We start from the raw sequence: 57671 nt of genomic DNA, 5'->3' as shown, positions 1-57671 counted from the left end.
ACCAATAGGATAAACTGTTATCAATGTTTTTTCATCATCTAGCAACACCATATCTGGCTGCCCCAAGTATTGTCGCTCCGTATAAGGTGCTTTCTCAATGTCTGATAAATAGTTTTGCGGTAAAGGATATTCTGGTATTGAAAAACTGTATTTATTTTTTTGCTTATAACTCATTAAGACTCCCATTTCTAAAATACCTCAGCTCCTAGGAACAGCATGCAGATATTCTATTATTTCTTCTGCCAAATCATGCAAGCTCTGTTTAAACTCCCAGATATCTTCCGCTAACTCTTTCTTACCTTTTTCGGTCAAGTACAAAGAATTGTGTTCATACGTGGGCTTTATCGTTTTTAATAACCCCTCAATACGATTTTCATACATCGGTGCTATTTTCTTCAACATCAGAATCTTATTTACATCACGTACTCCTTCTGCTAGTTTTTCTAGACGCTGGCTAGACTTTGAAATAGGTTCTGTTGCATTTTTTTCATCTGGAAAAATTAAGAAAGTATCTCCAGCCTCAAAAGCATTATGTGTCGTATCTTCTAAAGGATTTTCCACCCACGAATCATACGCCCAGCGCAGATAGCCCTTTGCCCCAACCGAAGCAGCATATAGCATGGTCCAATAGCTTTCTCCAGGATCACTCAGTGAGAAACTGCCGGGAATGTGTCCAGTACACGTGTACATGGTTGTCCGTAACTCCAACTCTTCCCTTTCTTTTATCATATCGTTGAATTCGGTCAAATGAGCTTTAATAGCAACCGAACCAACTGTTAAATCCGTCACTCTCATTGCTAAAGCTTTCTTATCGACAAAGCTATCCATAGCTCCAGCTATTTTAAAAGGTAATCCATCCTCTCCTACTATGCTCTCCACAAGGTCAAACGCTTGCTCATGGAAACCCCTCTCATCAATACCGATGTAAATAAAATCCTTCCACCCCTTTTCTTCTGTATGAATCATGAAATGCTTCAAAAACATCCGCCATACTGCCTCGTAGATAGCTGTTCCCACCTGTACATCAAGGATTTTGTAAGTCTGATCTCGTTCGTCAAAATACCGAATACGATTGGTCCATGGTACCAGACTATAGGCTACAATCTTGTCACCTAAGCCTAAAGTGCGATTAAACGTCACCCACTTATCAAAATCTGTATAATCAAAAGAAAAAGATCCATCTGCAGAGCAACGCCACTTTACCATAGAGGGAAACTTTACAGTATTCTTACTATAGGTTTGTCCACCCCATGCCTCGTCAACAATCGTAACAGTAAGAGCACAACCCCCTATCTCTTTATATTTCTGCATATGAGGTCGAAGGACTGCAAAATGTTCCTCAGAAAACGGAACCAGATTGTAATATTCTGCTACTGCATAAGGATTTTGCCACAACTCAATGTCAAAACCTCCATGTTTGAAATCTACTCCGTCGCATAAGACAAGATCCTGAACCTTTAAAGAATAGATAAACTCCAATGGTGTTTTTAGCTCATCGGCTACAATTTTAATCTTCCCCAAATAATCTCCGGCAGCTGTATCTGCAGGAATATCTATCGTAAGCCAAATATTTTGCAAATGATAGGCTGGTAGATCAATCGGATGTGCTGAATACAAAACTTCCGTAGCTTCTTCACGATTCCCATCTGGTATCGGCCGTGTCGGACTACCATATCCTGCCATTCCTGTATACGCCATAACTGATTTTACAAATGTTGCTGAAATATGCTCTGAGGCTAATCTATTCGTTCCAGCTACAAAGTCATCTATCACTATCGAAATATTATGCAAATCCTGATTTTTAGTCGCTACAGTAAGCTGAGATACCGCCTTATCATTTCTCCATGCTACTATTTTTGTTGAATGAGTATGTTTCTCTGTACAGCTATTATAATTGACCTGACGGTATTGACGATTAGAATCTGTAATGCTCCCAATTAAGAGTTCATTCTCATTCCATTCCTCTTGCAGCTTCATTACAACATCTTTCGCATTTTGATCAAATGTTTCTCCAATTATCATCTAAATCATCCTTATTAATACACTATCGAGACTGGGATAAGCCTATCGGTTTCATAAAGTTCTATCGTACGAACAGTGTGATGTATCTATCCATTTAGGGGACTCAAATACTCCAGTGGAGTGTTTGAACCCGAGCCAAGAACCTAAAAGCAAGCCCTAGACAGGAGGGGACTTGAGCCCATGCCTTGAAACTAAACAGCGGGATCCTCCTGTGGAGCAAATTAGCCAGAATTTAGGAATAAGGTCGTGAGGATAGCCAAAACTTCGAGATTACAACCCTGTATAGGCATTTCATTTATTCTGTTACCTGTAAGGCTGATAGCGTATTGGTGAATAACTGATGCCGAGCATCTCGGTCCAAATCAATATAATAGGCATAGAAAATATCAATGACTACTAACACTGGAAATTGGGGAGAAATCATCGTGCCTTGAGCAAGATTTTTCTTGATGGCAACCAATACCAACTCATCACAGGTGTCCCGCAAATCCTGACAATTTTTCGAAGTCAAAAGGACTGTACTTGCTCCTGCAGCACGTGCATCTTGTACCGCATTGATAATGCTCATTGATTCACCAGAAACAGAGATGCCAATGACGAGACATTCCTCATTTAGGGTGACACGGTTCATCCGAATCATATGATCATCAGTAACTGCCTTACAAGCCATCCCAAGTCGCATAAAACGAAATTCAATCTCACGCGCCACCAGTCCCGAACTGCCCTGACCATAAATGTACACCCTCTTAGCATTATTCAAGAGATCCCCTACTCGCACAAATTGCTCTTCATCAATGAGAGAATAGGTCTTCGTGAGAAGCTCATCATAGTCCGATAAAACATACTTGGTCAAATTACGATTGACATGGGATGAATCAGTGCTAACATTAACGCCCAAAAAGGCGTAAACAAACTGCCGATAACCTGTAAAACCACATTTCTGAGAAAAACGCGTCAGTGAAGGCAAAGAGACATAGAGCTTTTCAGACACCGCTTTAGCAGACAAATCCTCATCTACCACAGCTTCTACAAGAAAATAATCTGCAATCTTCCGCTCGATATGCGTAAGATCACTATAAACTGCTTCAATCATCGGAATCACATTTTTCTCTAATGACACCATATCTCATTCATTACCTTTCTATTTTGTGTATCTAAACTCTGTAACCCTCTATGGGCTTGAAGCAAAAGTACCCAATCCCATTCCATTGTACAGTTTGAACCATTTGACGCATACCAATAGTCAGATAAGTATTCATTGATACCCGAACCAAGAAAACCAGAAGCTCGGATAATCTAGTATAGCCGTTTCGTTTATTTTTAGTACTAGGCAAGGAGTCACAGGTAATACTGGAGTACAGCAAGACGAGTGAACGAAGTAATAAAAATATAAACGAAATGACTATAAATGATTTCCTAATTAAATCCGAGCTACGCACGACCTAAAAAAGAAACGCAGATGTTCTAGCTTTAGCTAGCTCCAAAGGTATGTCATACCTTTGGAGGCGGGAAATTGACGATTGCAGAGCAAGCGATCCCTAAGAAGTAGGCTGAAAACCTCCACTGGAGCTTTTCACTCGTCGTATTTCCTATTTTTCATTCGCTTTTTTTACGCTCTGGTATCTTGATGTAATTGAACACGCCCTAAACTCTGTGCGAAAAAGAAAAATTCTCCTAGAAACTAACGTTTCTTCGTCAAATTTCCTATTTTCGCTTTGAGTTTTTTACGGGCTTTGTATCTTGATGTAATTGAACTCGGGCTAAAAGCTCGGAAAAAAGAGACGAAGCCGTTGCAAATTTTATTTGCTTACGGATACGGCTACCTTTAGGTATAAATCTTCCTAGCTCTAAAGGTATAGCATACCTTTGGAGGCGGGAAATAGACGTTTGCGGAGCAAACGCTCCCTAGGAAGTAGGCTGAAAACCTCCACTGGAGCTTTTCACTCGTCGTATTTCCTATTTTTCATTCGCTTTTTACACGCCCTTGTATCTTGATGTAATTGAACACGCCCTAAACTCTGTGCGAAAAAGAAAAATTCTCCTAGAAACTAACGTTTCTTCGTCAAATTTCCTATTTTCGCTTTGAGTTTTTTACGGGCTTTGTATCTTGATGTAATTGAACTCGGGCTACAACTCTCTGACAAAAAGACCAATCTCATTGGTTGCAAGTCAACCTGCTTCGATTGCCTATTTTGTCTAGGAGTTGCTTCACGCCCTCGTATCTTTGTTTGAAATGATAGTAGGCTCCAAACATGCCCGCTGTATTTTGATGTCGAGCAAAGACAATCTTAGTCTTGTCTGCGATACTTGGTACCAGATAATCTTTCAAGGCTGCTTCGATTTTTGGTCTCAAAATCGCTTCTTGTCCCATGATACCACCACCCAAGATGACCACTTCTGGATTGACCACATAGCAGATATTGGCAATGCCTCTTGCAAGATGCTGTACCATGCGGTCCACACCTTGCTTACAAAGTGAATTGCCCGCTTCAATTTCTTGGAAAATCCGTCGCCCATTCCACACCGCTACATCATCACCATGCGCTTCAGCGACATAGCGAACCAAGGCCGTTGTTGAGGCCAAATCTTGAAAGGCTCCGTCTGGTAAATGAAGATAGCCTACTTCGCAGGCTGAATGGCTAAAACCATGAAAGACCTGGGAGTCAATCAAAAGACAGCCTCCAATACCTGTACCCACAGTCAAACAAATAGCAACCTTTGCTCCCTTGCCACTGCCCGAGATAGCTTCTGCAAGCCCAGCACAGTTAACATCATTTTCGATTTCACAGGGAATGCCAAACTGAGTTTCCAAATATGTTTTAAATTGGGTCCCTGCATAATGGGGGATTTGCGGTCCCGAATAGAAAATCTCACCCTTTTCAGGATCCACCATGCCTGCTGAGGAAATGCAAATCCCAGACAGACTGACATGTTCACGATAGTCTGATACAATGCTTGCAACTTTTTGCAAAATCGCAGGCCCACCCTTATGGGCCTCTGTCGGCATTTCATGGTTTTCTAACAACTGGTCGTTCTCATCAATCAGCCCATACTTGATACTAGTTCCACCAATATCAATGACAACATACTTCTTCATGAATCACCTCTTCTACTCTTTATCAGATTGAAAATAGCATTTCAATTCGGAAAATATTCGTGTAATACTCATTGCACAGTAGTAGAGTAGCCTCTATTTCACTGATATAGTCATTTCGTTTATATTTTTATTACTTCGTTCACTCGTCTTGCTGTACCATTGAGAAAAGTTACACTTTTCTTATCTGTCACTTGAAATAGTTATCAACTATTTCAACTACCTGCGACTCCTTGCCTAGTACTAAAAATAAACGAAACGGCTATACCAGCCTTTATCGGCCTACTAAACTGTGCAGAGATGAAACACCACTATCAAACGATTGAAATCACACTGTTTGTCACGCTCCCAAAAAACGTTCCTTGGTTTCACGAATCAAGCGTGCAGCAGCTTCAACAACTTCTCGGTCTTCTGCGCAGACCGGAGTCAAGGGCGCACGCACACCACCTAAATCCAAGCCCTCATTCATACGCAAAACTTCCTTAATCACCGCGTACATATTACCACGCGCAGCTGTCAAATATCCGATAATCGCGTTAATGGCAAATTGCAGTTCTTTGGCTGTTGCCAAGTCCTTGTCTGCAATCAACTGATTCAATTTCAGGAAGAGTTCTGGCATCACACCATAGGTACCACCGATACCAGCTGTAGCTCCCATTAAACGACCGCCCAAAAATTGTTCATCCGGACCGTTGAACACCACATGGTCATCACCTCCAAGACTAGCAAAGGTTTGAATATCCTGCACGGGCATAGAAGAATTTTTCACCCCGATGACACGGTCATTTTTAAGCATTTCTTTGTAAAGATTAGGGGTCAAGGCTATGCCTGCCAACTGTGGAATATTGTAAATGACAAAATCCGTATTTGGAGCTGCCGCACTCATCTCGTTCCAATACTGGGCAACAGCGTATTCCGGTAGGCGGAAGTAAATCGGCGGAATCGCCGCAATCGCATCCACTCCAAGAGCTTCTGCATGACGAGCCAATTCGATACCATCTTTCGTGTTGTTGCAAGCAACATGAGCAATAATCGTTAATTTACCCTTTGCCACTGCCATCACTTCTTCTAACATCACCTTGCGGTCTTCTACGCTTTGATAGATACATTCCCCAGAAGAGCCATTGACATAAAGACCCTGCACTCCCTTTTCAACAAAGTATTGGGTCAAGCTACGGACACCCTCACGGCTAATCTCTCCATTTTTATCATAACACGCATAAAATGCGGGGATAATTCCCTGATATTTTTCTAAGTTTTTCATTTATCCTGTTTCCTACCTCTTATTCTTTTTTAGAAAGTAGCTACTTTGAAAACCACTTTCTTAACCGGCAAATCATTTACATAAATTTTAGAGCGATACAATCTCCCGGCTGCAACTGAATCACATGTGCTGCAATACCGTCATACAATTCAATATCATTTTCTACATCATATGGTTCACGAATGTCCACTTTTTCCAACGAAGTCACGGCAATACATTCCGTATGTTCCACCACCATATGAACACCTATATAATTGCGATGGGCTTCGAAAAAGTCTCCTGCCTTTCCAGCTACACGATACCTAAAACAATTCCCATGCAAAAATTCCCCTCAAATACTGAAAGAACCCTCTTGAAAAGAGAATATGTCGCTTTCTTCTAGAAATAAATCCAATTTTTCAAAATAGGGATTTGCATCAACATATCTAGAAAAATCACTCAATTTTGTAACTATAGTCTTTTCGTTTACTTTTAGTACGAGGCAACGAGCTGCAAGCTGTCCTATAGAGTACGGCAAAGCGCGTGAACGAAGGAATAAAAGCTAAACAAAATGACGATATCATCTTAACACCCCGTCACCCCATCTTCTCAAACAGTAGTGAAAAGAAATGGTGTAACACCTTTATAAATCATAGCTTTATAACGTGGGCGCACTTCTACTTGAATGGTATCAACGTGATCCCTATCAAGAGCATTTAACCAAACAGTTCCCTGAGATTGTTCAACAGTCCTTATCCTACTCCCTCTCTTATCAACAAAAGATAGGCTAACACTTCCAATAGGTGTCTGCAACCTCTCTTCTACTTGCTGAATATTCACTCCTACCCTTTCTTGTGGATGAAAGAGCAATAAATCACCCATATCAACCTCTACAATGGGAAGTTTTTCTCCATACCATGTGTCAGAAAATAAGCTCTCCTCCCATAATCCCAATTCAGCCAAAATATCCCTTGCCATCATTACATGACCATTCGGCCCCGGATGAAGAGGAGGACTATCACTCATGATACAATACTTCTCTTCCCATAAATAAGGATAAGTATAGAATAGTGCCGAGAAAGTATCATAGTGATCAATGAGTATCACTCTTTCTTGAATTGCTAGTTTCCGTATCTGGTACACATATTCAATGATATGATCATATCTAAGAGAAGGTGGGAGGGTTCTCAAAATAACTATGCTCCCTCTCTTTCGTAACAAAGTGAGCAGTTCTTTCAACTCGTTATAATACGTATCTGGAGAAATCTGTTGACTATCATTCGTCCCTAACATCAGACAAACAATATCTGGTTGATAGCGATTAAATCGTTGCTCAAAATAGGACAATGTTTCAGAAATGGTTGAACCCGATACCGCTGTATTTAAAACAACATCTTCGCGCCGCCCTACTACATCATGTAAATACTTTTCAATAATCTGTGGTGTGCTATCATACCCAAAAGTCCACAAGGCTCCGTGAGTAATCGAATCTCCCATAAATAGCCAATTTAGAGATTCCTTACTTCTAAAAACACGCTCCAAACAGGTGGGAACCTGTTTTTGTCGCACCGTGCTTTCAGAACTATCAGCTGAACCCCAAATTGTCTTTAACTGAATATGCCCCCGACTCATCTTTGTTTTGACCCTGTAGTCTCCGACGAGCAACTTTTTAGGAATAAATGCCTGATTTTTAATCCCCTTTTGCTGCACTGTCTGATTTCCTATCTCGAGGACATACTCCCAGTTTTCCGATTTAAACTCTTCTGGCAAAGAAATATAAATCCCATCTTCCGTGCTAGAAACCGTAGGAGCAATAGCTACATACTGAACAGTTTGACAATGATTGTATAGATCCAAAGTTACATCTTTCCCTGGGTAATGCTCTGCTGTCCCAATCGTTGCCCTACTAAGCTGTCTTCCTATCTCCAGATGTCCATACGCATTGAGATGTAGCTCATCTGTCAAACAAGTAGATTTAAAACATTCTCTATCAGTCAGCTCATCATGGCGAACAATGACAATACTTTCATACATTGCTTCATTCTTATAACGATCGACCCTAGATAAAACAGCTCGAGTATACTCTGCAATTAGAGCATTGAAAGAGGCATCTCTCGTTGAATGACACATTTGGATAACCACTTTACACGTTCTATGTTCCAAGGCTAAAACTCGCACTAAAAACTCATCTAGTTCCTTTTGAAACTCTTGAAGGTATTCTTTCCCTTTAAGAATATCTTCGTATCCGATATGATACGAAACAATAGTTGGACGGTAGCGCTGAATATACCTGTCAAAATTCCCTAGCAACTTTTTCAATGTCAAGCCAGCTTTTGCGACATTATAAACATATCGCTGCATCGTTGCAACTTGAACAGGGCGCTCTGAATCTTTAGCTCTTTGTTCCCAACGAAGATATTCTTCAAAATGCCCTACATAATTTCTACACCCTTGTGTCTGACTAAATCCACCAATGGTATCCTTTCCACCTGCGGCTACCCAAATGAGGCTCTCATTACTTTGTAAGAGCTTCCGAACGGATTCACCTATCTGGAAAACTGGACTTTTCATAACAATATTCCCTTGTCGACTCCCAAACTAAAGGCGGCTCCCAATATCTAGCCTACTCCTATATCTAAAGAATCCAATTTTTGAATTTCATCCACAAATTTTTTAGTGATGAACTGAGGACGCGTAATAATCGAACCAACAACCACGCTATGAGCCCCCATCTCTAGCACCCTCCTCGCCTTATCGGGAGTATCAATATTTCCTTCGGCAATCAAAGGATGCTCTATTTGATCCAGCGCTAAACGAATAATTTCAAAATCATTCTCTTCAATTTTAGCTCCCTCACTCTGCTTAGTATAGCCAACCAAGGTCGTTCCAATAAAATCAAAGCCCAGTTGATCTGCAAATACCATTTCTGAAACAGTCGAACAATCTGCCATCAATAATTGATGAGGGTATTTTTCTTTGATTTTCCTAAAAAATTCCTCCAAACTCTCACCATTAGGTCGACTAGAGTTCGTTGCATCTACAGCAATAATATCTGGCTCTACAGACATCAGCTCATCTATCTCTGTCATTGTCGCAGTGATAAAAGCATCCGCATTATCATAATCTCGTTTAATAATACCGATAATCGGTAAATCTACCTCTTCTTTAATTGCCTCAATATCGACTACTGAATTTGCTCGAATACCAGCTGCACCGCCCTGATAAGCAGCTAATGCCATCTTTTTCATAATATAGGGACTGTGTAGGGGTTCATTCTCTAAAGCTTGACAGGAAACAATTAATTTCTTTTTGATTTTTTCCATAGTTCCTCGTCTCCTATTCTACTAAACTCTCTAAAATGTCAGACCAATCTATTTTCTGATACAGCAGATGATAGTCGTTATACGGTTCTTCTGTATGCTCGTACAAGACCCCAAACTCTGTCGGACCAACTTGTTGCAAGGCATTATAAGCATATGCTCCCTCCTGTATTAAGGAATGACCTAACCATTTTAACTCACCCTCTGCTAATACTTCTGCTACACGAAGCACACCATTTGTTCGTGCAGGACCATTGGCATTCGCAACCAGCACATACTCTTTATTATCCTGTATCGTCTGAACAGCTGACAACTGACAGTAAACATCCATTTGATTGGGATATTCGGCAAATTGATTCCAAGTCTGACCACCATCTACACTGGTTGCTACTTGAACGTGACCATTTAAATTTCTTGTAAAGAGTTTAATACGACCATCAGTCAATTCTACCGGCACTGCCTCTGTGGTTTGGGCCAATTCATCGGCAAATGTAGCCGATTGAATGACTTCTCCCGTTGATAAAACACGGCCGTCATTGACAGAAGCACCGCACTGCCAAGTCTGTCCGTGATCATCTGAGAAAATGATGCGAGCTGCTTGACTTTTCAACTCTCTGCTATCATTCGTCGTGTAAATAGGAACCACTAGTCTGCCCTCGTGTTCACCCTGTTTTAAGGCAATACCTACTCCAGGTCCAATGCCCAGGAATGCCATCCATGGTTCATATACTTGACCTGTAATATCTCTGGGACAAGACCACGTTTGTCCTTCATCATCACTATAAGAGAGCCAGATAAATGATTTTGCGGTAATCGTAAACGGATTGTCTTGGCGGAGTCGATGAAAGATATTTCCTCGTAAACGATCACCCTCATATAAATCTCCCAAATCAGTATAAGGTGCCTTATCACTTTGCATCACAACTTTGAAAGAAGTTGGCTCGCCCTCTGGTGAAAATACAATACCTCCCTCTCTAACAGTATAGGGCTGTTCTACATCTTCCTTATAAATGTTTAAGTAAGCTTGTCCTTCAATGTGGCTATAACGATCGTAGGGCTTGTCTTCTTCCAACATACCAAATGTTCCGCGTCCTTCTACCCACATATCATACAGCGCAAAGATACGTTCTGTAGATGGATCTTGTAACAGTACCATATCAATATTAAAAGGTGACCTTAAGCCTGGATCCTCTCCTTGTAAATTTTCACGTAAATCCACCAACGTAATGGGAGCTTCCCAACTTTCACCATTATCCTGACTTCGGCGGACGACTAAGTCAATTTTCCCCCAATCATAGCTATGCTCTCTCCTACGATCAGCTCCAGCAATCAATGTACCTTTTTTAGTCTTCAATAAGGCAGGAATGCGATAGCTAGCAATACCTTCACTATTCTTTTCCCCGTTCTTACCACATTCAAAAACTGGTACAATTCTTCTTTTTTCCATGGATATCCTTTCTAATAAATAAAAACACCAAAGCCCTTCGTTGAACAACACTCTTTCATTTGTTATGTCAATTCAGGCTTTGGCAATGTAGACACCTTAAATCATCTTAAATGAACCAGATGAAGCAAGAGATTATTCTGATTTTTCTTTTAGAATATCAGAGACTTTTGGTGCTTTTTCAAGTTCTTTCAACACTTCTTCGCCACCGCTGGACAGATATTGTTTGACGTAGTTATCCCACTCTTTATCAACATCTACTTTTCCAGTCAATGCATTGATACGGAATTCTGAAACAATCGTGTCTAATTGAGCACCATAAGATTCTTTCAACTCCGCATCTCTTGTCTCACCAAACAGATCCCAACGATATGGACGAATGATATATTTTTCCACATTTTCAGGCTTATTATAAAATTGATCCATCAATTCCAATGTTTTTGGCATAGTTAAAAATGTAGCATATTTACCATAATAGGTGCGCTGGTTATACGCCCACAAACCTAACTGACCCTCATATAGATCTACACCTTCTTTCATGATGATTGTAGAATCTCCTTCTTTTCCAGCCCAGTCAGAGTCTTTTCCAACTGTTCCATATCGGGTAAAGAGGCCTTCTTCTGGATTATAGTCAATCGTATCAAATATTTGTAGATAGCGTGCCAACTGTTCATCTGTTACCTTGGCAGAAATAAGCATTTCATTTCCTGACAATAGAGTCACTGGTGTATAACCAACATGCCCCGCCTTGCCTTCTGGACCCACTTCATAATTGATGACAAGAAGCTTGGCATTTGGATCATTCCCTAGAATGTTATGAGGAGCACGCCCCTCTGTCCAAGGCTCTTGTGCGATATAAGCACGTTGCGCAACAGAATAGCCAACTTTTCCTTCCTTATATTTTTCCCAAGTAGCTTTCGTATCTAGAGTAGGCCATTCTGGATCGATAAGACCTTTTTGATTCCAGTCAGCCATTTTCTTCAAGAATTGACGGTAGGCATTGGAAATAACTGATGTTTTTAGTTCACCGTCTTCCATCATGTTATAGCCCATACCGACCCCATAAGCTCCTAGCAACGTAACGCCCCAGTTCATATTATCGTTACTTGGTAAGATCCCATAGGTATCTTTTTTACCATTACCATCTGGATCTTTTTCCACAAAGTCGATTAAAATCTTTTCAATTTCATCAATCGTGTAACTTTTATCGGTTCTATAAATTCTTTCAAAACCATTTGAATCACCAATCGGTTTTGCATCCTCAGGGATTTTATATCCCAATTTTTCAAGCCAATCGAGGCGCAATGTACCAGACCATAATAATCCTTCCGTATTACCAGCATATGATACCAAACCTGTATATTCATCTGGATTTTCTGGACTTTGATTTAGTTTCCAACCTAGACCACCATCAACTGTATCTAACATTTTGGCATAATTGGGAGCATATTTTTCAATCATTTCCCTAGGAATAGTCCTAGTTACCCCGTCATTATAATAATCATTTGGAGTACGACTAGCTCCTGTAAATGAGAACGTATCTGGTAAATCGTTAGAAGCTACTAACAGAGAAGATTCGGACTTATTCCAAGTATCAATTTTGACATTATTAATTTTGACATTAAACTTCTCTTCTAACTGTTTTTGTACCCAGTTATCATCCTCTATTTTTCCTCGCGTAAAACTACCAGATAACGTCAGCTCTACCTTATCGGAAAAATCACCAGGTTCTGGTAAGCCCTCTAAGGAAGCACTTCCACTAGCACCTGAATTACTTGCTTTGCCACAAGCAGCTAACATCGCAGTCAACATCAATACTGACACTGACTTCGTCATTCTTTTTGTCATTTTATATCCCTCCTTATTGATAGTGACAAATAACTTTATTGATAGCCTTTAATGCTACATACGAAACAACATAAGACAGTACTGCAATTAATAGTACTGGAGTCAATACCGGAATGACTCTAACCATAAAAAAGAATGCAAATAGTACTAACAAAATAAGCAACGTGTGACCTGGAGATAGGAAGATAACAAATAAAGCCTGTCTCCATACTTCTTTCTCATCTAATTTTAGATGAGAGAGCATCACTAGCATATATAAATTCAACAATATAAAGAAAACGACTAATGCATATGCTAAAGCTATGAAATAAAACGCAAAATCGATTTTCAGCAATAACGTGGAACGAAGATAGAGCATCAAGAACGCACCTATGCCACTGATGACATACCCCATTTGATTCGCTCGTTTGAAATGTTGGCGATATTCCATTTTAAACTGTTGAGACAAAGAAGCCACCTCATTCTTCATGATTAACTGTCTATGCATATAAAACATCGCTCTTGTTGCTGGAAAAAGACCTAATACAATTCCTCCTCGTAAGCTATAGAATATCCATAATAATTGAATCTGACACATATCAGCAAGCCAGTTCATACATTTCATGGCTAGACCATTTGGATGAAAAATGCCGCCCATACTTCGTTTACTCCTTTACTCCTCCCAGTTGCAAACCTTGGATAAAGTACTTTTGCGCAAACGGATATACTGCCACTATTGGACCTATTGACACCATAACCGTCGCCGCCCGAACATTGGAAAGTAATAACTTAGCTGATTCTGCACCTACTCCTGAAACTTGCGATTCCATTTTTGTAGGATCAACATCTATCAACATATTACGAACAATCGTTTGCAACACGTCTAAGCTTTTATCCTTGACGTATATTTGTGCTGCAAACCACTCATTCCAATGGTACACTGCAGCCCACAAGGCTATCGTCACTAAAATCGGCTTAGATAGAGGCAGGATAATACGAATTAAAATTTGAAACGGGGTCGCCCCATCAATAACTGCAGATTCTTCAATCTCCTTACTGATCCCTCTAAAGAAATTTCTTAGAATAATAATATAAGAAGATCCCACTGCTGCAGGTAAAATGAGCGCCCAACGAGTATCTAATAATCCTAAATCACGAACCAATAAATAGCGAGGAATCATCCCACCATTCAGATACATCGACAAGACAAACATTCCCATAAAGAACCATCGAAATGGTAAGTCATCTCGAGAGAGTGGGTAGGCGGCCAAAACAGTTGTTGTAACAATCAATAATGTTCCCAAAACAGTTCTAATAATCGTGTTGATATACGCAACACCTACATTACCGTATGAAAATATGTACGCATAGGCCTCTGTAGACCACTTCCTTGGCCACAGTGAAATTCCTAAACCCGACGTCGTACTTGCCTCACTGAAAGATAGAACAATTTGATTCCACAATGGGTAAAGAATAGATATCATCAATATAGCCATAAAGGTCAGATTACATATATCAAACAACGTTATTTTCTTTTTTAACATATCTTCCCTCCCACTCTACAGAATTTTACGACCAGTTAATTTTTTAATCAATAGATTCGAAAAGACTACCAAAACTAATCCTACTGCATTTTGGAACAATCCCACTGCTGTAGAGTAATCAAAATTAAAGCCTATCAAACCGACCCTGTATACATATGTGTCGATAATGTCCGCAACATTGTATACCGCTGGATTATACAGATTTAAAACTTGATCAAACCCTGCCTGCAATACCGAACCTATCCGTAAGAGAAACATCACCAAAATAACGGGCATAATACTAGGAATCGTGACATAACGAATCCTTTGAATACGGCTCGCCCCATCCAAGTCAGCTGCTTCGTATAAAGCTGGATTTACTCCCGTAATAGCTGCCAGATAGACAATCGAACCATATCCAATACTCTGCCAAATATCTGACATAATGAGCATAGAAACAAATGTAGATTCCTCTGATAAAAAGTTGATTGGGCGTACTCCAAAAAATCCAATGACCGCATTTACAATCCCTCTTTGCGGAGAAAATACTTCTATCATCATGGCTGCAATCACTACCCAGGATAAGAAATAGGGCAAGTAAGAAATCGTTTGTGCTATCTTCTTAAATCGTATAAACTTCAACTCGCTAAGCAAAATAGCCAACAGAATTGGCGCAGGGAAACCAATCAATATTTTTAAGAAACTAATAATCAGTGTATTTTTTATAGCTCGTAAAAATAGAAAGTCAGAAAACATTTTCTTAAAGTGAGCAAAGTTATTCCAATGGCTTCCTAAAATGCCCAATCGTGGTGTGAATTTCTTAAAAGCTATTAGAACTCCATACATAGGTCCATAACTAAAGATAATTAAAAAAATCAATGGAACAGCTAACATCAACAGAAAGGGAATATTCTTTTTAACATCTTTCAACCATTTCTGACGATTTTTAGTTGCCTTTTCTAACCTCATATTAACCTCCTCATACTTTCTTTTCTATCCAACTACCCATTAAAGTAAAGCGCTTTCTTTTTCCTGTTAAAAACAAGGCTTATCATAGCCTCATTTTCCACGAAAGAAATGACTTATTTACACTCTGCAAATAGTGATTTGCTTTCAAAACGTGTTCCACAGAGCCAGTTGAATACCTTATTGTTCACATAGACAAACATCCCTTCATGGCCGTACTCTGGTAGTAAGTGATACTCTTTTTCACATTCTAAGCGGTTATACATCGCAAATTGAGTGACTGGATAGCAAACGGTATCATTAAGACCCGTAATCATCTTGACTGAACTCTTAATGCGATGGGCAAAATTTTTCACATCAATATAAGCCAGGGTCGCAAAAACCTCTTCTTTTGTTTCATGGAAAGGATCGTGAAATTTGAAATAACGGAAAATCTCATCGTAAGCCTCACTGGTGTTCCCAATCTCCAAGACCCGTCTAAAATCACAAAGGAAAGGATAGATCGCAACAGTATTTGTAATCCGAGGATTGAGCGCCGCTGCCACAAGCGCTAGAGCTCCACCTTGCGAACCCCCATAGCTCGATAGACGCGCCTCATCTACACGTTCAAGACCTGCCACCAACTCTATCAGCGTATAGACATCCAGATAGATATCCTTGTAAAAGAGATGATCTGGACCATCAACAACACCACGAAGAATCTGACCTTTGACCGTGTTACCACGAACATTTCTAGCTCCATCCAGTGAATAACCTGACTGCCCACGGACATCCATGGAAACCATGCCATAACCCGCTGTCGTATAAGCCAGCATATCTGGCCAATCCAAACCACGCCCCATATAGCCATGGAAATGGAAGACCATAGGAACCTTTTCTGACTTCCTTGGCAAAACCATGCGAGCATAGACCTTTCCACCATTCGTCCCGTCAAATTGAATCTCATAACAATCCACGCTCGGAAGACCAAAATCTTTTTCAACTAAACGATAAACCACTGGAAGCTCCAAATCTGCAATCGCCTGATCCCAAAAGTCATCAAAGTCAACTGGCACCTCATCACGTCCACGATAGGTCTTTATTTCCTCTAGTAACCCAGAGCCGTTCATTCTTTTATCTCCCTCCACATTTTATGTAAGCCTTTACATTCAGTATACCACTTTATGAAATATTTTCAACAACATATCCAAATAAAGAAAGTACTTTCAAAAAATCCTTATTCGGAGTTACTAAATCCCCAATTAAGGAAATTTTGAGAAACTACTTTCTTATAACCAAACATACGAACTCGGAAACCAGCCATAACAAAAGACATTCGTTTCCTTTCCACACAGCTTCAAAGATTTTCCAAACCTCTAAGGCTGATAAAGAGAAGTCTAACAAAGGTAATGGCACATTTCTTTTACTACTGCCCTAACTGGTACAAAAAGCGATACAACGACCTAGCTGTTACCTGCTTTCTTCACTTACGGATACGAAAAAACGACCCAGTGGGGAATGTCTGAAGCATTATGCCCCCTCAGATAGTGTATTAGCGTAGCGTGATATAGTCATTTCGTTTATCTTTTATTACCTCGTTCACTCGCTTTGCTGTACTCTAGCATAGCTTACAGCTCCTTGCCTAGTACTAAAAGCAAACGAAAAGACTATAAATAAAAGAGCAAGGACAATCTAGACTTCAACCTCACAATTGTCCTTGCTCTCGTTTTATTTTATTGGGGAATGGTCATCCTTATTTGATACGACCTGGGCGTTCTTTATAGCCATAGTAAGCATCTTCAATGATTTCTTGCATATGATCCACCATTGGAAGACGTGGATTTGCAGGTGTACATTGATCTTCATAGGCAAGAAGAGCCAACTCACGTGAGTATTTCTTCAATTCTTTTTCATCAACACCTTGCTCTCTTAGATTCATCTTGATTCCAACGCGTTCACCAAGATCATACACTGCTTTCGCATAAGATTCCACAGCTTCTTCTGGAGTTGAAGCTGGCAAGCCTAGCATGCGAGCAATCTCTTGGTAGCGCTCATCTGCACGGTAGTAGTTGTATTTAGGCCATGTTGCTGCTTTAGCTGGACGTGTACCGTTGTAACGGATAACATATGGTAGCAAGATAGCATTGGTACGACCGTGAACTGTGTGGAAACGTCCACCGAGCTTGTGGGCAATGGAGTGAGAAATTCCTAGGAAAGCATTGGCAAAAGCCATCCCTGCCATTGTAGAGGCATTGTGCATCTTCTCGCGAGAAGTAAAGTCTGCATTCTTAACAGAATTTTCAAGGTTTTCAAAAACAAGTTTAATCGCTTGAAGTGCAATACCGTCTGTATAGTCATTCGCCATTTGAGAAACATAGGCTTCAGTCGCGTGCGTCAAGACATCCATACCTGTATCTGCTGCTACAAATCCTGGAACTGTTAAGACAAGAGCTGGATCTACAATCGCAATCGTTGGCGTCAATGAGTAGTCAGCAAGAGGATATTTGCGGTTATTTTTCTTGTCAGAGATGACGGCAAATGGTGTCACTTCTGAACCTGTACCTGATGTTGTTGGAATACCAACGTATTTAGCTTTTTGACCCAATTCTGGGAAGCGGAAGGCACGTTTCCGAATATCCATGAATTTTTGTACCAAATCGCGGAAGTCTACTTCTGGTTGTTCATAGAAGAGCCACATAATTTTCGCAGCATCCATGACAGAACCACCACCAATAGCAATAATGGTATCTGGTGCGAATGATTTCATCGCTTCTGCACCACGTTCAACAGTTGTAATGTCTGGATCTGGCTCAATATCTGAGAACACTGTATACATGACTTTATTGGTACGTAATTGCAATTGCTCGATGACCCGTTGAACGAAACCGAGTTTGACAATCAATTCATCGGCTACGATCATGACACGTTCGACACCTGCCATTTTTTGGAGGTATTGGATTGAGTCACGTTCAAAATAAATTTTTGATGGAACTTTAAACCATTGCATATTATTTCTCCGTCTTCCCACTTTTTTAATGTTCAATAAGTTCAAGGCGCTCACGTTATCACTGATTGAGTTGCGACCATAAGAACCACAACCGAGTGTCAATGAAGGGAGAAAGGCATTGTAAACATCACCGATACCACCAAAAGTAGATGGAGAATTCCAGATAACACGGATAGCTTTGACACGCGTTCCAAATTCTTTGGCCAAGTCTTCATCTTCTGTATGGATAGCCGCAGAGTGACCTAGGCCATTAAATTCAACCATTTGGCTTGCTTTTTCCATACCATCTTCACGAGATTCTGATTTCAAGACAGCGATGACTGGTGATAATTTTTCACGTGTCAATGGTTCCTTTGGACCTACTTCTGCAACTTCTGCCGCAAGAATATTAGTTCCCTCTGGCACTTTAAAACCTGCTTGCTCCGCAATCCATGCAGCTGGTTTACCAACGATATCTGCATTCAATTTTGCTTCGCCACAGTTTTTACTGTTGGCTTTGGCACCAAAGCAGAACTCTTCGAGAAGGGCTTTTTCTTTCTTATTAACAAAGTAAACATGGTAGGACTTGAATTCTTTTACAAAATCATCATAGATTTCTTTATCGATAATCACCGCTTGTTCAGACGCACATACCATACCATTATCAAACGATTTAGACATTACGATATCATGCGCTGCTTGGCGAATATTTGCTGATTTTTCAACATAAGCTGGCACATTACCCGCACCTACACCAAGAGCTGGTTTTCCACATGAGTACGCCGCACGCACCATAGCATTACCACCTGTTGCAAGGATTGTTGCGATACCATCATGTTTCATCAACTCAGAAGTTGCTTCCATTGACGGTTTTGTAATCCACTGGATACAGTTTTCAGGAGCACCAGCTGCTACCGCTGCTTCATAAACGATACGAGCTGCATGTGCAGATGATTCTTGAGCAGACGGGTGGAAAGCAAAGATAATTGGATTGCGCGTTTTAAGAGCAATCAATGATTTAAAGATAGCTGTTGAGGTCGGGTTGGTAGTTGGAGTTACACCACAGATAACACCAACTGGCTCTGCAATCAAGGTCAAACCTGTTACTTCGTCATCTTCAATGATGCCTACTGTTTTTACACCGCGCATATTGTTCACAACATGCTCACAGGCAAACAAGTTTTTAGTAGCCTTATCTTCAAACACTCCACGTCCTGTTTCTTCACGTGCATGTTGGGCTAGGACTCCGTGTTGGTCAAGAGCGGCAACTGACGCTTTGGCTACGATATAATCTACCTGCTCTTGATTCAGTTGGCGAAATTCTTCAAGGGCTACCAATCCCTTTTGAACAAGTCCGTCAACGTGTGTGCGAGCTTCTGCTACTTTTTCCTCTGGTGATACTATTTTCTCAGCCATCTATGGTTCCTCCAAAATTGTTTTCTGTTAACTTTTATTTGTTAACTTTTTCACAAATATATTCTACACCTTTTCCACCTTCTTGTAAAGAACTTGTTAAATATTTCACAAACTATTTTAAAAATATTGTGATTTTTTCTCAAATATAGCGAAAAATCTGCCTTTTTTCGTTAACATTGTGATATTTTTCTCAAACTTTTTTTGTTTCACAAATAAAAAATCAGGAAAATTGAGAGGAGTTTTCCTGATTTTCATGATTATTTCGTCATATTTTCAAAAACAACTGTAAAATTCGTCAACACCTGCTCCAAAGGAACGGTCATTTCTTCCCGCGTTTGATTGTTCTTCACAGTCACTTGTCCTTGCTCTACTTCGCTTTCCCCAAGTGTCAGAATCAGTTTAGCTTGAAATTGATCCGCAGACTTGAACTGGGCTTTCAGCTTGCGCCCCAGATAATCACGTTCTGCCTTGAAGCCTTGACTGCGCAGAGCCTGTACCAACTCTAAAGCCTTGTCATTCACCTCCTGCCCTAAAACAGCAATGTAGACATCCAGTTCTTCTTTCAATGGAAGTTCCACTCCTTGCTTCTCAAGTACAAGGAGCAGGCGCTCAAACCCCATACCAAAGCCAAAACCTGGTGTTGCCGGTCCACCAAAATACTCGACCAAGCCATCGTAGCGACCACCTGCACAGATAGTCAACTCACTTCCAGATACCTCTGTGATAAATTCAAAAATCGTATGGTTGTAATAATCAAGACCACGCACCATATTGGTATCAATCACATAGTCAATCTTCAAGGTCTCAAGCATTTCACGCACCGTATCAAAATGTACTTGACTTTCCTCATCCAAGTAGTCCAGGATAGACGGAGCATTTGCTACAGCTACCTTGTCTTCTTTTTCCTTGCTATCAAGAACGCGGAGCGGATTTTCTTCCAAGCGGCGCTGGCTATCTTTTGACAGGGTTTCCTTGAGCGGTGTCAAATAGTCAATCAAGGCCTTGCGATAAGCTGTGCGGCTCTCCATACTTCCCAAAGTATTTAAATGCAAGGTTACATTTTGAATACCAATTTCCTTGAAAAATTGTGCAGCCATCGCAATCGTTTCTACATCTGTCGCAGGATTATTAGAGCCAAAGCACTCCACACCAATCTGGTGAAACTCACGCAAACGCCCTGCCTGCGGACGCTCATAGCGAAACATGGAGCCCATGTAGTACAATTTAACAGGCTTTTGCACCTCAGGCGCAAAGAGTTTATTCTCTACATAAGAGCGAACTACAGGAGCTGTTCCTTCCGGACGAAGCGTAATGTGACGCTCTCCCTTATCATAGAAATCATACATTTCCTTGCTGACAATATCCGTCGTATCTCCAACAGAACGACTGATGACTTCATAATGCTCAAAAATTGGCGTGCGAATTTCTTGATAGTTGTATCTACTAAAGGTGTTGCGAGCAAAGGCTTCTACATACTGCCACTTGGCAGATTCTTGGGGCAAGATATCTTGAGTTCCTTTAGGTTTTTGCAATTTCATAAAATAAATAAGATGAACGACCCTAAATCGCAGGGTAGACATTTCCTTTCTGTACTTTCTTTCCATTCTAGCATATTTCACAGGATTTTCCTATTGGTTAAAAAGTTTCCTCTTTAAAAATTTAGCCTATTAATTTTTTCAAAAAAACTCTGTCAAGTAACTTTACTTTACAACAAAAATATGATATCCTAATAAAGTTGGCAAAGACCATACATACAATTATTGTATTTGAATACGGGCTAAAAGCTCAGAAAATAGATAAATCCCTTTCCGATCCTGTGATTGGTTCGATGATTTCCTTATTTTCAATCGCTTTTTTACGCCTTTTATATCATACGGAGGAAAAAAGAAATGGCAGTACCTGCACGTCGCACATCAAAAGCGAAAAAAAACAAACGTCGTACACACTACAAATTGACAGCTCCATCTGTAAAATTTGATGAAACTACTGGGGATTACTCACGTTCTCACCGTGTATCTTTGAAAGGATACTACAAAGGACGTAAAATCGCTAAAGCTGCTGCAGCTGAATAATAGAGGGGAGATACCATGCGCGTAAATATCACACTTGAACACAAAGAATCTGGTGAACGCTTGTACCTTACTTCTAAAAACAAACGTAACACTCCAGACCGTCTTCAATTAAAAAAATACTCACCAAAATTGCGTAAGCACGTCATTTTCACTGAGGTGAAATAAGACGATATACAGAAAGCCCTTGAAATCAACGTTTCTGGGCTTTTTTATCACCTAGAAACTCATGTTACCCGATTTTTGTCCGCTTGTTTCCTTGGCACTTCATCACTCAACTCCAGCATTGTCTTCTGAATAATAGCCTTCTCCCTTTCCCAGAAGTGCAGTTCCTTTATTTGATTTTTTCTACATCCACAACATACTGTCCCGCTAGTGTTGATGTAGTAGTGTTTGATCCATATGCTACCAAAACAAAGCTAACATTCTTTTCGACATACTCTCCGATTTATGTACCAAAAAATCAATCAGACGGCTTACATCACATTCTGTTAAATGACCTCTTCTCTTATATTATCCATTTGTATCAATCCAGGATAGCTTTTGCAAGTCTGCCTAGTACCAATCTAAAGTTTCAAAATAAGGTCGCTTTATCTCATCTGATTTCTTCTGCCTCTCCATAACTTTCTACTTCAGCTAAACGATTTTCATCCGCTTTTATTGCTTACAACACCTCCGTATCCCTAACATCTTCCATATCTTAAAACACTATCTACGTCTCATTTTTTGTCCAGCTTGATTGACAATTTATGCAATGTTCGATATAATGGTAACAGAAAAGGGCAGTTGTACCAACAACTACCCCATGCAGAACCGTTTAAGACGGTGGCAGAAAATAACCGTTAAAAAATAACCGTTAACTCGACCAAAGTTACAGTGTACTGACCCCCAAAAGTTGGACATAGACGGTTATTTTTTATTGTTCATTTTTACGATAATAACAACTAAGCCAATGAGCGAAAGTATAAAACTACCGAACCCAAGCATGAGCTGTATGGCCTCGTAAACTGACAATAGTCGCTCCTTTCTCTTTGGATTTTAGCACCTACATTCATAAGCACCACCACCTTTCAGAAATCAGAGCCACCGCCTTAACTTTTCCGCTTATATAGTATAGCACGTTTTAAAATCTGATTCAATATATAAATAGGTTCTTGTTAGCCTATTTATAACACTTCTTCAAACTGTATGGAGTATCCATTTTAAATGGATACTCAAAACCACTGTCAAAGGTAGGCAAACTTTCTCTTATAAATCACATCTACAAAATAGCGCCTTTCTTATTTTATTGACAGTTTATATCATTTTAGATATAATGGTAACAGAAAAGGGCAGTTGCACCAACAACTACCCCATGCAGAACCGTTTAAGACGGTGGCAGATCTGTAATTATTAAAAATAATCGTCAGCTTGCCAAAGTTCAGACGGTTATTTTTTATTGTTCATTTTTACGATAATAACAACTAAGCCAATGAGTGACAGTATAAAACTACCGAACCCAAGCATGAGCTGTATGGCCTCGTAAATCGACAATAGTCGCTCCTTTCTCTTTGGATTTTAGCACCTACATTCATAAGCACCACCACCTTTCAGAAATCAGAGCCACCGCCTTAACTTTTCCACTTATATAGTATAGCATGTTTTAAAATCTGGTTCAATATATAAACAGGTTTTTGTTGGCCTATTTATAACACTTCTTCAAACTGTATGATTTTACCATTGGTAATTTTATTGGGACTTTTTACTCATATTTGTTCCCTTTTTACGCTCCAAATCTGACCTACGGGTGGAAGCAATAGTTATTCCCAGACCGTCTCAGCCCAAACCTAGATATGGAAGAAGTAAGGAGAAAGCGAAGCCTTTTTCTACCTGTCTTTTCGGAGCTGAAGATTTCAAGAAAGCCGTGTCATATCTGAAATCTTCACTCGCTTTTCTCATCTACTCATGCTATACTATTGATAATGATCGTTAGAAAGTCTGCATGGCCATTAGAGAATATCAAGATTGGGTTAGTCAATGTTATAAGAAGCGCAACTGGTCTACCTACAATCCCTTTCTTCGGACGAATTTTCTCTACAAAGAAGTAGGAGAATTGGCGCATGCCATTTGAAAAATGGAGATTGGACGCGATTGACCAGATGAGCCAGTTAACAGTCAAGAAGAAAACCTCCGCTCGCATTCGCGGGGAGCTAGGCCATGTCTTGGACAATCTCTTTATCATTGCGGATAAATATCAGATTTCAATAGAGGAAGTATGGCAAGCCACAAGCAAAAATTAGAAGAAAGGTTCAGGGACTAATGAAAGTAACCGTCTACTGTGGAGCAAGTTTAGGGGAAAATCCTGCCTACCAAGCAGGAACAATAGCTCTTGGAAAATGGATTGGGGAAAATGGGCATACCCTTGTCTATGGAGGTGGCAATACAGGTCTTATGAGCTTGATTGCAGATACCGTCCTGGCACACGGTGGACAGGTGATTGGCATCATTCCAGAATTTCTAAAAGACTGTGAACTTGCCCACCCCAATCTCTCGGAACTCCGTACAGTTGAAACCATGTCTGAACGCAAACTGGCGTTGATTCAAGATGCAGATGTCTTTATCGCCCTACCCGGCGGACCTGGCACTTTAGAAGAAATCAGCGAGGTCATCTCCTGGGCTAGAATTGGGAAAAATGATAAGCCCTGCATTCTCTTTAACATCGCAGGCTACTATCAAGCCTTAGAGCAATTCTTTGATACCATGGTTACAGCAGGATTTCTAACCCTTGAAGACCGTGAAAAGACACTCTTTTCAGACAAGCTAGACCAAATTGAGCAATTTATTACAGCCTACCAACCACCCGCAGCTCGTGAATATAAGAAATCTATCTAAAGCTCAAAAGCTTATAGTCCTTTAGTTTATCTTTTATGACTTCGTTCACTCGCTTTGCCGTACTCTATAAAATTGCTTTTTGAGTCTTTTTCTGCAAATTGATGTATACTATATTCAGAACCAAACCATTTGTTTGATTTTATAGTCTTTCAGTTGGATTTAGCACTAGGCAACAAGCCCCAGGCATAACTGGAATTAAGCAAGACGAGGCAGTAATGTAATAAATTTAAACCGAAAGACCCGACCATTCATTACTCTACAGAAAGAAACACGGTACAGATTGATCTGGATATCATTATAGTAGGTTCGTTTGCTTTTAAGGCTAGGCGAGTAAACCAAGATATAAAAAAGAACGAAACGACTATACCAGATAGTCTGCATTTGTACAACAACGATGGACAGACGAATCAAAAAATCACGTGCAGCTATTTACCAAGCCTTTATCCACTTGCTCAACCAGCAAAACTACGATACGATTACAGTACAGGATATTATCGACTTAGCAGATGTGGGACGTTCGACCTTTTATGCCCATTTTGCAAGCAAGGAGGTGTTACTAGAGGAGATTTGCGAAGATCTCTTTGCCCACAGCTTTGCCAAGCCTCAAGCACAAAACGATATTCACGGAACTCTTGCTCATATCTTCTACCATTTCAGAAACAATCAAGACAAGGTTGCAACTCTTTTGCTATCTAATAATTTGTATTTTACAAACCGACTCAAAAAAGAATTGCATCGTTATGTCTTTCCACTTGTTCGCACACCACTCATCCACAAAAGAAAACACGTTCCTGAAACTTTTTTAGAGCACTTTGTCGCAACAACTTTCATCGAAACCATTAACTGGTGGTTGCAACAGCGACAAGCGATTGATGAACAGACCATTGCCAGCTATTTCCTAGAAGTGATCGATAGTCGTGTTTCTGGTTTGGAGGAAACAGAAAGAAGCGATACAAAAAGGATTTTTTCTCAAGACAAAAACGCTTAGAATGAAATGTAGAAAGTCCACATTTCATTCTTTCTTATTTTCCCCAAAATTAGAAACTCCTCACCTTGCTTCTCGTAGACATATAGTCTTTTAGTTTACTTTTAGTACTAGGCAAGGAGCTGCAGGCTGTACTAGAGTACAGCAAAGCGAGTAAACGAAGTCATAAAAGATAAACGAAATGACGATATCTCTTATCAAACTCTTCGTTCACAAGTCGAGGTTCAAAACTGGCCATTTTATGCCTTGGTGTGAAATTTCTTTATAAAAGCCTTTACATTTTCTGACATTTTTTGGTATAGTATAGATTGTGATAAAATTATCAAATTAAACATGAAGTAGGTATCTATTTTGGCAGCACAAGATCAAACCTTAATGTATATGCTTGAGAAAAGCATCAAGAAAAAAGCAGCTCTGTTTGAAAGCAACTATTGGGCTTATGCTCTCCGCTCTATTTTTGCTAGTGCCTATTTGGCACTAGGAATTACGATTTCGCTCTATACAGCAGACAAGATCGAACATGTGGCAGCAGGACTTGGAAAATTCAGCTATAGTGTCATGTTCGGCTGGGGGCTTCTTATGATTCTCTATATGAATGCAGAACTTGGAACCTCCAATATGATGTATATGACGGTTGCTATCTACCGCAAAGTCATTCCGACCAAGACAGCTCTGAAAATCTTAGCTAGCTGCATTTTCTTTAACTTTATCGGAGCAATACTGGTCTGCTTCCTCATTGCACAAACAACCCCTTTTTCAATCGGGCATGTGGCGACCGATAGCTACCTGATTCAAGGTACGATTGCTAAAATAGCGAAAACACCTCTAACCCAGTTTATCGAAGGGATTTTTGCCAATATGGTAGTCAATATCGCCGTCTTTGCCTTTCTAAAAATGAAAGATGACGCCGGAAAAATAATAGGAGTCATCTTCATCATCTTTATCTTTGCTTTCTTTGGCTTCGAGCACGTTATTGCCAATTTTTCAAGCTTCTCTCTTGCTATCTTTGCAACAGGAGGCCCCGTCGAAGGCATGAATAGCTTATCCGTCCTGTCTAATTTCCTCTTCTCAGGTTTAGGAAACTATGTCGGTGGTGGCTTGGTAATCGGGCTACTCTACAGCTGGTTGAATGCACAACCGACCACCTATATAGACTGATACTCAATACCAACAAAAAGAGGCTGGACAGAAAGTCCACCTCCACTTCTCAGAGTTCGTATCAAGGTATCAGCGCAGTCGTTGCAGCAGATTTGTTCGTGTTTTACATTCTAAAGCCAACCTCATCAACTTGTGCAGGGATGGGAGGAAATAGACCGTTTCAGCCCGAACCTAGAATGGGAGAAGAGTACGGGAGAAACCGAACTCTTTTTCTACCTACCTATCAACTTCTTTCCCCCTCCCTATTTGGTATAACCGTTTCGTTTATTTTTAGTACTAGGAAAGGAGTCCCAGGTAGTACTGGAGTACAGCAAGACGAGTTAACGAAGTAATAAAAATATAAACTAAATGACTATTTCAAACAATACTAGGACAACAGCACCTCCGAAAAGTAATGCCGAACTACGATACTTTTCGGAGGTGCTTTTTGATATGAGCCCATGTTTTCCCAATGGACTTGTCGTCAGTGAATAGGGAGGAAGAGCTAGAAGTTGATGACCTTGCTCTTCCCATAAGACCTTTATCCTAGTCATTCCATGAACCCTTGTATTAGCTATCATAATAACAGATACTGTATCTAACATTCGTAACGAGAATTTCTGAAACTAGGCTTCGAAAAAGTCGCTCGTCATAGTATCTTCGTAAATCATCAGAGCTACAAGCTCACCACTTATCAAACCCGCAAGGAAAGATATCCTCCGGCATCTTCTTCCAGATGCTTGACCTACTGTCAATGAATCTCTCAATGGGCAACCGTACTCTCGGTAAAAGCAGGTATCAAAACTCGTTTCATCACTCTAAACAGGAGGTTGCCTTAAGTTATTGACATCTTTAAGAAACCATTCTGCTTTTTCAGATGCTTGGTCGTTCTTTTTCGAGAGTATCCCGTAGGTAGCTTTGAGAGCATAGTGGATAACAGTTGGATGACAGCCAGATGAGCTTCAAGATAGGCTCTTCGTTTGTCTTTATCCACTTTTCTTGACTTGGTTACTACACTCACCTCTTTTTCTCTCTGGGTTTTAACCATTCCTAAATGGCATTACGTGAGATTTGGAAAACAGTAGCTACTTCTGAAATACGACCTATTTTGTTACAAGATGCGATCACTTTTTTACGAAAATCTAGTGAATATACCATATCAATAGCATCTCACAACTGTACTGCTTTTATATCATTTTGCCCTATCCAGTGAAAACTCTTTCACTTCACCATCATAAGTAGCCCATTCCTTACTGAAAAAAGCTGGGTTGAGCTGATAAGTAGGAGCAGGTTGGGGATTTGCAACAAAAGGATCTACCACCTTGTCAAATTCGAGCCAACCAAGCCAGCCCATGTGAATAGTATCTTGCATGAAGTAAGGCCTACCACCATCTTTTGAAAAATCAGCAATATTGGTAAAACCTTGACTCTGTAGTTGATACTTAATCTTTTCAACGGTCTGTTGATACATGTCCTCACGTAAGCCTGTATACGCCATCCATTTCTCATTCACTGGTGGAATGACAAAGAGAACATTGGTCTTTGATTTGGCAAACTGAGTTAAAACCAGTTGCAAATCATTGTATTCAGGGGACTTAATATAGGATACATTTTTTTGGGCACCCTTTAGTTGCTCTATTTTTGATTTTAACCGTTTCTTGTAAAACTGATCGTCAATCCCTAAATCATTGCTCTTGGTGTGTTCTTTCGCTTCTTGAATTGCTACTTTTTCAAGAGCTTCGTAAGAAAATTCCTCTGGTAACTGGTCCAATCTTGGCAATACAGCTCGGTCATAGTAGTGATTATAACTTGGTATCAAACTACTAAAAAATATGTCCTGTCGCTTGTTGATGCGCGCCATCAGATTCATAAACTGGTCTTCTGACGCAGATAAATCTGATCCTTCTGCGACTTTCTTGACAATATCTGCCATCGTAACATTCGGATAGAGCTGCAAGAGGCGCTCTGCCGCATGATGAGCAGCCTTATCTCCTGTCTGTTGGGTCAAAAAACTGGTCAACTGGTCACTATTAAAATACTGCTGAAAGGCACTCGCATCATAACCCGTCTTGGTAAACCACTGGGGTGATACGACATACACAACTGTGTTATTTTCAAGTTCTGGCAACATCTGCTGCATGCCAAAATATTGGTTGAGAGAAGCCGCACCGCGTTGTCCTAATAAGTAAGGACGGTAGCCACGGTCATACTTCTCCGCTAAAACAGACGGATGCATACTATCAAAGCGCAACCACTCGCTTGAGCCAAAGAAAGGAACAAAGCGGTGATTGGTATCTGTAAGTGCCTGAACTTTTGGCATTCGTCCCTTAAAGCTAGTAGCAGTCAGTGTCACAGCAGAACGTTTTTCTGCCTGAAAATTATGGTGAAGATTTGTCGGATAAAAGACGAGTAAGAAAACGACCAACAAGGCTGCACAAAAGACTGGGCCTAAAATGAGCCATAGGCGCTTAAGCATTTCTCAACTCCATAATCCCTTCGATGATTTTATTGGCTGTATTCCAGTCATCACGCCCAAATTCTGACACGGGTACACGGATATTAAAACGAGATTCGATTTCAACAATCAACTCCACCGTTCCCATACTATCTAAAACACCTGCATCAAACAAGTCTTCATCCATCATTTCTGACACATCTTCCATAAACAATTCATCAATTATTTCAATTACTTCTGCTTTAATATCCATCAAAAACTCCTTTTTATTTCTTAAACCATAGGTCATTTAAAAATCCAGAAAAGATTAAAAATGACAACATCACCACATGAAAGGTCACTACCATTCCTAGAGCCTGTGTAAAGCGATTGGTAGGCAAGGGGGCAAGCCCTACTTTTTGACGCTCCTTATTAAGCGCTTTTTTCTTACGAATCCAAGCATCATTAACCACCAAACCTAGACCGTGAAAGAGACCGTAAGCGATATAATACCAGGTCACACCATGCCACAAGCCCATGAGAAGCATATTGAGCAAGTAGGCTACACTTGACGTTGTATTGCGGTTTTTAAAGACCTTATTGCGCATGAAAACCATGACCAAGCGCATGAATACAAAATCACGGAACCAAAATGATAAGCTAATATGCCAACGATTCCAAAATTCCTTGAGATCGCACGATAAAAAAGGCTTGTCAAAGTTTCGTGGACTATCAATCCCCATCAGATAGGAAATAGCAACCGCAAACATAGAATAGCCTGCAAAGTCAAAGAACAAATCAAGTCCAAAGGCATACATGACTCCCAAAGTCGGCAAATTGAACCAACCACCTTGTGATAGAGCATATTGCTTGAGCGGTGGTAAAATCATGGAACCCAAGATATGGGCCAAGATGAATTTATACAAAAATCCCAGCATCAGATAGCGCACAGCCACCTCTAGCATATCGAGTAACTCGTTTCGATTAGGGATACTGCGATAATTTTCTTCAAAGCGACGGAAACGATCAATCGGACCGCCTGAAAAAGTCGGCAGAAACAGTAAAAAGCGCCAGAATTGCCATAGATTGAAATCTTTTAAGACACCATCTCGCATCTCAATCATCATACCAACCGAACGGAAAGTCAGATAGGAAATGCCTAGAAAGCCAAAGAGCGATTGATGACCTGAAATAGCAGGTAGAACCTTAACCAACGTTAAAGGTAGGACTGCAAGCAAAACATGGAGATAAAACATCCATTTGTTATCCTTTTTTGTCCGGTACCATTTATAGCTAAAGACCCAGCTTGTTTGCCAGGTTACATAAAAGAAGAGAGCCACAAGTTGAGCCGGACTATCCCCTGTCAACATAAAGACAATAAATGCCAGGCTCACCAATCCCTCATACCAGGCAAAGCGCTTCTTGAAAAATAGACCAATAAAAATGGGGAACACCGCTGCAAGTAGATAAACGAAATACTGAGGCTCCCCATAAGGCTCCAAATGCGGAAACTGCTTTAGAAAATCCATCATCGGTTGTTTACCTCATTGATTAGGCCCTTAATGTCAATCTTCCCATTTGGTGTCAAAGGTAAACTTTCACGATAGAGGAATTTGGAGGGTATCATATAAGACATCATAATATCCTCCAAGTTTTCCTTGATTGCCTTGGTCATATCAATATCACGTTCAAACTGCTCGCGCACACCCTCTTTCAAGATGACATAGGCTAAGAGATTTTGCACCTTGTGATCCTTGTTGTAGCGCGGAACAGCAACTGCAGATTTGATATATTGTGATTTATTAAGATTTTGAGAAACATCTTCTAGCTCAATGCGATAGCCGTTAAACTTGATTTGGAAATCCATTCGACCACTATATAACAGCAGCCCCTCTTCCGTCATAGCACCCACATCCCCTGTATGGTAAGCTGGTAAACCCTCAAATTCAAAGAAGGCTTCCGCTGTCTTTTCAGGATTGTTCAGATAACCTTTTGATACGGCAGGACCCGAGATGATAATTTCTCCCTGCTCACCAACTGGCAGTTTATTCCCTTTTTCATCGATAATAAATGTTGGTGAATCGTCTTTTGTATAGCCAATCGGCAAACGTTTGAGAGTTTTCAACATCTCATCTGTCACTGCTACTGCTGAAAGGGCAACCGTTGCCTCAGTCGGACCATAGGCATTGATAATCCGTACATTCGGAAAACGGTCGCGAAGTTTTTGAGCTGTTTTAACGGTCAATTCCTCGCCATCAAAGTAGAAATGCGTGATGTGTGGCATATTCTTAGCATTGAAATCTTCAGATAACATAGCCAAATCAGCAAAAGACGGTGTCGAAGTCCAAATGGCTATTGGCAAATCCAAAATCGTTGCAAATAATTTTTTAAAGTCCTGCGCCATACTACTTGGTAAAGCAAATAAGGTTCCTCCTAGCGCTAGGGTCGGTGCCCAATACATGACCGATAAATCAAAAGAATACGGAGGTTGAGCCAGCATCTGGGGACGACTTGGTGTAGCAAACTCCTTATCTGTAATCATCCAGTTGGTGAAGCTGAGCAGATTATCATGAGAAATCTGCACCCCCTTAGGCTGACCAGTTGTACCAGAGGTAAAAATGATATAGTAGTTATCATCGCCCTTAACCGAATGGGTTATAGTATAGGCTGTTTTTTCTACAAAAGCATCCTTGATATCAGAAAGATTCAGCTTGGGTATAGACACTTCCAAGGGAAAATCTACAATCCCGATAACCAAACCCGGCTCTGCCACCTCTAAAATAGCCGACACTCGCTCCAAGGCAGAGTGACTATCAATCGGAATGTAGGCATGACCAGACTTAGTAAGCGCTACAAAGGTTGCAAGCATTTCATATTCTTGTCCACCAAAGACAAGGACAGGAGATTTTGCAGGTAGGTTAAGACTATCAATCTTTGCTGCGAGACTATCTGAATCTTCTTTCAAATCACGATAGGTATGCACTTCACCCAAGATATTATAGACGGGAAAGTCTGGCTGAGTCACTGCATACTGCTCAATCGTTTCAATCATATCCTTAATCATCAATCGTGTCACCATTCACCTCTAAAATTCGTTATAAATAAAGCCACCTTGTCCTTGTCCAAGGTAGGAAAAAAAGTATAATAGAGCCAGAAAAATCACAAAATACAGTAATGTTTGCCCTACAAACTTGCATACAATTTGATATTGTTTCATCTCGAATCACTCATTTATCCAAAAATAGTCACTCTATTTTACCATGTTCTATAAGAAATATTCAATCTAAAACCGTTGCGGATTCCTCCCCTTGTTTCTAAAACAACTCGTATCATCATTTCCCCATCAATATGTTGTTTTTTGCATTCCTCTATAAAAAGGCGTATAATAACAGGACATCAAAAGGAGGTTCCTCTATGAAAAAGCTCAGCAAAAATGCCCATATCCGCATACTCAGTCCCTCATCATCCATTAAACGCATCGGCGGTTTCGATGCCAATCTTGCTGCCAAAGAGCGTTTGGAACGTCTTGGTTTTCAACTCTCATTTTCAAGACACTACAATGAGCATGATTTGCTCGGCTCTGCATCGATTGAAAGCCGTGTGACAGACTTACACGAAGCATTTTTAGATGATTGCGTAGACATGATTTTAGCCACAATCGGTGGTTTTAACTGCAATGAGCTCCTCCCTTATTTGGACTATGACTTGATAAAAGCACACCCCAAACCTTTTTGTGGTTATTCAGACACCACGGCTCTACTCAATGCTATCTATGCTAAGACAGGACTCAAAACCTACATGGGGCCTGCCTATTCTAGCTTTAAAATGGAAGCACTCCAAGACTATCAGACTGAAAGTTGGCTAAAAGCCTTGACCCAAACTTCCTATAGCTTAACTCCAAGCAAAAAATGGGGTAGTAATGCCTGGTATCTCCCCGATGCAGAGATGATTTTTCACAAGACCGAGTGGAAAGTGTATCATCATGGACAAGCCGTGGCGACTGCTCTCGGTGGTAATCTCTCAACTTTCTCGCTTCTACGTGGTACACCCTATGCACCGCAGGAAGAAGACTACCTTTTCTTTTTAGAAGAGGCCGAAGAAAATGATTACTACGACTTTGATCGAACGCTAGCAGCACTTCTCCAAGCCTATCCAGAGCCAAAAGCCGTTCTCATCGGGCGTTTCCCAAAAGAATGTGGCATGACCCAAGAACTCCTACTCTATATCCTGGATAAATATCCTATATTAAAGACAATTCCAGTGATGTACGATATGGACTTTGCCCATACGCAACCTCTTTTTACAATTCCTATCGGAGCAAAAATACACGTCGATACCCAGACCATGGCTGTACATGTTGAGAAAGAGTAGAAAGTCATATCTCATGAAATGGAACGGCGCACTCCAAAGTGAGCTAGAAAATCTAATGTTTGAGGTAATGTTCTATGAAATTAGGCTATTGAGATAGAGGTCTATTTAAGAATTGTATAGTCATTTCGTTTATCTTTTATTACTTCGTTCACTCGCTTTGCCATACTCCAGTACAGCCTGCAGCTCCTTGCCTAGTACTAAAAGTAAACTAAAAGACTATAAAAAGTTGAAAATAACAATAGCAAAGCTAGGTACAGGCTGTACTTGAGGTACAGAAAAGTGCTGCTGACCCCATTTGAAGTTGATTTTCGCAGGGATAAATTCCGTCAGCCAATTCCTTGTTATAAATACGAGGCCCTGAACCAGGAGAAACATCCCTCATTCCCTTACCTTGAAGCAAGAAATAAGAGATGAAGCTTTTTCTAAGGAACAATATCAATACCAGTCTCACTCCAACATTTTAGGACTAAAATGAATCGTTCTCTCCCTACCACTCAAAGAAAACAGCACAGATAATGAGGGTTCTTTAATCTCCTACAGTCGGAGATGTTCTATAACTATAAAAAACCTTTCCCTCACTGGGTGAACTAATGCTAGCTATCACTGAGTAGCTTTTTACTACAAAAACGAAAAGGACTTGGTCTTGTACAATACAGAACCAAATCCTTGTATTTATAATTCCAAATCTTTAGGGACTAGCACATAAGCCACTCTTTTTCTTCTACCTAAAATCCCCATAACTGGGGATTTTCTCATTTCTCAGCATCTATTCGAACTGGACGGAAGATAAGGAGACCTAACGCCATGAACCCGATGAGAAATAGGCTCAAAATGGTTACCTGGTGACTGATATGATTTCCCATGGAAATGGTCTGACGGAGACCTGCCACCGTATAGGTCATTGGTAAATAGGGTTGAACCTTTTGGAAAAAGTTTGGGCTTAACTCAATCGGGTAGGTTCCTGCACTTGAGCCCAGTTGTAATAATAAGAGAAGCAAGGCCGCAAACGATCCTAAATGATTATTCCAGCCAATCAGAGCTGTAACCAGAGCCATGAAAGTCCAGGCCGCAAGGAGAATTAGACCAAAGGTTGCAAGGGGATAGCTTGAGTCTATGCCAATCAAATGAAGTGTAGCGTACAGAATCACACTAGCTAGTGTCGCAATAGTACCATTGATTACGAGCTTATTACTTGCCCACTCTGAACGTGAGCTATATTCTTTCCCGTCGATACGTTTAGCAAAAATGACATTGGTTGAAAGAGCCACAACCATCAGAGCAACAGACACCATATAAGGCGCCATACCTACCCCATTGGTCGGAACCTTATCCTTATCTTGATGAGATAGCGTAACAGGTTTTGACACCATATCCGCATTGTTACGCTCCACCGCAACAAGAGATAGTTGCTCATGCGCCTGACTCAAAGAACCTGCCAAACTATCTGTTCCTGTCTGGAGTTTATCAACTCCAGCGACCAGTTCTTGACCACCACTTTGCAATTTGTCCGTACCTGCCTGTAATTGCTTAGAGCCGTCAGCCAAGCGCCCGACGCCCGTTACAAGACTTGCAGAGTTGCTATCTAGAGCCTCAAGACCTGAGGCTATTTGACTTGCTCCTGCCATGATCTTGCCATTGTTTTTGACTAACTGGTTAGCCCCATTACTCAGCTGGGCAACCGCATCAGTATAGAGGGTCACGCCTTGTCCGAGACGATCGCTACCACTTGCCAAGGCAGACTGCAATTGTCCTACACCTCCTGCCAAGGTTTGACTACCTGATGCTAATTGAGAAAGAGCACTATTTGCCTGATGAAGACCACCTGACAATTCTGTAATCGCCATAGTGGCACCTGGCAAGGCTTGATTGGCTCCAGCTGCTAATTGTTGAACTCCCTCTTTCAAACCTGCTACTTGGCCTGCCATTCCGCCTGTATTTCCCAAAACAGCAAGAGTGTTCTGCATGCTAGCAAGTTCTTGTAAAATCGCCTGTGCCTGTGCTACCGTTGTAGACGGATGCGCCTCAATAGCTGCTACTAATTCCGCTTGTTGATTAGCATCCATGGTCTGATAAGCTGATGTTGCTTGCAGGGCTACTATACTAGCTTCCTTATCTGCCTGGCTAGAAACTATCATGGTTTGGGCCTGAGCCCCAATCGTCTGTAAACTAGTTGTAATTGTCGCCGTTTCAAGATTTGGAACCGTCAACCCTGAAACGTGCGTATTTAGTTCGTTGATGCCTTCTTGTAAACCGGAAAGACCTTGGATTAAACTAACTAGGCTCGCTTCCTGCTCTTTCGATGAGGTCGTTGCTGTAGCTAATTGTGACAAGCTATCACTAATTCGATTAGCCCCTGCAACTAACTCTTGAATCTGGTCTTGACCAGACTGTAGTTGCTTGACCCCTGCAAGTAATTCAGCAGACTTGTCATCCAGTTGACTAGCTCCTCCGGCTAGACTTTCTACACCATTCGTATAGGGTAATAAACCATTTACAAGCCCCGTTCCACCCCTTGTGGCTTGGGCTACACCGTCCGTATAGCGAACGAGACCTGAGTGGAGCTGATCTGCTCCTTCTGACAGGGTTTGAGTAGAGGTTGCAAGCGTCCCCAAGCCATTTGCTAACGTCTGACTTCCTGCCACAAGAGCCTGACTTCCATGATTGAGCTGCTGTCCCCCATCTGCTGCCTTACCGAGACCAGCTTGTAATTGTGACATGCTAGAAAATACTGCTCTTGTATAGGTTTGGGTAATATTTTCGGACACAGATTCTTGAAGCTTATTCATGGCTGATTCGCCCATTTTTGCAGCGACAAAACTATGACCTTTTGAGGTCTGATAGTCAATCTTTAATTGCTCTGGCTTGTCTGTCAAGAGGCTAGCAGCTTTTTGGGACAAATCAGCTGGCAAGGTGACAACCATATAATAGGTACCTGCTTCTAACCCTTTTTCTGCATCTTCACTTGAGACAAAGTGAAAATCAAGGTTCTCACTTTCTTTCATTGATTTCACCATGTCCTGCCCAATCTTCAAGTCTTTACCCTGAAATTCAGATGCTAGATCTTTATTGACTACCGCAACAGGCAAATTCTTGACATTGCCATAGGGATCCCACATGGAGGTTAAAAAACTTAGATTATAAAGGGCTGGAATACAGGCAACCCCAATCATCACAATCCATAGGCTTGGCTTTTTTAGGATATGCTTCATTTGTTCTAACATACTATTCTCCTTCATACTTTATATAGTCTTTTAGCTTACTTTTAGTACTAGGCAACGAGTTGCAGGCTGTACTAGAGTACGGCAAAGCGAGTTAACGAAATAATAAAAGATAAACGAAAGGACTATAAAAACAACATCCAACTTAGGAGGCGATATCATCTCGATTTCAGAGGGCTTGTCTCTCCTTGCTTTCTAGACGAGCAACCTGTCTCCACTACCTAAAAGGGGAGAGCAAGATTTTAAGCTGGATGACCGACTTCAGAATGTGATTCCGACCAATATTAGACACACCGTCCAAAATATGATATAGTATATTATACAAAGCCAGCAGACAAAATCAAGTTTCAAAAACTAGTTTTGGACACATTGTCCAACAATGTGCAAAAAGGAGAAACAATGGGCATGGATACACGACGCAAAGAAACCCAAAAAGCCATTTTAGAAGCCATGGTGACCTGCTTACAACACCAGCAATTCAATGAGATTACTACCACTCACCTCGCCCAGACAGCAGGCATCAGTCGCTCCAGCTTTTACACCCATTATCGGGACAAATACCAGTTGATTGAAGCCTACCAAGAGGCCTTATTTATTGAGATAGAAGATATTATCACCCAGTATAGACGCGAGCGAAAAGAAGTTTTCCTTGAAATCTTCGTCCTCCTCTCTCGCGAACAACTCCTATCTGCCCTCCTCACCCACAACGGCAGTCAAGAAATCCAAGCCTTCCTTATCAATAAGGTCCGTCTCTTCATCAACAATGACTTGGCAGATCGCATCAATCTTGATACCTTGTCCGAAGTAGAAAAAGACTACTGTAGCATTTACTTCGCTCACGCTTTCTTTGGTATTGTCCAAGCCTGGATTAACAAAGGAAAAGCTGAATCTCCGACTGAGATGACCACTCTGGTTATGAAATTATTACCGTAATCCAATCCGCTCCTACAAGCGGATTTTTTTCATTCATCCCAAGACAAACACACAAAGTGCTGTTAGAGCAAAAGGTCCGCTTTCTGAATGCCAACATGAGGCTTGGCAAAAAGTCCCAGCTCTCTCACTTTATGAACCGAATGATGTTGACGCAGTGGTCGCTTTAATGGCTATCATGCCGTTGGAGCTGTGCGGGAGGTGAAATGGTCTGGGAATAGACCGTTTCCACCCGAAGCTAGAATGCAGGAAATAAGGTAAAAACCGGACTCTTGCTTATGTATTTTGAGTTCTTTCCCACTCCCTACTGTATCTCGTTTCTCTACAGAAATATCTCTTATAAGATAAACCTTTGCTTCATGAATGAGGTTCATGTATTGTTATCAATTCAAACTAATAGTAGCTTGTATTTCTAAAAGTAACGTGCTACAATAGTTTTTGCAAACGTTTTCTATAGTGATTTTCTAAATTTTGAGGAGTTCCCATGATTGAAGCACATCATTTATCAAAAACTTACACACTCGTGGATAAGGAAGCTGGCTTGTTGGGGTCAATTAAGTCTTTTTTCCGTCCGAAAAAACGCTATATTCCTGCTGTCAAGAACATTTCCCTCTCTATTCAAAAAGGTGAAATCATCGGCTACATAGGCTCAAACGGAAGCGGAAAGTCAACGACTATTAAAATGCTGACAGGCATTCTCTATCCCGATGAGGGACAGGTCTTGATTAACGGTCTTGATCCATCCAAAGCTCGGACTGCTATCAATCGGCAAATTGGTGTTTTATTCGGTCAAAAATCTCATCTTCGATGGGACATTCCTGTTATCGAATCTTTCTTTCTCCATGCCAAGATTTATGATGTCCCTGATTCTCTTTATCAAGAACGACTCAAACATCTGACAAAACTCTTGGAATTAGAAAGTATTCTCAACCAACCTGTTCGTAATCTTTCTCTCGGTCAGCGGGTCAAGTGTGAATTCGCAGCGATTTTTCTCCACCAACCTGCTATTGTCTTTTTGGACGAACCTACCATTGGACTAGATGCAAGTGTTAAGGAGCTAATCCGTAATTTTATCCGTACCATGAACCAGGAATTTCAAACAACCTTTCTCATCACTTCTCACGATATGCAGGACATTGAAAGTCTCTGCGAGCGGATTGTCATCATTGATAAGGGACAAAAAGTCTACGATGGTAGTCTGACACATTTGAAAAAGAACTTTTCCAAGGTCAAAACCATTGCTTTCACTACGCATACAGCTATTGAAGCTCCACTGAAAGCTCCACACCTTGAATGGAAACAGCTTGACTCACATCATTTTGAGATTCATTACCAAACTGAACACCTCAATAACGCTCAGATTATCCAGCTTGCCTTTGCCCAATATCCTATTGAAGATGTGACCATGAAAGAAATCACGATTGAGCAAATTGTCAAGCGCATTTATGAGGAGGGGCTTCATGATTAAGTATCTTCACGTTACTCGGCAAATGCTCATTTTGCAGTTGCAGTACAAGTCCTTTTTTATAGCAACACTCACTTCAATGTTGGTAAAAATACTGGTATCCCTCTTTGTCTGGAAAACGATTTTCCTTGCCCAATCCGAGGTCAAGGGCTATAGCCTTGCGACCTTTACAACCTATATTATCTTTGCCAACCTCTTGAACAATCTCAATAGCTTTAGCATTGGTCGTAATTTAGCCAGCTCCATTGTCAAAGGAAACATCACAGGCGAACTACTTCTGCCTTACTCACCAATTACAGCTCTCTTTTTTAACGATTTTGGGCTAAAAATCATTGAAGCTATAAAGTTCCTCTTGGTCTTAGCCGTTATCCCCTTGGTCAATCCTGAGTTTTATCTACCTGACGCCAAAGTCTGGGGACTGTTTCTATTAACCAGCCTTCTTGGCATGTTTATGGTCCAACTCATGGATCTCGGTTTTGGACTACTCTCTTTTTACACAGTCAATACGTGGGGACTTTTTGTCTTGCGGGAGGGAATTTTCAGTCTGTCAGCCGGTGTGCTTTTGCCCTTGAGTTTTTATCCTGCACCAATTGCGAATATCCTAAACATGTTACCCTACAGCTTTGCAGTCAATTTTCCCATCAATATTCTCTTAGGAAAAGAGGTAGATACCAGCCTATTTTGGATACAATTCATCTGGGTACCTATTCTAACTGTGCTGATGTACTTCCTCTGGCAAACGGCAAAGAAGCGTCTGATTATTTTTGGAGGTTAGGATGAAGCGATACGCAACACTTTATTATTACAATATCAAATCTTTTCTGATTGCTGCCATGTCTTACCGCATGGACTTCTTCATCGGGCTTCTCTCATCTCTCATGGAACAATTTGTCTACCTCATCTTCCTTAATGTCCTCTTTGGAAATATCAAGGAAATTGCAGGATTTTCTTACGGACAAATGCTGTTTGTCTACGGAATATCAACCATTGGGCGGTCAGTACATCTGATTTTCTTTGACAATCTCTGGATGTTTGGTAGTCGCTATATCCGTGAAGGAGAGTTTGAACGACTGATGGTTTTACCAATCAACCCTCTCTTTCAGTTGATTTCAGAACGGATTCAACTGCAGGGAATTGGCACAACCATCATCGGGATCATTGCAACAAGTAAAGCCTACCAGATGCTACAACTCCAGTGGAATCTTATGGAACTGCTCTTATTTGCCCTCAGCTGTATCTGCATTGGTCTGCTCTATGCCGCTATCCAGTTAGGACCGACTGCACTTGCCTTTTGGATCGTTGAATCTTTCCCCATTACTGTGGGAATTTTCTCGCTCAACCAAATGGCTCAATATCCCATTAACATCTACCCAATGGCCATTCAAATCTTGCTGATTTTTATCTTTCCCTACGCCTTTACTTCCTACTTCCCAGCCCTGTACTTTCTCAACAGAAGTACCACTGGACTCCTACTTCCTCTCGTTATCGTCCTCATTTTCACCATTAACTACACCCTCTTCAAGTACGGCATGAAAAAATTCAGCAGTGTAGGGAATTAAAAAAGTCTAGTAGACTTTTTTAACACGAACCCAGAAACTAAAAAGCGAGGTAGGATGAGAGACTTTTTTTACACGAGCCCAGAAACCAAAAAGCGAGGCGGACTGAAAGACTTTTTAACCCAAACCTAGAAAGTAGAGCTATAAAAGCTGATAAAATCAGCGGATTATAAATTTGAAAAACTGGCGACAAAATTAGGGCTTTCATCTCGGCTTCAACCCGAATGGAGAAAGGAAAGAGGGGGTAAGTCAAGAACTTTTTCAACCCAGTCTCAACAGTGAAAAGGGGGACGGTCAGGGACTGGTTCAAAACGAGCCTAGAAATTAAAATGCCTAGCTTGGATGAATAACTGTTTCAGCTCAAGTTCAAAAACTACAAGGAGGGAGGGCAACATTCAAGCATATATATTATAATGATAAACAAAAAGCACGGTAATCATGAACCGCACCCCAAAAGTTAGAACTAAAAATCTAACTTTTGAGGTGCAGTACATCACTATCATGCTTTTCTATTGCATTCAACAGGTATACTGAGCATCCGCAAAGAAGTCAGCAGAGTGCCCGATAACAGTGCACTAGTACATCTTTCGCTGCTGCAGTATTTGCCACTTTCTCCTATGGAAATCCTAGTCTTTAAACATCAAAACGATACTTTATCAACTTGCCTCGATGAACTCCACGTTCTATCTTAGGTGGCACTTCCTCGTCTGTATTTGATTTTTATTACATATCGCTCGCTGACAGCGATAGGCAAGAACTCAAAAAAGCCTTACCACATTAGGATAAGACCACTTCTTCAATCACCTGCAAGACCCCTGAGGTGTCATTAGAGGGAGCTTGGAATTTCGCTGCCTGACAAACGCTCTCAGGGCTACCTAGCATGGCATAGGAGTGCTCCGCATAAGCCAACATCTCCAAATCGTTATCACTATCACCAAAAGCCATGATTTCAGACGCCTCTATCTGCCAGCGTTGGGCAAGAAAATGAAGCGCAGTGCCTTTGTTGACATCTGGTTGCACAATATCGATGAAGTTAAAACCACTCGACACTGCACGCGCTCTTCCTTTTCCTATTGCATTTAAGTCTTTCACTAGAGCCCGAATGTCCATTTCTGGTACATCCAAGGTTAAAATAGTGAAGTCATCATCTGGTAAACTCCTCAAATCCTCAATTTCCTGCCACTCATAATTGTGCTTGGTAATCAATTTCTTGAAATCTTCAGGTGCACTCTGGGCAAAATAGAGAGCTTTTAAGCCACTGATAGAACAACGATGCAAAAGATTTTTTTGTGCCAACAAAGCAATCAAGTCTGCTACTGTTTCCAGTTCAAAATGGTACTCTACAATCTTCTGACCATTTTCTACAATGACAGATCCCACTTCCGATACAATGGTCATCTGGTCATGAACATCTGGAAAAAAAGATTTGATTTGCTGGTACTGATTTCCCGAAATAGCGACCACCCGAATGCCACGTTCGTGTAATTGCCGCCAAACACGTGCAAAACGCTTACGGTCATAATCATTCTGCGAATTTAAAAACGTTCCATCCATATCAAAAGCAACGAGTTTAATGGTTGATTGTTGCATCTTCTTTACCCTCTAAATAATCTTCTATCACCGCAAGAACCCCTTGGTCAACATGTGATGGAGCAAGGTATTTGGCTACTGCCTTTACCCGAGCGGTCGCATTGTCCATGGCATAGGAATGTCCTGCATAGGACAATAACTCTAAATCATTATCGCTGTCGCCAAAAGCAAGAACGTCACTGGCTTTAATTCCTAGTGGTTTCAAAATCTGCTCCACTCCCCAAGCCTTATGCACGCCTTTGGGTAACATACTCACCGAGCCATAACCACTTGTCACCGCATGTATCTGGTTGCCAAAAACTTGATTGCATTCTGCTACAAGCATATTCACCTGCTCCTCTTTGACCCAAAAAGCCGCATGGGTAATGGTGGTGTCATGAAGCGCATCACGTAAGTCATCCAGGCGAACAATCTTATCCCAAAAGGCTTGTAAGTGCGCTTCTGTAATAGCCAGATTTGTCCCCGCAAAAGGCTGAGGAGAACGCTTATCAATGTAAATACTCCTATCGTTTGAAATCATCAAACAATATTCTTCTACTCGATCCTCGTAATATTCAATCAGCTTTTTGATGACACTGGACTCCAAGGTCTTGTAAAATACCGTCTTTCCCTTACAGTAGAAATGAGCACCATTTTCTGCTAGAAATAAAACCCGATGCTCAAAACCCGCAAAGAGATCCAGTAAGCGCGCCAAGCTATTGCCACTTGCTACAATAAAAGGAATTCCCCTTGCCTCTAATTGTAGGAGAACCCGCTCAAACCGCTGACGATCAAATTCACCACAATCATCTAAAAAAGTTCCATCCATATCTGTTGCAATCAGTTTTATCATACAATCTAACCTTTTCCCTTTCAAGGGGGGTGCAAAACCCGAGTGGGTTGTGCATCTCAAATCCTAATGTAACTCTTTCTATTATAACACAGAAACAATCGAGTAGAGACTAATTTCTAGTCCCTCTCACACCACCGTGCATGCCGTTCGGCACACGGCGGTTCAACTACCTTTTAACGCATGTCGTTCTAGATAATAATCTAAGCAAGAAACCAGTCCACGTTTAGCGAGGGCTGGTTTTGATATGGCACGTTTCAGTACTGACCTCTGAGCCACTAATTGATAATGATCACCCCATCCAGATACTTTATCCGCTATCCACTTCGCAACTCCTAGTTTGAGAAACCCCCATAGTCGCCTAGATTTCTTCTTCTATTGTTTCCAGATAATAACTCTAACTCGCGTCCTCAGCCTTTCGTCGATGTCTGCCATAGCAGTTTTCATATTCGTCAAGGAAAAGTAGTTTATCCAACCTCGGATAACCCAGTTCAGTTGCTCAATTCTGCTGTCTAGGTCAATGCTCCATTTGCGAGTCGTTAGTTGCTTGAGTTTCCTCTTGAAACTCTGCACGCTACCTCACGATAGTCAGGCTTGGGAGTCGCTATTGGGTTCACCGGTAGCGGGTGCCCGCAGAGGACTTTCACCTCAGATGTACGACATGTCCGTCGTACACAAAAAATCCAACTTAGAAATACTAAGCTCGAACTAGAAAACACTCTTCGAGATAAGCAAAGACGCCTTAAACCATTGAATATTAGTATCGAATTTGGTTTATATCCTACTGAATCTGACTTAACAGAGCTTCAGTAATATTTCCCATATACCAACCTCAAAAATTATATGAAGTTGAAGCCTATCACAAAAAATTAGCAAATATTTTGGATTCCGAATTCTCAACCGAACGTGAGTTCCTAGTTATTGAGATAGAGGAAATGGAAAGTCGATTGACAGCCTTGAACCATGACCTTCAAGAACTAGGAAGTATTCCAAATCTTTCAAGTGAGTTCTTAGAAAACTACTCTAAACTAATAGCTACAATCAATGCACTAAAAGAACAAAACGAGGCCTACTTAAAGGAGTCTAGTCTATCCAAGGAAAGATCAGAAGCAGACGCTGACTTGAAACGAAGTACAGAAGATATCCTTCTAGATTTAGAAGGAAAAATCAATAATAAGATGCGTAAATTCAATAATATTCTGTACCCAGATATTCGCAAAGCTCCTCAAATTAACCTCAGAGCCTATAATAGCTACTCCTTCTATACCCCTGACGACGACGGTACAGGAACTAAGTTCAAAGGAATGATTCTTTTCGACTTAGCGATACTTTACCTTACTAATTCATTACTACTTAGCAATATCAGCTACCAAGTAACCGAAGCTCTTTTGACATTATATGACCGTGCAAAATCATTAAATACACAAGTCTTTTTAGCCTTCGATAAAGCTAGCTCTTATGCTATAGAAGCCAATCAGCTCTTGTCAGAAAGTACTGTATTAAGACTCTCTAGCAATGGAAATGAACTCTACGGTATTTCATGGAACAAAGGAGAAAACTCCTATGAGGTTTAGTTACAATAAATTATGGAAACTACTAATTGATAAAGGATTGACTAAGTCAGCACTCAGACAAAAAGTAAGAATCAGCTCTTCTACTATCGCAAAGTCAGGCAAGGAAGAGAATGTCACTACTGATGTACTTCTAAAGATTTGTACAGTACCAGAGTGTCGGATTGGGGATATTATGGAAATTATACCATGAGTTGAATAATGGGATACTCTATATTAAACTAAAGATTATGAGAAACTATAAATTATTCCGATTGTTTCTAACTCTTCGAACAAGTATGAACTTTCACAGTAACCGCCCGATAACAGTATAAAGAGCGAACCAAAAAAGAGTAGCATATTCCACAGCATAGAAAAACCGGCTCTATAATTTCTGTAGTGGGTAACACCACCGCAGAGATTATGGAGCTGTTTTTGTGTAGAAAAAATCCCATATGACTTATAATGAAAAGCGACCAAACTCACATTAGAAAGGCTCATATGGAACAATTCGATTTTATCACAAAACTTCTTGGAATTAAAGACTCTAATATCATATTCGACAAGGAAATACTCGATATGGGAACCCATAAGGAATTGAAGGCAATCTTAGATTACCTTGCACCGCCTTGCCCTCACTGTCAAGGACAGGTGGACAAATACGATTTCCAGCGTGAATCTAAGCTCCCTTTTCTTGATTGTGCTGGCTATAGGATTTTGATTCGTCTCAAAAAGCGTCGTTTCAAGTGCAAAGACTGTGGAAAAATCTCTGTCGCCGAGACTTCACTTACCCCTAAAAATCATCAGATTCCAACCATCGTCAAACAGAAAGTTGCCCAGCTTCTCATCGAGAAAGCATCCATGACTGCCATAGCCGACAGACTTTCCAGCTCTACATCAACAGTTATTCGAAAACTAAATGAGTTCACGTTCAAGACTAACTTGAATAGTTTACCTGAAATGATGAGCTGGGACGAGTATGCCTTCAAGAAGGGAAAGATGAGCTTTATTGTGCAAGATTTTAACACAAATAACATCATCGCTATCCTTAATGGGCGGACACAGGCGGTCATCCAAAATCGCTTTCTGAGATACCCTAGACAGGTCAGAAACCGCGTTAAAATCATCACTATGGACATGTTTAGCCCCTATTATGACCTCGCTAAGAAGCTTTTCCCTTACGCTAAAATTGTTCTTGATCGTTTCCACATTGCACAACATTTAGGTCGTGCTATGAACCGTGTCCGTACCCAAATCATGAATGCTTTTGACCGCAAATCGCATGAATACAAGACGCTTAAACGCTACTGGAAATTGATTCAACATGACAGTCAAAAACTCAGTGACAAGTGTTTTTACCGCCCGACCTTTCGTATGCATTTGACAAACAAGGAAGTAGTCGAACATCTTTTGGGCTGCTCTGACGAACTTAGGAAACATTATGACCTCTACCAGCTCTTGCTTTTCCATTTTCAAGAGAAACAAGCTGACCATTTTTTCGACTTAATTGAAGAACAGATAGATGGTGTCAAGCCATTCTTTCAGACTGTTTTCAGGACATTCATGAAAGATAGGGACAAGATTGAGAAGACATTAGTGTTGTCCTATTCAAACGCCAAACTTGAGGCTACAAATAACATCATCAAAGTCATCAAGCGGAATGCCTTTGGATTTTGGAACTTTGAAAACTTCAAAAAGCGGATTTTGATTGCTATCAGCATCAAAAAAGAGAAGACCAAGCCGGTCCTCTCTAGATGTTAGCTTTTCATCTACTCACTACAGTTGACAATGAGCCCTAAAAAATACTTTTAAGCGCCTTTCTGTTTCTATCAGCTTCATTTCGGTATGCTACCATATAGTCATACCTGAACTACTAGTACGGACAGATATTTCTTTTTAGTCATATACCAGCACGCTGTCTTTTCGATCTGCAATATGGTAAAGTTTTCTATGCGTTATAGCTCTCTTTTCTCATTTTTCAAAGAATGAAAAAGAATCTTATCCTTAAAAGAGTCTCTCAGTTCCTTGGTAACGACTTGACTTCCTTTGTCAGTGACGATTGACACCTCTCCATTTTCTTTAATAGTAAAATTTCGAATATCAATTTTTTCTTCTTCATCCCTTTGGTTAACGATTTTTTCTGAAATGTGAATGCCATTATTCTCAAAAGAAATCTCAATATCTGATGAACCAAGGGAATCTTGTTGAGCTAGCTGAATGACTCCTTTTTCTATCGTCACTGTATCTCTATCAAACATTTCTTGTTCGTTCATCACGTTTCCCTCCTATTTTATGATCCTATGGCCATAATCTGGTCTAAATTAGCTGCTACACTATCGTCTAAATGATGCGAAATCATGATAACCAACTTATCTGGATCTTTTAGTAATTCATTTTCAATCTCAATCGCCGTATCCTTATCTATTGCAGAGGTCGCTTCATCCATTATTAAGATAGGAGTATCTCTAACAAGAGCTCTCGCAAGAGAAAGCCTTTGTTTCTCACCACCTGACAAACGATCTCCTTTCATCCCTAAAACAGTATCTAACTGCTCTGGCAAAGACATGATTTGATCATAAAGACGCACTTTCTTTAAGGCTTCGATAATGATTTCATCACTAATTTCCTTTCCAAGTGTGATATTTTCACGCACGCTTAGATTAAAAATAAAACCTTCTTGACTAAGATAAGCAATTTCCTTGGCAAAACAATTATCTACTGTCGGATTCAGAAGATGCTCACCCAGCCAAATCGCTCCTTGCTGCGGAGTTAAGCGTCCCAATATGAGCTGAATAAGCGTGGACTTCCCACTACCGCTAGGACCAAGAAGCGCATATTTCCCCCCTGCTTCAAATGTAAATGATTGATCTCTAAATATCTCCTTTTCCCCACGAGCAAAATGAAGCTGTTCTAAAGAAATCATTTCAACATCCTTGAACTCATGCGTTTTCGCAACTGTGATTGTCTCTAAACGCTCAATAATCTCATCCATTCCTGTTGATTGTATGTATAATTCGCTCACTTCTGACGTCGAAGATAAGAATATCGTTAATATGGTTGGGATGGATATGAGCATACCAAGTGATAATTCATTTTGGAGTACTAAGTAAAGAACAAAAGCAAACATGAGTCCTTCGAATATCTTTTGTGTCCCTTGAAAAAGAAGTGTCGCAAATGCTAGATACTTCTTGGCTGTAAAGCGATCGTTCTCCATCTCTTCTTCGCTCATTCGTATCTTATTTCTCAACAAGTCTAAACTATCAAAATTTTTTAAAACATCATATCCCGAAGTATACTCCTGTAAGATATTGGTAAAATGAGCACTTGAAATCGCCAGCTTCTGATAGGCATTTCCTATCTTGACACCAAATCTTGTACTCACACTTCTTAAAATAACGAATAACAGCAAAGAAAATAAGCCAATCTTCCAATGAATGAAAAACAATACTGCAAGTGAAACGATACTTAGGGTTATCTGACCAATAATAGACAGAAAAGGCAGAAAATAAGTTCCATAAGCTCTTTCTAAATCTGCCGTGTACCATGCGATATATTCACCATGATTGATACGATGAAAATTTTCATAACCCATTAACGACAAATTTTTACTAATGCGATTCCCCAACAGCAGCATCCATTTTTTTAATAAATTTGCATTACAAATAGATAAGGCACAGAAGATGATTTCGTTCATCAGCATCATCACAATTAGTATCGCAATTCCAGCATATAGTTTCGGACTTTGAACAAGTAAAAAATCGACAACCACTGCTCGAGTGTAGATACTTAAAATGGAAAACACTCCAAACACAATCGCTAAGATAGTCGCACTTAGCCATAAGAAAAACGTGGCTTTCGCATATTTTTTATATCTAAATATCTTTTTCATTTCCACTCCTCCATCTTAGATATTACCAGTAATTATGCCATAAAAGGGATAATATTGTCTACAATCATCTGCAAAGAAACTCTCCCAAACCTTTACTGGAAGAACCTGTTTAACCGGTCGGTTATATCGACCATAGCAAGAGTTATGAAGACAACACTCTTGAGCAATATAACCTAAAAATACGATATATTGTTCAAATATTTTATGGAATTCCCTTTTTATTGCAAACAGCGTATACTGGCTCGCAGATCGAAAATCAATATACTGATAAACCTTATTTAAAATAGAATACGATAGAGTGATATTCTCATAGCAGAATCCATCAACTCCATTATTCCTAAAAATATACATCCTAATAATTGTGCTATCATACTCTACATTGAATAAGCATCTGAATGCTTCCTGTATATTCGTCTTAAATAAATAATGTGCATTAATCTGACGATTAAAATCTATAATCCTCTTTAAATATGGACCACTAGTTCTTAAAACATACAGTTGATGTAGGGCTTTAAGGGTAAGAGCAGGAGTAAACACTGATCCATTTTCTAAACTGATTAATGTATAATTAGTATCCATTTTAATTCTATTTATCTTAAAATCAAATTTCGATAAAACCAAATGAATGTTATACACGATATGCCCCAATTCCAATAGCATCAATGTTTTTCTTATAGATTTGTATAAATCATACTTCATTTTCCCAGTTTTAATAAGAATGTCGCCTTTTTCAAACGAAACATCATTATTTTGACAGTATACTACCTGATATTTGTCACTTACCTCATTTTTATATAGAAACTCGTTACCTCCGTTACAAATAAAGCATTCTTGCAGATAGAATGAACGAGCAGAGGGATATGATTTATGGATAAGATAAGGGGTTTGAGAACACTCAGATATTCGACTCACTGAAAAAATTTCAAAAATTTCTTCAACAAGTGGAGATACTTTATCCACACTCTCTCCTTTGTTCCAAACAAATTCCTCTTCTTCTGTAACCTGTTCAAAAATAGAATGTCCTCTAAAGAATGAATAGTCAGCAATAAAATCCTCTTGTGTAAACCTCATTGTAATCCCTTTCTATTCAACAAGTTTATTTCAAGGTAATGGTAGCAAATCTGATCTATATGTTCGATTTTTTACTGGATAAAAATGCACTTCTTTTGCCTCTTTTATCAATACTTTAACACAGTACAACCCAAAACATTCTAATATCTTTGGAGTCATATTATAATAAAAAACTTCACCATATATAGCGTTCAATTCTTCTACCACTTGTTCTGTCGAACCACTATCAACATTGACAATATCTAAATATTTGACTTTTTTTGACTCTAATAATATTCTTCTAAATTCCTCACTCCTCTGATGCGAATTAAAATATCTCAAAATATATTCTCCAATGTCCTCTTGAATTAACTTATCTGTTAAATCGATATAATCAATTGCCTGCTTTACTGATGTATATTTCTTATTAGAATGAAAAACCATATTAGCTTCATAAAAAGCCTGCTTTAGCGCATCGTTTAAGTCAGAAGAAGCTCCAAAACCACTCACAGAAAATAATTTCTGTTGGTCTGTGGATCTATCTAAAATAAGACACCAGGAAACATAAATTTTTAAGCTTCTATTAATTAGTAAAAAATGAAGGTCATATCCCAACGAGTTGAATGTCATTACCTTTGCTTTAAAATTTTTAGGTAAGGAGTCACTTTCAATATTCAGCACTTCAAACTCATCATCATACCAAAAACGAATCAACGAATCTCTTTCATAAGTTTCAAGTAAAGCAAAATATAATGCCTCATCTATACTATTGCCTAATGCTATACCATTGGAATTTCCTCTATTTGAGATTTGGAAACTACCCTCAGCAATATTGGGTGTATTATAGTATATATATTCTAGAGGTATATATTTTTTTTTAGTTTCTTGAATATTTTTTAGCTCAAGTAGATTTTCAGCTCTCTTTCCAATCAATCGTTTAGCCCAATATTGACCATAACAATTAAAATTCAACAAAGTATTAAAATCATTTATGCTCTCCCCTTTAATATTGTCAATATTAAAAGATACCATTCTTTCTAGATACTCATAAAAGGAATGAGCCTCATAATTCCTACTGTGTATTGGTGCTGCTCCATGAAGCTTTGAATATTTTCTAGATCTAAATAAATGAACTGAGAAATCATCATATTCATAATAGGAAAACTCCGAATGTCTAATTATATTTTTTAGTAAAGTTAGGTCTCTAATATTTTCCTTTCTAGTCCTAGTGATTGTATTTAATCCAGTCCTTTTCAAAATAAGAAAATCATCAAAAAAATCAATTTCAACAATACGCTCATTAGATGATATATACGCAATAATTCTCTCTTGCTCCATTCCTTGATAAGGAATAAATTCTAACTCAAACTCGTCAGAGATATTCCTATTCCGTTTAGGAAAAAATAGCTTATTGTCTAAAATTTCAACTTTGTTGTTCTGTCGTATCTCTTCTTTTAAATAATCAAGCATTTATTATCGCTTCCTTCCTCATATTGATACAACTTTTTAACAACTCTTCCAATATTTTGTTCTTTTTCAATGATCTTATTTATTAACTCTTGCATATTAGGAAAATACATTTTTAAAATATCCATATATAATGCACTATTAGAAACCTCATCTTCACTCTTTTCGGCATTGACTGGAACATTCGTTATATCAAAAAAGATATTGTCAATACATTCTGTTTTAGAAATTCCAAACCCAATATCGTTTTCTCCAAATATATTACGATATTTAGCCATTATAAATGGATAAAATATTTCATAATCATACACAATTGTCGATATTCCTTCTTTAAACAAAAAATAATCTTCTTTTTTAGATAATATCTCCATTTCTAATGGCGCTATAATCGTATTTAACTTGTAATCTCGTATATCAATAATGATGCAGTTGCCTTTAGGTATATTTAATATATCTAGTTTCTTAGATCGTAGCACTTGCAATATATATTTAGCAAACATATCTGAAATTTCAATGATATCATCGTGTATATTGTTAAAATAAGTAGTCCCTAGGGGATATAACAATAAATAATCTCCATTAGAAATTAACTTTAAGAGCATTCCACGTTCTTGATAGCTAACAATATTAGTTACGTCATCTAACAACAATTTAATTTTTCTATTCAATGGGTCATCTTGATAAAACAATTTTATCGTTCGTGCTACCGTTCGTTTCAATATTACTCCAAGAGAATATAAAAATTTAAATGTTGTATCTTCTTCATTTACAGTACTACCACTAGTAATTAGGTAAAGAACATTATCTATCTGCTCTCTACTAATAACGTTTTTAGAAACTTTATAATTAGTATCTCCAACCGATACATATATATCCGTATCTAATTCTGAAATAAAACTCTCTTCGTTTATAATATATATATCATTCATAATAATCGTTCCTCTCCCGTATCAATAAATAGCTGCATACTTCTATCAATGTCAACCTCGTTTGAAGTTAGTGAAAAATAGTAGTTTATGTAATATTTATCTAATAGTCGCAATCCAAGTAAGGGTAATTTTTCATATAAAATATTTAACCCCCAACGATTTGTGATTCGAATTTTATCCCTCAGAAATTCACTACTTTTAGAAATTGTATCAATGGTTCTTTTGTGAGCTTCAGAAGAAAAATTTATCGTAGATTTTATTTCCGAAAATAAAGTTGGGTAGAAAAAATTAAAATTTGAATGTGATGATAACAACAATTCAATATCATCTTCTAACAGCTTAATATCAATATTACTGAGCACCGACTCTCTTAATATCGTATTGAAAAATCTATTTTGAAAAAGTCTCTTTATATATATTTTTTGATTAATATTAAGGGAAGCAAAAAAACCCCAAAAATGTGATATATGCGAATTAATTACAACTTCTTGCTCATAATTAGCATACCATTCTTTTAATAGAACAATAATATCCACATCATCTACACTATCTAAAAAATAATGATTCATAAAGACTTCATCAAATGCAATCTCCCACTTTCTAATTTTTTTATAAATCTCTTCATCTTTAAAAAGAAGATACATACCATCATCAGAAATGGAACATCCAGAAATGACATTACAAAAATTTTTCTTTATTCCCGAAAGAATCATTTCTGCTTCTTCTAAACCAAAAATTCCAGAGATTAAAAGATGAACTGTAGGAAATTGTTTTATTTTAAAATAAAGACTACTAAAATATCTATTAACATACTCTTGAATCATTCTAAAATCATTCTTATAATTTTTGTCATTTGACAAAAAGATATTCACAGAAAAATACATACTATTCTCCATTCTCTATCAGATATGACTCAATCTTTGAGAAACTTTATAACAAAAAAATATTACCCTCTCTTCATCTATAATTGACAGAAGTCTTCGATTAGCATGCATATGAATTAAACTTGATATGATGTATTCACAATGTGCCGAACTATACTTAGATAATCTCTGCAAAAGAAATTCTGAATATTTATTTTTCGACATTTTATGTACTCCCAAACTCATTTCTTCATAATCAATATTTTGCTCAAATTTCCTAAATTTATACGAATATTCTCTCCTTCTTTCTTTTGTAAAAGTAAACTGTTTCAGAAATGACTCAGTATCTGCCCAATTTTTAAAAATCGAAAACAAAAAATATAAAATATCACGTACACATTGTCCATCATTACGGTCTTTTAATTGCAAGTGTTTTATAGCCAACAATCCATCAATATATGAATACTCATAAAAATCATCAAAACCAGTGCTCCCTCCAAATCTTCCAGACTCATAAGTGTATTCCGAGTCAAACCAAAATATTATGCTATTCTCTAACTGTAAATTATTAAGGAGCGGAAAAACATCTATATTTGTCCTAATTTTATATCGTAGTCTCACTGATGGCTTAGAATAATCTGAATAATATGTATAATTAAACTGTACTCCCTGATTTTGAAAATATTTTTTAATTATTTCAAGGGTTCTCGGTATCTTATCCACACTATCAAATACTAATGTTTTTGATTCAATTTCCTTTTTATAGTCCTTAAATTGTTCAACGTTTGAATTGTCAATTTTAATGTTGTAACTGAAACCTAATGTTTTACATTCTTCAATAATTTCTACTTCATCATGATCACTATTTAAGTTGCCAAGATATTCTGTTAATACAACCCTGTTTATTTTCCTTAACTGCTTCTTAATCAAGTTTATATGCTCAGTGGACAGCAGATTAATCGGGAAATCCTCCCCATTGGAATTTAAACAAACAATGTCTGGAACATCATATTCTTGGATAAATTTAATAATATATGAATCAATATCTTGATCCAACATATTTTGAGTACTTCGTAAATACCATCGCTTCTTCGATAATATATAATTTTTAAACCTGATTCTAGGAATAACAGGATAGTTAACATTAGTAGGAATGTATAAGTCTCTAGGAATCATCGTAATATAGTTTGAAAAATCAATTAAGAATCTACCAATAGTATTCTCAGTACCAATTTCTAATGATGCCATGCTCCGAAAACACGGAATAATCTTATGACCATCTTTAGCATTACGTATACATAGACCTCGCTCATCTAACATAATAGATAAATCAGCTAAATCCAGTACTCTATTTGATAAATTAGGAATTTCTTGTAAATAAATCCTTTTATTTTTTTCATTGAACTGCAAACCAACATCTGGGTACTTCTTAAGGTTCATATCTATACAATAAAGAAACTCTTCCTCTGTATAGGTATAATCTGCATTTCGATTATATTTTTCAAAATAACTTCCACTTGGAAAAGCAAAGGTAACTGGCGGTAAATATACCCCGCTATCATACAAACGATATTTCATATCATAATAGAATTGATGAAACTCTCCATCTATAAATTTTTTTAAAGAATTTACAATAGTTCTAATATCATCGTCTTCTAGCACTATTTCATCTACATCCTTGCCCCCAAGTCTATTAATCCAATACTCCAAATATTCATCACAATCAAATAAATTAGATTGAACATAGCCATCCATGTATATCTCCTCAATCATATTCATTTCTTGTAATGTTGCTAATTTAACTTCGCAATATTTTCCAAATTTTTCATAAAATAAACTTTCAAATTTTTTAATTCTGTGAAACGAATGAGTGAATACATTCATATACCTAAGAAATTCTAACTGTTTAGAATCAAGTTTATGCATATTGTTATCAAAAGAAAAAATACTTTTTACATTTTCGAATATAAACTTCTCCTTCAAGCTTATATTAAACGATAATTTATCTAATTGTTTCGAAAGGAGTTCTATACCTTCTATTAATTTACCGTAGTTAACATCTTTTATCTTATCAAGTGATTCTAAACTTTTTACAACATCAGTCAGTTCATTCTCAGACATATTATAGAACTCTCTATATTTATATAGCTTCGTTAAATCAGCTGTATCCCTTGAAACAAAATAAACCTCACTAATTAATATCTCTTTCTCTATCAAATATTCAATTATTTTATGCGCATTACCGACTGACTGGAATTGTTGGTAAAGTTCCCTATAACTAATACCTCCTTTATCTTTTATCAGTAACAATATCTTACCAATTACTCCATTACTATCTAATTGAATTTTTTCAATCTTCTTAGTAGCACTATTAAAAAAATTTTTTATCAATTGGCTGGCTGTCCTTTGAAAAATATTCGAATTTAGATAGAACTTTAAAATTGAATTCTCATTTTGATTCAAAGCAACTAACTTTTGAAATTCTGTCAACCATTTTAAAGATAGATAAATTCTTAACTTTATATTTTCGAACCCAGAGTAAGAAATTACTCCCATGGCACCATGAGCTACTGCCCTACTAGACATACGAATTAAATAACTTCGTAGCGATTCTATAACTTCCTGTGATCTATTACCAGAAATAATATCTCTATACAATGACTTGGAAACCGTGTATATACAAAAGCGAAATTCTTCATCTTCCAGCACAGTTTCAATAGTTTCTCGAGCAGTACTTTCATCCAGAATATTCTTCAGCAATTCACTAGAATAATTTGATTGTCGATAATACATATAAACTCCTAACCATAAAAGCAATACATCTAGACTCACCAAGGCTACATCAAACTGACAGCTTAAGTAGCAATAATCACTGAGCAGCAGCCATTTCCACCTCTAGAGGCACCAAATTCCTCTAACATAGTGTCTGTGCTAATTTCTAATACTTCTAATCCAAGCGATTTAAGTTCATTTTGAAGATCATCTTTTTCCATAAATTTTTACCTCTACTTCATATTTTAGATACTATAAACAAATAAGTATTCGGCTAAGTCTAGATGCATCACCCAATAAGTAAAAATGTAACCGTTTTACTTATTGGAGTGTAGTATAGCATTTTTGTAAAAAAAAATCAATAGAAAATTCAGAAAATTTTATATAATTCTGTAGCGTTACAATAGATGTGAGACCTCAAAAATCAAAAAAACCAGTATACCACAAAATCTTAGATATTTACTACATACACTCGAAACACGTTACCACGCGGTGAAAACCTACCAAAAGCGATTTGATGTGGCACGAAAGAATCGCTGAAAGATCGGTTTCACAGACCAAAAAACTCCCCATCCAAAGAGCCACACCAAAGAAAAAATCACTTGGATTAAAAACTGCATCAAAAGAAATCCAAAGGCTCCCCTCATCGACATCTTCTACAAGCTCAAAACCAACAAAGGGTATGATCAGCACCCTTGTTCTCTCTTTCGCATCTTGAGAAAAATGGAATTCTTTAACCCCCTAAATCAAAAGGAAAAACCTATGTTCCCAAACCCTATGACACCCCGACTGAGCTTGGAGTTAAGTGGCAGATGGATGTTAAATACGTGCCTACTCACTGCTACACAGGTCAATTACCTGACAAGTTCTACCAGTATACCGTCATTGACGAGGCTAGTCGGGAACGATTTATCTACCCCTTTAAGGAACAGTCATCTCACTCAACTGTTCTCTTCCTCAAAATGGCCATAAAATACTTTGGCTACAAACCAAAAATCATTCAGACGGATAATGGTTTTGAGTTTACCCATTTCAAGGAAACCAAACAAATTCACCTGTTCGACCTACTTTGTCAGGAACTCGGCATTGAGCACAAGTTGATTCGTTCTCGAACTCCGAGACATAATGGTAAGTTCGAACGCGGTCATCGAAATGACAACAGACGTTTCTACCAGCACTTGACCTTCTACTCCTATGATGAGATCTTATCAAGCAGATGAAAACTTATCTTTACCGTTCCAATCGACTCCCTATGCAAACTCTAGGATAGAAATCTCCTATCAATATCAGAAGAGCAAGGATAACTCAAGCGTCGCTAACTCTATTTATCAAACCACTAAAAATCCTTCATTCCCTGACATTTGACCTGATTCTATTTCGACAGCTGACTATATAAAACCATACTAACCACCAAGCCTAGAAACATAATAGATATTCCATACATTTATGCTAGAACTCCAAAAATGATTCCGGCAATGATTTCTCCTATCGAATTCACTATCGCATTGATAGAGTAGGTCGTAGTTTTATAGTCATCAGGTACCTCTTTATTGATAATATCGAGTACAATTGGATTTCTCAAATCTTCAAAGGTTAATAATAAGGAATTACAAACAAAGGATGATACTTTACCACCCAAGGATAATATCATGATTAATAAAATCCCAAAACCATCTATCAGCATTAAATACTTCCTATCCGTGTATAATTTGCTAATTCTTTGACTGACATTTAATAAAAAGAACAACAAATGTACTGACCCCCAAAAGTTGGACATAATATTTTAAGTAAAGGATTTAGTTCTATATTGTACAGGACTAAGTCCTTTTAGTTTTATTTTGATACGTTTATTATTGTAATAATCAATGTAATTTGT

The 57671-nt window shown here is 39.0% G+C and carries 47 protein-coding genes and 6 pseudogenes (1 of these 53 running past the window's edge); 15 read left to right on the top strand and 38 right to left on the bottom strand.

The window, feature by feature from the left end; genetic code table 11:
* The 16 genes and pseudogenes from E4T79_RS04305 to hisS all read right to left on the bottom strand — a co-directional run.
* Positions 1 to 174: the 5' end (the start) of a sialidase family protein gene (locus tag E4T79_RS04305; protein ID WP_167752618.1), read on the bottom strand. Its footprint begins 1053 nt before the window's first position; the window shows 174 of its 1227 coding nt (coding positions 1-174); the start codon lies at positions 172 to 174; the stop codon falls past the left edge of the window.
* A gap of 24 nt (positions 175 to 198) precedes the next feature.
* Entirely contained in the window at positions 199 to 2022 is a 1824-nt protein-coding gene (locus E4T79_RS04300) for a DUF4091 domain-containing protein (RefSeq protein ID WP_135028049.1), read from the bottom strand.
* Positions 2023 to 2317: 295 nt separating this feature from the next.
* Complete coding sequence (locus tag E4T79_RS04295; RefSeq protein ID WP_135028047.1) at positions 2318 to 3145, bottom strand: MurR/RpiR family transcriptional regulator; 828 nt, start codon at positions 3143 to 3145, stop codon at positions 2318 to 2320.
* A gap of 1104 nt (positions 3146 to 4249) precedes the next feature.
* Positions 4250 to 5119 (bottom strand): annotated as a pseudogene (locus E4T79_RS04290) (ROK family protein); the annotation flags it as partial.
* A gap of 337 nt (positions 5120 to 5456) precedes the next feature.
* Positions 5457 to 6380 (bottom strand): dihydrodipicolinate synthase family protein, encoded by a 924-nt coding sequence (locus tag E4T79_RS04285; RefSeq protein WP_135028043.1) that lies wholly within the window; start codon positions 6378 to 6380, stop codon positions 5457 to 5459.
* A 76-nt stretch (positions 6381 to 6456) separates the two neighbouring features.
* A complete protein-coding gene (locus E4T79_RS11310) occupies positions 6457 to 6702 on the bottom strand; it encodes a YhcH/YjgK/YiaL family protein (RefSeq protein ID WP_228063790.1) in 246 nt (81 codons plus the stop codon).
* A 266-nt stretch (positions 6703 to 6968) separates the two neighbouring features.
* Positions 6969 to 8930 (bottom strand): SGNH/GDSL hydrolase family protein, encoded by a 1962-nt coding sequence (locus E4T79_RS04275; protein WP_135028041.1) that lies wholly within the window; start codon positions 8928 to 8930, stop codon positions 6969 to 6971.
* A gap of 47 nt (positions 8931 to 8977) precedes the next feature.
* Positions 8978 to 9682: an N-acetylmannosamine-6-phosphate 2-epimerase gene (locus tag E4T79_RS04270; RefSeq protein WP_135028039.1), complete on the bottom strand. Its 705-nt coding sequence runs from the start codon at positions 9680 to 9682 to the stop codon at positions 8978 to 8980.
* A gap of 13 nt (positions 9683 to 9695) precedes the next feature.
* The gene (locus E4T79_RS04265) at positions 9696 to 11126 is read right to left on the bottom strand and encodes a sialidase family protein (RefSeq protein ID WP_135028037.1); all 1431 of its coding nucleotides are present in this window, start codon (positions 11124 to 11126) and stop codon (positions 9696 to 9698) included.
* Between the two features lie 132 nt (positions 11127 to 11258).
* The gene (locus tag E4T79_RS04260; RefSeq protein ID WP_135028035.1) at positions 11259 to 12971 is read right to left on the bottom strand and encodes an ABC transporter substrate-binding protein; all 1713 of its coding nucleotides are present in this window, start codon (positions 12969 to 12971) and stop codon (positions 11259 to 11261) included.
* Positions 12972 to 12984: 13 nt separating this feature from the next.
* The gene (locus tag E4T79_RS04255; RefSeq protein ID WP_135028033.1) at positions 12985 to 13608 is read right to left on the bottom strand and encodes a DUF624 domain-containing protein; all 624 of its coding nucleotides are present in this window, start codon (positions 13606 to 13608) and stop codon (positions 12985 to 12987) included.
* 7 nt (positions 13609 to 13615) lie between these two features.
* The gene (locus tag E4T79_RS04250; protein WP_245168046.1) at positions 13616 to 14434 is read right to left on the bottom strand and encodes a carbohydrate ABC transporter permease; all 819 of its coding nucleotides are present in this window, start codon (positions 14432 to 14434) and stop codon (positions 13616 to 13618) included.
* Between the two features lie 75 nt (positions 14435 to 14509).
* Positions 14510 to 15442: an ABC transporter permease subunit gene (locus E4T79_RS04245; RefSeq protein WP_135028029.1), complete on the bottom strand. Its 933-nt coding sequence runs from the start codon at positions 15440 to 15442 to the stop codon at positions 14510 to 14512.
* A 113-nt stretch (positions 15443 to 15555) separates the two neighbouring features.
* A complete protein-coding gene (locus E4T79_RS04240; RefSeq protein ID WP_135028027.1) occupies positions 15556 to 16548 on the bottom strand; it encodes an acetylxylan esterase in 993 nt (330 codons plus the stop codon).
* Positions 16549 to 17171: 623 nt separating this feature from the next.
* On the bottom strand, positions 17172 to 19820 hold the full coding sequence (gene adhE / locus E4T79_RS04235) for a bifunctional acetaldehyde-CoA/alcohol dehydrogenase (protein ID WP_135028025.1): 2649 nt from the start codon (positions 19818 to 19820) through the stop codon (positions 17172 to 17174).
* 257 nt (positions 19821 to 20077) lie between these two features.
* Positions 20078 to 21358: a histidine--tRNA ligase gene (gene hisS, locus E4T79_RS04230; RefSeq protein ID WP_135028091.1), complete on the bottom strand. Its 1281-nt coding sequence runs from the start codon at positions 21356 to 21358 to the stop codon at positions 20078 to 20080.
* Between the two features lie 351 nt (positions 21359 to 21709).
* Between hisS and rpmF the strand changes: the two genes are divergently transcribed.
* Complete coding sequence (rpmF, locus tag E4T79_RS04225; RefSeq protein ID WP_067088000.1) at positions 21710 to 21892, top strand: 50S ribosomal protein L32; 183 nt, start codon at positions 21710 to 21712, stop codon at positions 21890 to 21892.
* Between the two features lie 15 nt (positions 21893 to 21907).
* Positions 21908 to 22057 carry a 50S ribosomal protein L33 gene (gene rpmG, locus E4T79_RS04220; protein ID WP_002262412.1) on the top strand — a complete coding sequence of 50 codons (150 nt, stop codon included), beginning with the start codon at positions 21908 to 21910 and terminating at the stop codon, positions 22055 to 22057.
* Between the two features lie 741 nt (positions 22058 to 22798).
* Here rpmG and E4T79_RS04215 read toward each other — a convergent pair.
* Together E4T79_RS04215 and E4T79_RS04210 are read right to left on the bottom strand one after the other, a co-directional pair.
* A complete protein-coding gene (locus E4T79_RS04215; protein ID WP_167752617.1) occupies positions 22799 to 22903 on the bottom strand; it encodes a putative holin-like toxin in 105 nt (34 codons plus the stop codon).
* A 414-nt stretch (positions 22904 to 23317) separates the two neighbouring features.
* Positions 23318 to 23422 carry a putative holin-like toxin gene (locus E4T79_RS04210; RefSeq protein ID WP_135028023.1) on the bottom strand — a complete coding sequence of 35 codons (105 nt, stop codon included), beginning with the start codon at positions 23420 to 23422 and terminating at the stop codon, positions 23318 to 23320.
* 448 nt (positions 23423 to 23870) lie between these two features.
* Here E4T79_RS04210 and E4T79_RS04205 point away from each other — a divergent pair.
* The 4 genes and pseudogenes from E4T79_RS04205 to E4T79_RS04190 all read left to right on the top strand — a co-directional run bounded on the left by E4T79_RS04205 (position 23871) and on the right by E4T79_RS04190 (position 26903).
* Positions 23871 to 24188: pseudogene (locus E4T79_RS04205) on the top strand (MazG-like family protein).
* Positions 24188 to 24760: a TIGR00730 family Rossman fold protein gene (locus tag E4T79_RS04200; protein ID WP_135028021.1), complete on the top strand. Its 573-nt coding sequence runs from the start codon at positions 24188 to 24190 to the stop codon at positions 24758 to 24760. Before E4T79_RS04205 ends, E4T79_RS04200 begins: the two are co-directional and overlap by 1 nt.
* 394 nt (positions 24761 to 25154) lie before the next feature.
* Positions 25155 to 25748: a TetR/AcrR family transcriptional regulator gene (locus tag E4T79_RS04195; protein ID WP_135028019.1), complete on the top strand. Its 594-nt coding sequence runs from the start codon at positions 25155 to 25157 to the stop codon at positions 25746 to 25748.
* 348 nt (positions 25749 to 26096) lie between these two features.
* The gene (locus E4T79_RS04190; RefSeq protein ID WP_135028017.1) at positions 26097 to 26903 is read left to right on the top strand and encodes a formate/nitrite transporter family protein; all 807 of its coding nucleotides are present in this window, start codon (positions 26097 to 26099) and stop codon (positions 26901 to 26903) included.
* A 402-nt stretch (positions 26904 to 27305) separates the two neighbouring features.
* On the opposite strand, the pseudogene E4T79_RS04185 reads toward E4T79_RS04190, so the two are convergent.
* From E4T79_RS04185 to E4T79_RS04160, 6 genes and pseudogenes are all read right to left on the bottom strand, one after another.
* Positions 27306 to 28040 (bottom strand): annotated as a pseudogene (locus E4T79_RS04185) (transposase).
* 34 nt (positions 28041 to 28074) lie between these two features.
* Positions 28075 to 29358 (bottom strand): D-alanyl-lipoteichoic acid biosynthesis protein DltD, encoded by a 1284-nt coding sequence (dltD, locus tag E4T79_RS04180; protein ID WP_135028015.1) that lies wholly within the window; start codon positions 29356 to 29358, stop codon positions 28075 to 28077.
* Positions 29351 to 29590, bottom strand: a complete 240-nt coding sequence (gene dltC, locus E4T79_RS04175; RefSeq protein WP_135028013.1) for a D-alanine--poly(phosphoribitol) ligase subunit DltC — start codon at positions 29588 to 29590, stop codon at positions 29351 to 29353. The genes dltD and dltC overlap by 8 nt, the downstream gene beginning before the upstream one ends.
* Before the next feature lie 13 nt (positions 29591 to 29603).
* Positions 29604 to 30848 (bottom strand): D-alanyl-lipoteichoic acid biosynthesis protein DltB, encoded by a 1245-nt coding sequence (dltB, locus tag E4T79_RS04170; RefSeq protein ID WP_135028011.1) that lies wholly within the window; start codon positions 30846 to 30848, stop codon positions 29604 to 29606.
* Positions 30845 to 32392, bottom strand: a complete 1548-nt coding sequence (gene dltA, locus E4T79_RS04165) for a D-alanine--poly(phosphoribitol) ligase subunit DltA (RefSeq protein ID WP_135028088.1) — start codon at positions 32390 to 32392, stop codon at positions 30845 to 30847. Before dltA ends, dltB begins: the two co-directional genes overlap by 4 nt.
* Positions 32393 to 32401: 9 nt before the next feature.
* On the bottom strand, positions 32402 to 32533 hold the full coding sequence (locus E4T79_RS04160) for a teichoic acid D-Ala incorporation-associated protein DltX (protein WP_135028008.1): 132 nt from the start codon (positions 32531 to 32533) through the stop codon (positions 32402 to 32404).
* Between the two features lie 197 nt (positions 32534 to 32730).
* Here E4T79_RS04160 and E4T79_RS04155 point away from each other — a divergent pair, with 197 nt between their 5' ends.
* Positions 32731 to 33687 (top strand): S66 peptidase family protein, encoded by a 957-nt coding sequence (locus tag E4T79_RS04155; protein WP_135028006.1) that lies wholly within the window; start codon positions 32731 to 32733, stop codon positions 33685 to 33687.
* A 752-nt stretch (positions 33688 to 34439) separates the two neighbouring features.
* Here E4T79_RS04155 and E4T79_RS04150 read toward each other — a convergent pair.
* Positions 34440 to 36908, bottom strand: coding sequence for a YhgE/Pip domain-containing protein (locus E4T79_RS04150; RefSeq protein ID WP_135028004.1), 2469 nt, complete (start codon positions 36906 to 36908; stop codon positions 34440 to 34442).
* Between the two features lie 396 nt (positions 36909 to 37304).
* On the opposite strand from E4T79_RS04150, the gene E4T79_RS04145 reads away from it, so the two are divergent.
* The 4 genes from E4T79_RS04145 (at position 37305) to E4T79_RS04130 (ending at position 40859) form a co-directional block, all read left to right on the top strand.
* On the top strand, positions 37305 to 37838 hold the full coding sequence (locus E4T79_RS04145; RefSeq protein ID WP_135028002.1) for a TetR/AcrR family transcriptional regulator: 534 nt from the start codon (positions 37305 to 37307) through the stop codon (positions 37836 to 37838).
* A 481-nt stretch (positions 37839 to 38319) separates the two neighbouring features.
* Positions 38320 to 39303 carry an ATP-binding cassette domain-containing protein gene (locus tag E4T79_RS04140; protein ID WP_135028000.1) on the top strand — a complete coding sequence of 328 codons (984 nt, stop codon included), beginning with the start codon at positions 38320 to 38322 and terminating at the stop codon, positions 39301 to 39303.
* Positions 39296 to 40075: an ABC-2 family transporter protein gene (locus E4T79_RS04135; protein WP_135027998.1), complete on the top strand. Its 780-nt coding sequence runs from the start codon at positions 39296 to 39298 to the stop codon at positions 40073 to 40075. Before E4T79_RS04140 ends, E4T79_RS04135 begins: the two co-directional genes overlap by 8 nt.
* Position 40076: 1 nt before the next feature.
* A complete protein-coding gene (locus tag E4T79_RS04130; protein WP_135027997.1) occupies positions 40077 to 40859 on the top strand; it encodes an ABC-2 family transporter protein in 783 nt (260 codons plus the stop codon).
* Between the two features lie 774 nt (positions 40860 to 41633).
* Here the strand turns inward: E4T79_RS04130 and E4T79_RS04125 are convergent.
* The 3 genes and pseudogenes from E4T79_RS04125 to E4T79_RS04115 all read right to left on the bottom strand — a co-directional run.
* Positions 41634 to 42446, bottom strand: a complete 813-nt coding sequence (locus E4T79_RS04125) for a Cof-type HAD-IIB family hydrolase (RefSeq protein ID WP_135027995.1) — start codon at positions 42444 to 42446, stop codon at positions 41634 to 41636.
* A complete protein-coding gene (locus E4T79_RS04120) occupies positions 42427 to 43278 on the bottom strand; it encodes a Cof-type HAD-IIB family hydrolase (RefSeq protein ID WP_228063787.1) in 852 nt (283 codons plus the stop codon). Before E4T79_RS04120 ends, E4T79_RS04125 begins: the two co-directional genes overlap by 20 nt.
* 162 nt (positions 43279 to 43440) lie before the next feature.
* Positions 43441 to 43851 (bottom strand): annotated as a pseudogene (locus tag E4T79_RS04115) (group II intron maturase-specific domain-containing protein); the annotation flags it as partial.
* A 99-nt stretch (positions 43852 to 43950) separates the two neighbouring features.
* On the opposite strand from E4T79_RS04115, the pseudogene E4T79_RS11305 reads away from it, so the two are divergent.
* The 3 genes and pseudogenes from E4T79_RS11305 to E4T79_RS04100 all read left to right on the top strand — a co-directional run.
* Positions 43951 to 44849: pseudogene (locus E4T79_RS11305) on the top strand (DUF2326 domain-containing protein); the annotation flags it as partial.
* Entirely contained in the window at positions 44839 to 45039 is a 201-nt protein-coding gene (locus E4T79_RS04105; RefSeq protein ID WP_135027993.1) for a helix-turn-helix transcriptional regulator, read from the top strand. The pseudogene E4T79_RS11305 and the gene E4T79_RS04105, both read left to right, overlap by 11 nt.
* A gap of 287 nt (positions 45040 to 45326) precedes the next feature.
* Positions 45327 to 46586: an ISL3 family transposase gene (locus E4T79_RS04100; RefSeq protein WP_135027991.1), complete on the top strand. Its 1260-nt coding sequence runs from the start codon at positions 45327 to 45329 to the stop codon at positions 46584 to 46586.
* A 194-nt stretch (positions 46587 to 46780) separates the two neighbouring features.
* Here the strand turns inward: E4T79_RS04100 and E4T79_RS04095 are convergent, their stop codons facing one another.
* The 8 genes from E4T79_RS04095 to E4T79_RS10995 form a co-directional block, all read right to left on the bottom strand.
* Complete coding sequence (locus E4T79_RS04095; RefSeq protein ID WP_135027989.1) at positions 46781 to 47098, bottom strand: hypothetical protein; 318 nt, start codon at positions 47096 to 47098, stop codon at positions 46781 to 46783.
* A gap of 17 nt (positions 47099 to 47115) precedes the next feature.
* Entirely contained in the window at positions 47116 to 48714 is a 1599-nt protein-coding gene (locus tag E4T79_RS04090) for an ABC transporter ATP-binding protein (protein ID WP_135027987.1), read from the bottom strand.
* Positions 48715 to 48729: 15 nt separating this feature from the next.
* The gene (locus E4T79_RS04085) at positions 48730 to 49785 is read right to left on the bottom strand and encodes a hypothetical protein (protein ID WP_135027985.1); all 1056 of its coding nucleotides are present in this window, start codon (positions 49783 to 49785) and stop codon (positions 48730 to 48732) included.
* Positions 49786 to 49815: 30 nt separating this feature from the next.
* Positions 49816 to 51234, bottom strand: a complete 1419-nt coding sequence (locus E4T79_RS04080; RefSeq protein WP_135027983.1) for a YcaO-like family protein — start codon at positions 51232 to 51234, stop codon at positions 49816 to 49818.
* Positions 51219 to 52160 (bottom strand): hypothetical protein, encoded by a 942-nt coding sequence (locus E4T79_RS04075; protein ID WP_135027981.1) that lies wholly within the window; start codon positions 52158 to 52160, stop codon positions 51219 to 51221. Before E4T79_RS04075 ends, E4T79_RS04080 begins: the two co-directional genes overlap by 16 nt.
* Entirely contained in the window at positions 52157 to 53044 is an 888-nt protein-coding gene (locus E4T79_RS04070) for a hypothetical protein (protein WP_135027979.1), read from the bottom strand. Before E4T79_RS04070 ends, E4T79_RS04075 begins: the two co-directional genes overlap by 4 nt.
* Before the next feature lie 18 nt (positions 53045 to 53062).
* Positions 53063 to 55816, bottom strand: a complete 2754-nt coding sequence (locus E4T79_RS04065) for a lantibiotic dehydratase (protein WP_135027977.1) — start codon at positions 55814 to 55816, stop codon at positions 53063 to 53065.
* A gap of 62 nt (positions 55817 to 55878) precedes the next feature.
* Positions 55879 to 56016, bottom strand: a complete 138-nt coding sequence (locus E4T79_RS10995) for a thiopeptide-type bacteriocin (RefSeq protein WP_167752616.1) — start codon at positions 56014 to 56016, stop codon at positions 55879 to 55881.
* A 202-nt stretch (positions 56017 to 56218) separates the two neighbouring features.
* Here E4T79_RS10995 and E4T79_RS04060 point away from each other — a divergent pair.
* Positions 56219 to 57065, top strand: a pseudogene (locus E4T79_RS04060) (DDE-type integrase/transposase/recombinase).
* A 174-nt stretch (positions 57066 to 57239) separates the two neighbouring features.
* Here the strand turns inward: E4T79_RS04060 and E4T79_RS04055 are convergent.
* Both E4T79_RS04055 and E4T79_RS04050 read right to left on the bottom strand, forming a co-directional pair.
* Positions 57240 to 57479, bottom strand: a complete 240-nt coding sequence (locus tag E4T79_RS04055) for a hypothetical protein (RefSeq protein WP_135027975.1) — start codon at positions 57477 to 57479, stop codon at positions 57240 to 57242.
* Between the two features lie 99 nt (positions 57480 to 57578).
* Positions 57579 to 57671, bottom strand: a 93-nt coding sequence (locus E4T79_RS04050; protein WP_135027973.1) for an IS3 family transposase, incomplete at its 5' end; no start/stop codon positions are given.

The sequence above is a fragment of the Streptococcus sp. LYSM12 genome, from assembly GCF_004569635.1.
Classification (GTDB): Bacteria; Bacillota; Bacilli; order Lactobacillales; family Streptococcaceae; genus Streptococcus.
Note: the sequence above shows the minus strand (reverse complement) of the source record. Positions and strands in the feature narration are given on the sequence as shown.

Excerpts from the sequence above, each read along its gene's own strand:
- E4T79_RS04065 (WP_135027977.1), bottom strand. The coding sequence starts at position 55,816 with ATGTATTATCGACAATCAAATTATTCTAGTGAATTGCTGAAGAATATT.
- E4T79_RS04090 (WP_135027987.1), bottom strand. The coding sequence starts at position 48,714 with ATGAAAAAGATATTTAGATATAAAAAATATGCGAAAGCCACGTTTTTC.
- E4T79_RS04080 (WP_135027983.1), bottom strand. The coding sequence starts at position 51,234 with ATGCTTGATTATTTAAAAGAAGAGATACGACAGAACAACAAAGTTGAA.
- E4T79_RS04155 (WP_135028006.1), top strand. The coding sequence starts at position 32,731 with ATGAAAAAGCTCAGCAAAAATGCCCATATCCGCATACTCAGTCCCTCA.
- E4T79_RS04160 (WP_135028008.1), bottom strand. The coding sequence starts at position 32,533 with ATGAAACAATATCAAATTGTATGCAAGTTTGTAGGGCAAACATTACTG.
- E4T79_RS04250 (WP_245168046.1), bottom strand. The coding sequence starts at position 14,434 with ATGATATCTATTCTTTACCCATTGTGGAATCAAATTGTTCTATCTTTC.
- E4T79_RS04150 (WP_135028004.1), bottom strand. The coding sequence starts at position 36,908 with ATGTTAGAACAAATGAAGCATATCCTAAAAAAGCCAAGCCTATGGATT.
- dltB (WP_135028011.1), bottom strand. The coding sequence starts at position 30,848 with ATGATGGATTTTCTAAAGCAGTTTCCGCATTTGGAGCCTTATGGGGAG.
- E4T79_RS04055 (WP_135027975.1), bottom strand. The coding sequence starts at position 57,479 with ATGCTGATAGATGGTTTTGGGATTTTATTAATCATGATATTATCCTTG.
- E4T79_RS04070 (WP_135027979.1), bottom strand. The coding sequence starts at position 53,044 with ATGTATTTTTCTGTGAATATCTTTTTGTCAAATGACAAAAATTATAAG.
- dltC (WP_135028013.1), bottom strand. The coding sequence starts at position 29,590 with ATGGATATTAAAGCAGAAGTAATTGAAATAATTGATGAATTGTTTATG.
- E4T79_RS04300 (WP_135028049.1), bottom strand. The coding sequence starts at position 2,022 with ATGATAATTGGAGAAACATTTGATCAAAATGCGAAAGATGTTGTAATG.
- E4T79_RS04075 (WP_135027981.1), bottom strand. The coding sequence starts at position 52,160 with ATGAATGATATATATATTATAAACGAAGAGAGTTTTATTTCAGAATTA.
- E4T79_RS04105 (WP_135027993.1), top strand. The coding sequence starts at position 44,839 with ATGAGGTTTAGTTACAATAAATTATGGAAACTACTAATTGATAAAGGA.
- rpmG (WP_002262412.1), top strand. The coding sequence starts at position 21,908 with ATGCGCGTAAATATCACACTTGAACACAAAGAATCTGGTGAACGCTTG.
- adhE (WP_135028025.1), bottom strand. The coding sequence starts at position 19,820 with ATGGCTGAGAAAATAGTATCACCAGAGGAAAAAGTAGCAGAAGCTCGC.
- E4T79_RS04100 (WP_135027991.1), top strand. The coding sequence starts at position 45,327 with ATGGAACAATTCGATTTTATCACAAAACTTCTTGGAATTAAAGACTCT.
- E4T79_RS10995 (WP_167752616.1), bottom strand. The coding sequence starts at position 56,016 with ATGGAAAAAGATGATCTTCAAAATGAACTTAAATCGCTTGGATTAGAA.
- E4T79_RS04085 (WP_135027985.1), bottom strand. The coding sequence starts at position 49,785 with ATGAGGTTTACACAAGAGGATTTTATTGCTGACTATTCATTCTTTAGA.
- E4T79_RS04140 (WP_135028000.1), top strand. The coding sequence starts at position 38,320 with ATGATTGAAGCACATCATTTATCAAAAACTTACACACTCGTGGATAAG.
- E4T79_RS04120 (WP_228063787.1), bottom strand. The coding sequence starts at position 43,278 with ATGATAAAACTGATTGCAACAGATATGGATGGAACTTTTTTAGATGAT.
- E4T79_RS04145 (WP_135028002.1), top strand. The coding sequence starts at position 37,305 with ATGGGCATGGATACACGACGCAAAGAAACCCAAAAAGCCATTTTAGAA.
- E4T79_RS04135 (WP_135027998.1), top strand. The coding sequence starts at position 39,296 with ATGATTAAGTATCTTCACGTTACTCGGCAAATGCTCATTTTGCAGTTG.
- E4T79_RS04295 (WP_135028047.1), bottom strand. The coding sequence starts at position 3,145 with ATGGTGTCATTAGAGAAAAATGTGATTCCGATGATTGAAGCAGTTTAT.
- E4T79_RS04245 (WP_135028029.1), bottom strand. The coding sequence starts at position 15,442 with ATGAGGTTAGAAAAGGCAACTAAAAATCGTCAGAAATGGTTGAAAGAT.
- E4T79_RS04275 (WP_135028041.1), bottom strand. The coding sequence starts at position 8,930 with ATGAAAAGTCCAGTTTTCCAGATAGGTGAATCCGTTCGGAAGCTCTTA.
- hisS (WP_135028091.1), bottom strand. The coding sequence starts at position 21,358 with ATGAAATTGCAAAAACCTAAAGGAACTCAAGATATCTTGCCCCAAGAA.
- E4T79_RS04270 (WP_135028039.1), bottom strand. The coding sequence starts at position 9,682 with ATGGAAAAAATCAAAAAGAAATTAATTGTTTCCTGTCAAGCTTTAGAG.
- E4T79_RS04260 (WP_135028035.1), bottom strand. The coding sequence starts at position 12,971 with ATGACAAAAAGAATGACGAAGTCAGTGTCAGTATTGATGTTGACTGCG.
- dltD (WP_135028015.1), bottom strand. The coding sequence starts at position 29,358 with ATGCTTAAGCGCCTATGGCTCATTTTAGGCCCAGTCTTTTGTGCAGCC.
- E4T79_RS04130 (WP_135027997.1), top strand. The coding sequence starts at position 40,077 with ATGAAGCGATACGCAACACTTTATTATTACAATATCAAATCTTTTCTG.
- E4T79_RS04240 (WP_135028027.1), bottom strand. The coding sequence starts at position 16,548 with ATGAACGGCTCTGGGTTACTAGAGGAAATAAAGACCTATCGTGGACGT.
- E4T79_RS04095 (WP_135027989.1), bottom strand. The coding sequence starts at position 47,098 with ATGAACGAACAAGAAATGTTTGATAGAGATACAGTGACGATAGAAAAA.
- E4T79_RS04265 (WP_135028037.1), bottom strand. The coding sequence starts at position 11,126 with ATGGAAAAAAGAAGAATTGTACCAGTTTTTGAATGTGGTAAGAACGGG.
- E4T79_RS04200 (WP_135028021.1), top strand. The coding sequence starts at position 24,188 with ATGAAAGTAACCGTCTACTGTGGAGCAAGTTTAGGGGAAAATCCTGCC.
- rpmF (WP_067088000.1), top strand. The coding sequence starts at position 21,710 with ATGGCAGTACCTGCACGTCGCACATCAAAAGCGAAAAAAAACAAACGT.
- E4T79_RS04125 (WP_135027995.1), bottom strand. The coding sequence starts at position 42,446 with ATGCAACAATCAACCATTAAACTCGTTGCTTTTGATATGGATGGAACG.
- E4T79_RS04255 (WP_135028033.1), bottom strand. The coding sequence starts at position 13,608 with ATGGGCGGCATTTTTCATCCAAATGGTCTAGCCATGAAATGTATGAAC.
- E4T79_RS04285 (WP_135028043.1), bottom strand. The coding sequence starts at position 6,380 with ATGAAAAACTTAGAAAAATATCAGGGAATTATCCCCGCATTTTATGCG.
- E4T79_RS04195 (WP_135028019.1), top strand. The coding sequence starts at position 25,155 with ATGGACAGACGAATCAAAAAATCACGTGCAGCTATTTACCAAGCCTTT.